Origin of the sequence: Burkholderia sp. 9777_1386, assembly GCF_015712265.1 — a bacterium.
Classification (GTDB): domain Bacteria; phylum Pseudomonadota; class Gammaproteobacteria; order Burkholderiales; family Burkholderiaceae; genus Burkholderia; species Burkholderia cenocepacia.
In genome coordinates, this window is the sequence record NZ_JACCQB010000040.1 from 1 (window position 1) to 55,825 (window position 55,825).

At 67.5% G+C, this 55,825-nt stretch carries 54 protein-coding genes (1 of these 54 cut by a window edge); 23 read left to right on the forward strand and 31 right to left on the reverse strand.

Annotation, left to right across the window (positions count from 1 at the left end; genetic code table 11):
• Positions 1–46 precede the first annotated feature (46 nt).
• A complete protein-coding gene (locus H0X91_RS25080) occupies positions 47–1,651 on the reverse strand; it encodes a bifunctional aminoglycoside phosphotransferase/ATP-binding protein (protein ID WP_196433450.1) in 1,605 nt (534 codons plus the stop codon).
• A gap of 315 nt (positions 1,652–1,966) precedes the next feature.
• Here H0X91_RS25080 and H0X91_RS25085 point away from each other — a divergent pair, with 315 nt between their 5' ends.
• From H0X91_RS25085 to H0X91_RS25100, 4 genes are all read left to right on the forward strand, one after another.
• Positions 1,967–2,407 carry a hypothetical protein gene (locus tag H0X91_RS25085; protein ID WP_034202959.1) on the forward strand — a complete coding sequence of 147 codons (441 nt, stop codon included), beginning with the start codon at positions 1,967–1,969 and terminating at the stop codon, positions 2,405–2,407.
• Between the two features lie 203 nt (positions 2,408–2,610).
• Positions 2,611–3,084, forward strand: coding sequence for a universal stress protein (locus H0X91_RS25090; protein WP_077020691.1), 474 nt, complete (start codon positions 2,611–2,613; stop codon positions 3,082–3,084).
• A 70-nt stretch (positions 3,085–3,154) separates the two neighbouring features.
• Positions 3,155–3,430 carry a DUF1488 domain-containing protein gene (locus tag H0X91_RS25095; protein WP_034203424.1) on the forward strand — a complete coding sequence of 92 codons (276 nt, stop codon included), beginning with the start codon at positions 3,155–3,157 and terminating at the stop codon, positions 3,428–3,430.
• Between the two features lie 177 nt (positions 3,431–3,607).
• On the forward strand, positions 3,608–4,042 hold the full coding sequence (locus tag H0X91_RS25100; protein WP_196433429.1) for an Hsp20/alpha crystallin family protein: 435 nt from the start codon (positions 3,608–3,610) through the stop codon (positions 4,040–4,042).
• Positions 4,043–4,147: 105 nt separating this feature from the next.
• Here the strand turns inward: H0X91_RS25100 and H0X91_RS25105 are convergent, their stop codons facing one another.
• The gene (locus tag H0X91_RS25105) at positions 4,148–4,813 is read right to left on the reverse strand and encodes a nitroreductase family protein (RefSeq protein ID WP_196433430.1); all 666 of its coding nucleotides are present in this window, start codon (positions 4,811–4,813) and stop codon (positions 4,148–4,150) included.
• Between the two features lie 230 nt (positions 4,814–5,043).
• On the opposite strand from H0X91_RS25105, the gene H0X91_RS25110 reads away from it, so the two are divergent.
• Both H0X91_RS25110 and H0X91_RS25115 read left to right on the forward strand, forming a co-directional pair.
• Positions 5,044–5,694: a BON domain-containing protein gene (locus tag H0X91_RS25110; RefSeq protein WP_077020692.1), complete on the forward strand. Its 651-nt coding sequence runs from the start codon at positions 5,044–5,046 to the stop codon at positions 5,692–5,694.
• 48 nt (positions 5,695–5,742) lie between these two features.
• On the forward strand, positions 5,743–5,982 hold the full coding sequence (locus H0X91_RS25115) for a hypothetical protein (RefSeq protein ID WP_077020693.1): 240 nt from the start codon (positions 5,743–5,745) through the stop codon (positions 5,980–5,982).
• 88 nt (positions 5,983–6,070) lie between these two features.
• On the opposite strand, the gene H0X91_RS25120 is transcribed toward H0X91_RS25115, so the two are convergent.
• The 5 genes from H0X91_RS25120 to H0X91_RS25140 all read right to left on the reverse strand — a co-directional run bounded on the left by H0X91_RS25120 (position 6,071) and on the right by H0X91_RS25140 (position 10,759).
• Entirely contained in the window at positions 6,071–7,828 is a 1,758-nt protein-coding gene (locus H0X91_RS25120; protein ID WP_196433431.1) for a SulP family inorganic anion transporter, read from the reverse strand.
• A 143-nt stretch (positions 7,829–7,971) separates the two neighbouring features.
• Entirely contained in the window at positions 7,972–8,172 is a 201-nt protein-coding gene (locus H0X91_RS25125; RefSeq protein WP_230626873.1) for a hypothetical protein, read from the reverse strand.
• Positions 8,173–8,345: 173 nt separating this feature from the next.
• On the reverse strand, positions 8,346–9,374 hold the full coding sequence (locus H0X91_RS25130) for an LOG family protein (RefSeq protein WP_196433432.1): 1,029 nt from the start codon (positions 9,372–9,374) through the stop codon (positions 8,346–8,348).
• 22 nt (positions 9,375–9,396) lie between these two features.
• On the reverse strand, positions 9,397–9,732 hold the full coding sequence (locus H0X91_RS25135; protein ID WP_034202950.1) for a c-type cytochrome: 336 nt from the start codon (positions 9,730–9,732) through the stop codon (positions 9,397–9,399).
• A gap of 19 nt (positions 9,733–9,751) precedes the next feature.
• Positions 9,752–10,759, reverse strand: coding sequence for an Acg family FMN-binding oxidoreductase (locus tag H0X91_RS25140; RefSeq protein ID WP_109341831.1), 1,008 nt, complete (start codon positions 10,757–10,759; stop codon positions 9,752–9,754).
• 172 nt (positions 10,760–10,931) lie between these two features.
• Here H0X91_RS25140 and H0X91_RS25145 point away from each other — a divergent pair, with 172 nt between their 5' ends.
• A complete protein-coding gene (locus H0X91_RS25145; RefSeq protein WP_077020697.1) occupies positions 10,932–11,921 on the forward strand; it encodes a zinc-dependent alcohol dehydrogenase family protein in 990 nt (329 codons plus the stop codon).
• 25 nt (positions 11,922–11,946) lie between these two features.
• Here H0X91_RS25145 and fnr read toward each other — a convergent pair whose 3' ends face one another.
• From fnr to H0X91_RS25160, 3 genes are all read right to left on the reverse strand, one after another.
• A complete protein-coding gene (gene fnr, locus H0X91_RS25150) occupies positions 11,947–12,720 on the reverse strand; it encodes a fumarate/nitrate reduction transcriptional regulator Fnr (RefSeq protein ID WP_034202947.1) in 774 nt (257 codons plus the stop codon).
• Between the two features lie 424 nt (positions 12,721–13,144).
• Positions 13,145–13,792: a response regulator gene (locus tag H0X91_RS25155; protein WP_034202946.1), complete on the reverse strand. Its 648-nt coding sequence runs from the start codon at positions 13,790–13,792 to the stop codon at positions 13,145–13,147.
• Complete coding sequence (locus H0X91_RS25160; RefSeq protein WP_196433433.1) at positions 13,789–15,783, reverse strand: PAS domain S-box protein; 1,995 nt, start codon at positions 15,781–15,783, stop codon at positions 13,789–13,791. The genes H0X91_RS25155 and H0X91_RS25160 overlap by 4 nt, the downstream gene beginning before the upstream one ends.
• A gap of 248 nt (positions 15,784–16,031) precedes the next feature.
• Here H0X91_RS25160 and H0X91_RS25165 point away from each other — a divergent pair, with 248 nt between their 5' ends.
• Positions 16,032–16,502: a universal stress protein gene (locus tag H0X91_RS25165; protein WP_077020699.1), complete on the forward strand. Its 471-nt coding sequence runs from the start codon at positions 16,032–16,034 to the stop codon at positions 16,500–16,502.
• Between the two features lie 48 nt (positions 16,503–16,550).
• Here the strand turns inward: H0X91_RS25165 and H0X91_RS25170 are convergent, their stop codons facing one another.
• The 4 genes from H0X91_RS25170 to H0X91_RS25185 form a co-directional block, all read right to left on the reverse strand.
• On the reverse strand, positions 16,551–17,384 hold the full coding sequence (locus tag H0X91_RS25170; RefSeq protein WP_196433434.1) for a universal stress protein: 834 nt from the start codon (positions 17,382–17,384) through the stop codon (positions 16,551–16,553).
• Entirely contained in the window at positions 17,381–17,884 is a 504-nt protein-coding gene (locus H0X91_RS25175) for a universal stress protein (RefSeq protein WP_077020700.1), read from the reverse strand. The genes H0X91_RS25170 and H0X91_RS25175 overlap by 4 nt, the downstream gene beginning before the upstream one ends.
• Before the next feature lie 69 nt (positions 17,885–17,953).
• On the reverse strand, positions 17,954–19,153 hold the full coding sequence (locus H0X91_RS25180; protein ID WP_077020701.1) for an acetate/propionate family kinase: 1,200 nt from the start codon (positions 19,151–19,153) through the stop codon (positions 17,954–17,956).
• Between the two features lie 8 nt (positions 19,154–19,161).
• Positions 19,162–20,001, reverse strand: a complete 840-nt coding sequence (locus tag H0X91_RS25185; protein ID WP_077020702.1) for a universal stress protein — start codon at positions 19,999–20,001, stop codon at positions 19,162–19,164.
• A 190-nt stretch (positions 20,002–20,191) separates the two neighbouring features.
• Between H0X91_RS25185 and H0X91_RS25190 the strand changes: the two genes are divergently transcribed.
• The 5 genes from H0X91_RS25190 to H0X91_RS25210 are packed head-to-tail and all read left to right on the forward strand — an operon-like array spanning position 20,192 to position 25,340.
• Entirely contained in the window at positions 20,192–20,722 is a 531-nt protein-coding gene (locus tag H0X91_RS25190; RefSeq protein WP_109341836.1) for a hypothetical protein, read from the forward strand.
• Positions 20,712–21,458 (forward strand): beta-ketoacyl-ACP reductase, encoded by a 747-nt coding sequence (locus H0X91_RS25195; protein ID WP_196433435.1) that lies wholly within the window; start codon positions 20,712–20,714, stop codon positions 21,456–21,458. Before H0X91_RS25190 ends, H0X91_RS25195 begins: the two co-directional genes overlap by 11 nt.
• The gene (locus H0X91_RS25200) at positions 21,455–23,275 is read left to right on the forward strand and encodes a PHA/PHB synthase family protein (protein ID WP_196433436.1); all 1,821 of its coding nucleotides are present in this window, start codon (positions 21,455–21,457) and stop codon (positions 23,273–23,275) included. The genes H0X91_RS25195 and H0X91_RS25200 overlap by 4 nt, the downstream gene beginning before the upstream one ends.
• Positions 23,272–24,303: a bifunctional enoyl-CoA hydratase/phosphate acetyltransferase gene (locus H0X91_RS25205; protein ID WP_034202936.1), complete on the forward strand. Its 1,032-nt coding sequence runs from the start codon at positions 23,272–23,274 to the stop codon at positions 24,301–24,303. The genes H0X91_RS25200 and H0X91_RS25205 overlap by 4 nt, the downstream gene beginning before the upstream one ends.
• Positions 24,300–25,340: a zinc-dependent alcohol dehydrogenase family protein gene (locus H0X91_RS25210; RefSeq protein WP_034202935.1), complete on the forward strand. Its 1,041-nt coding sequence runs from the start codon at positions 24,300–24,302 to the stop codon at positions 25,338–25,340. The genes H0X91_RS25205 and H0X91_RS25210 overlap by 4 nt, the downstream gene beginning before the upstream one ends.
• 89 nt (positions 25,341–25,429) lie before the next feature.
• On the opposite strand, the gene H0X91_RS25215 is transcribed toward H0X91_RS25210, so the two are convergent.
• Complete coding sequence (locus H0X91_RS25215) at positions 25,430–26,833, reverse strand: MBL fold metallo-hydrolase RNA specificity domain-containing protein (protein ID WP_109341839.1); 1,404 nt, start codon at positions 26,831–26,833, stop codon at positions 25,430–25,432.
• 230 nt (positions 26,834–27,063) lie between these two features.
• On the opposite strand from H0X91_RS25215, the gene H0X91_RS25220 reads away from it, so the two are divergent.
• Positions 27,064–27,513 (forward strand): hypothetical protein, encoded by a 450-nt coding sequence (locus H0X91_RS25220; RefSeq protein WP_196433437.1) that lies wholly within the window; start codon positions 27,064–27,066, stop codon positions 27,511–27,513.
• A 50-nt stretch (positions 27,514–27,563) separates the two neighbouring features.
• Here H0X91_RS25220 and H0X91_RS25225 read toward each other — a convergent pair whose 3' ends face one another.
• The 10 genes from H0X91_RS25225 to H0X91_RS25270 form a co-directional block, all read right to left on the reverse strand.
• The gene (locus tag H0X91_RS25225; RefSeq protein WP_109341841.1) at positions 27,564–29,054 is read right to left on the reverse strand and encodes an efflux transporter outer membrane subunit; all 1,491 of its coding nucleotides are present in this window, start codon (positions 29,052–29,054) and stop codon (positions 27,564–27,566) included.
• Positions 29,032–30,117: an HlyD family secretion protein gene (locus tag H0X91_RS25230; protein WP_196433438.1), complete on the reverse strand. Its 1,086-nt coding sequence runs from the start codon at positions 30,115–30,117 to the stop codon at positions 29,032–29,034. Before H0X91_RS25230 ends, H0X91_RS25225 begins: the two co-directional genes overlap by 23 nt.
• Positions 30,114–30,818, reverse strand: coding sequence for an ABC transporter ATP-binding protein (locus H0X91_RS25235; protein ID WP_171984070.1), 705 nt, complete (start codon positions 30,816–30,818; stop codon positions 30,114–30,116). The genes H0X91_RS25230 and H0X91_RS25235 overlap by 4 nt, the downstream gene beginning before the upstream one ends.
• Positions 30,815–31,951, reverse strand: coding sequence for an ABC transporter permease (locus tag H0X91_RS25240; RefSeq protein ID WP_196433439.1), 1,137 nt, complete (start codon positions 31,949–31,951; stop codon positions 30,815–30,817). Before H0X91_RS25240 ends, H0X91_RS25235 begins: the two co-directional genes overlap by 4 nt.
• 32 nt (positions 31,952–31,983) lie before the next feature.
• The gene (locus H0X91_RS25245) at positions 31,984–32,169 is read right to left on the reverse strand and encodes a DUF2964 family protein (RefSeq protein ID WP_034202928.1); all 186 of its coding nucleotides are present in this window, start codon (positions 32,167–32,169) and stop codon (positions 31,984–31,986) included.
• A 156-nt stretch (positions 32,170–32,325) separates the two neighbouring features.
• Positions 32,326–33,450, reverse strand: coding sequence for an ABC transporter permease (locus H0X91_RS25250; protein WP_077020710.1), 1,125 nt, complete (start codon positions 33,448–33,450; stop codon positions 32,326–32,328).
• 2 nt (positions 33,451–33,452) lie between these two features.
• Entirely contained in the window at positions 33,453–36,266 is a 2,814-nt protein-coding gene (gene rbbA, locus H0X91_RS25255; RefSeq protein WP_230878015.1) for a ribosome-associated ATPase/putative transporter RbbA, read from the reverse strand.
• Positions 36,263–37,336, reverse strand: a complete 1,074-nt coding sequence (locus tag H0X91_RS25260) for an HlyD family secretion protein (RefSeq protein ID WP_196433452.1) — start codon at positions 37,334–37,336, stop codon at positions 36,263–36,265. The genes rbbA and H0X91_RS25260 overlap by 4 nt, the downstream gene beginning before the upstream one ends.
• A complete protein-coding gene (locus H0X91_RS25265; RefSeq protein ID WP_006488330.1) occupies positions 37,333–38,829 on the reverse strand; it encodes an efflux transporter outer membrane subunit in 1,497 nt (498 codons plus the stop codon). Before H0X91_RS25265 ends, H0X91_RS25260 begins: the two co-directional genes overlap by 4 nt.
• A 182-nt stretch (positions 38,830–39,011) precedes the next feature.
• The gene (locus H0X91_RS25270; protein ID WP_006488308.1) at positions 39,012–39,200 is read right to left on the reverse strand and encodes a DUF2964 family protein; all 189 of its coding nucleotides are present in this window, start codon (positions 39,198–39,200) and stop codon (positions 39,012–39,014) included.
• A 282-nt stretch (positions 39,201–39,482) separates the two neighbouring features.
• Here H0X91_RS25270 and H0X91_RS25275 point away from each other — a divergent pair, with 282 nt between their 5' ends.
• From H0X91_RS25275 to ftsH, 3 genes are read left to right on the forward strand one after another with little or no spacing between them, the layout of a single operon-like run.
• The gene (locus H0X91_RS25275) at positions 39,483–40,130 is read left to right on the forward strand and encodes a BON domain-containing protein (RefSeq protein WP_034202923.1); all 648 of its coding nucleotides are present in this window, start codon (positions 39,483–39,485) and stop codon (positions 40,128–40,130) included.
• Positions 40,131–40,170: 40 nt separating this feature from the next.
• Complete coding sequence (locus H0X91_RS25280; RefSeq protein ID WP_006488392.1) at positions 40,171–40,680, forward strand: BCAM0308 family protein; 510 nt, start codon at positions 40,171–40,173, stop codon at positions 40,678–40,680.
• 33 nt (positions 40,681–40,713) lie between these two features.
• Entirely contained in the window at positions 40,714–42,621 is a 1,908-nt protein-coding gene (ftsH, locus tag H0X91_RS25285; RefSeq protein WP_006488324.1) for an ATP-dependent zinc metalloprotease FtsH, read from the forward strand.
• Positions 42,622–42,673: 52 nt separating this feature from the next.
• Here the strand turns inward: ftsH and H0X91_RS25290 are convergent, their stop codons facing one another.
• A complete protein-coding gene (locus H0X91_RS25290; protein ID WP_196433453.1) occupies positions 42,674–44,470 on the reverse strand; it encodes an adenosylcobalamin-dependent ribonucleoside-diphosphate reductase in 1,797 nt (598 codons plus the stop codon).
• A gap of 231 nt (positions 44,471–44,701) precedes the next feature.
• Here H0X91_RS25290 and H0X91_RS25295 point away from each other — a divergent pair, with 231 nt between their 5' ends.
• The 3 genes from H0X91_RS25295 (at position 44,702) to H0X91_RS25305 (ending at position 47,795) form a co-directional block, all read left to right on the forward strand.
• Entirely contained in the window at positions 44,702–45,637 is a 936-nt protein-coding gene (locus H0X91_RS25295) for a 1-phosphofructokinase family hexose kinase (RefSeq protein WP_163124241.1), read from the forward strand.
• A gap of 116 nt (positions 45,638–45,753) precedes the next feature.
• The gene (locus H0X91_RS25300; RefSeq protein ID WP_196433440.1) at positions 45,754–46,542 is read left to right on the forward strand and encodes a polysaccharide deacetylase family protein; all 789 of its coding nucleotides are present in this window, start codon (positions 45,754–45,756) and stop codon (positions 46,540–46,542) included.
• On the forward strand, positions 46,539–47,795 hold the full coding sequence (locus H0X91_RS25305; protein WP_196433441.1) for a putative glycoside hydrolase: 1,257 nt from the start codon (positions 46,539–46,541) through the stop codon (positions 47,793–47,795). The genes H0X91_RS25300 and H0X91_RS25305 overlap by 4 nt, the downstream gene beginning before the upstream one ends.
• 39 nt (positions 47,796–47,834) lie before the next feature.
• On the opposite strand, the gene H0X91_RS35440 is transcribed toward H0X91_RS25305, so the two are convergent.
• Entirely contained in the window at positions 47,835–48,005 is a 171-nt protein-coding gene (locus H0X91_RS35440) for a hypothetical protein (RefSeq protein WP_196433442.1), read from the reverse strand.
• 68 nt (positions 48,006–48,073) lie between these two features.
• The gene (locus H0X91_RS25315) at positions 48,074–48,571 is read right to left on the reverse strand and encodes a lecithin retinol acyltransferase family protein (protein WP_034202918.1); all 498 of its coding nucleotides are present in this window, start codon (positions 48,569–48,571) and stop codon (positions 48,074–48,076) included.
• A gap of 459 nt (positions 48,572–49,030) precedes the next feature.
• Between H0X91_RS25315 and H0X91_RS25320 the strand changes: the two genes are divergently transcribed.
• Together H0X91_RS25320 and H0X91_RS25325 are read left to right on the forward strand one after the other, a co-directional pair.
• Complete coding sequence (locus H0X91_RS25320) at positions 49,031–49,495, forward strand: hypothetical protein (protein WP_034202917.1); 465 nt, start codon at positions 49,031–49,033, stop codon at positions 49,493–49,495.
• A 142-nt stretch (positions 49,496–49,637) separates the two neighbouring features.
• Positions 49,638–52,013, forward strand: coding sequence for an exo-beta-N-acetylmuramidase NamZ domain-containing protein (locus H0X91_RS25325; RefSeq protein WP_196433443.1), 2,376 nt, complete (start codon positions 49,638–49,640; stop codon positions 52,011–52,013).
• 204 nt (positions 52,014–52,217) lie between these two features.
• Here H0X91_RS25325 and H0X91_RS25330 read toward each other — a convergent pair whose 3' ends face one another.
• The 3 genes from H0X91_RS25330 to groL form a co-directional block, all read right to left on the reverse strand.
• Positions 52,218–52,589: an HPF/RaiA family ribosome-associated protein gene (locus tag H0X91_RS25330; RefSeq protein WP_196433444.1), complete on the reverse strand. Its 372-nt coding sequence runs from the start codon at positions 52,587–52,589 to the stop codon at positions 52,218–52,220.
• A 69-nt stretch (positions 52,590–52,658) separates the two neighbouring features.
• Positions 52,659–53,009: a hypothetical protein gene (locus H0X91_RS25335; RefSeq protein WP_034202915.1), complete on the reverse strand. Its 351-nt coding sequence runs from the start codon at positions 53,007–53,009 to the stop codon at positions 52,659–52,661.
• Between the two features lie 399 nt (positions 53,010–53,408).
• Complete coding sequence (groL, locus tag H0X91_RS25340; RefSeq protein WP_034202914.1) at positions 53,409–55,043, reverse strand: chaperonin GroEL; 1,635 nt, start codon at positions 55,041–55,043, stop codon at positions 53,409–53,411.
• Positions 55,044–55,285: 242 nt separating this feature from the next.
• Between groL and H0X91_RS25345 the strand changes: the two genes are divergently transcribed.
• On the forward strand, positions 55,286–55,825 hold the 5' portion of the coding sequence (locus H0X91_RS25345; RefSeq protein WP_034202913.1) for an Hsp20/alpha crystallin family protein. Its footprint extends 6 nt past the window's final position; only the first 540 of its 546 coding nucleotides appear in the window; the start codon lies at positions 55,286–55,288; its stop codon lies off the right edge, out of view.

The window sequence follows — 55,825 nt, forward strand, 5'->3', positions numbered from 1 at the left end:
GCCCAGCCCAGCCCAGCCGCTTGCCCGAGGCATTCGCCCCGCATGCTTATGTGCGCGGCGTGGCGAGCAACGGCGCCCAGAACGCGCGGTTTTCGTACGCTGAGGCATCGCAATCGGTGTCGAAACGAATCGCGATCGCGGTTTCGGCTTCGGTGAGCGGGTCGGCGTGCTCGATCTGCCGGGCCAGTACCGCGGTGTCGGCATCCGAGGCATCGCGTCCGTGTGCCGCCCGGGCCGCGACACGCGCAGTGAGCGTCGCCTGACTCGCGGTGAAATCGAGCATCGCGACGCGCACGCCGAGCCGCGCGGCGAGGGCGATGAACGCCGTCCGGTTGTGCCGGCGCAGGAACGTCGCGTCGATGATCGCCGTGTAGCCGCTGTCGAGCACCACGCGAGCCTCCGAAAGCAGTGTTCCGTAGATGTCGTCGATCGCGGTGTCCGAATAGGCGCCGGGGGACAGGCGGGTGTTGGCCGATGCATCGGCCAGGCGCTTGCGCTCGACGTCGCTGGACAACCGGATGGCGCCGAGTTGCGCGGCCAGTGCACGGCTGGCCAGCGATTTGCCCGAGCCGGAAACCCCGTGACACAAGAGCAACGTCGGCTGCGCGTCGCGTCGTGCGTCGGCCATCGTCGACGCAACGCGCAGATAGCCGGCGCGTGCCGCTCCGTCGCCGCGCAATCGGGCGGTCAGCGCGCGTACCAGCGCACGGTAGACGAAGTAGCACGGCAGCACGCCCAATGCCGCATGATCGCCCGTGCGTGCCAGCCAGGCGGAAAGGAGGCGGTGGGCACAATCCTCGCGTCCGTGAGCGGAGAAATCCATCAGCGCGAACGCGAGATCGCTCGCCACGTCGATCCAGCGCAGCGCGTCGTCGAATTCGATGCAGTCGAACATCAGGATCCGATTCCGCCAGCGCACGATGTTCTCGAGATGCAGGTCGCCGTGACACGCGCGCACGAAACCGCGCGCATGCCGATCGACGAGCAACGGTGCGATGCGGGTCAGTTCGGCTTCGTACCATACGCGCAGCGCGGCTTCGTCCGGCACCGTGACGTCGAGCGTGTCGAGCAAGGGCCGGCACTGGGCCGCAACGCTTGCCGCGCTGCCGGGATGGCCGCGCGGCGCCCGGCGCGGCGCGTGCAGATGATGGCGGGCCAGCGTATCGGCGAGGGCGTCCGCATCCGCCAGACCGTCGTCGTGCGATGCGCTGCGAACCGACAACATCGCCCGCGCATCGAACCGGCGCATGCGCACCACGTACTCGCCCGGCACCGTCTGCTGCCGGTGCCGGCGCCCGCCGGCCGGCACCGGTTCAGCGAACGCGCATCGCCGGCCGTGCGAGACGAGCGGCCAGACACCCAGATACAGCGGGCCGGCGAACGGCCGATTGAGCGTGCATTCCGCGAGCGCGCAGCGGCGCCGTTGTGCAGGCCGCGTGAGATCGACGAAGGCGAAGTGCACCGGCTTGATGCGCTTGTACGCATAGCACCCGGCCAGGTAAACGACGGACAGATGGGTTTCGATCCGCTCGATCCGGCCCGCGGGGTGAGGATAGGTGGCGGGTCGACGCATTGCGCGATCGAAGTGCGTCGACTTTCGTCGTGCATCTCCGCGACTCAGCGCGAACGGAATATGCGGCGATCGGGACATGATGAACGGATCGGTTATACGGGGTGCGTGTTCGGGTTGCCGCACACGGCGGGTTGGATTCGAAACGAGCACGCATGTTCTCGTCTGCCCGATGTCGCTTGGTCCGGCTGGCAGGTCGGGAATTGCCGACTCGACGAACACCATTGCAACCGACCACGGCGCTTTCCGACTTGATGCCAGTCAAGCCTGCCGCGCGAGATGGCGCTTGACGCAGGTCAACTGCATTCGCAGGGGCGGAAATACAGTCGATTGCAGCGCCAGCGTAAAGCGGCGCGTGACCATGTGCGAAACTCACGGCCTCGCGAGGCATTGGCGATGAAACGACGGATTATGATGGTTGGCGTGCTGCTTGCGCTGGGTGCGTGTGCTGGACCGGACCGGCTTGCGACCTTCAGGTCGACGGAGACGCAACTCCTTGCGATGCGTCAGGCCGCATCGCTGCAGTGTTCGACTCCGTCCGAATGCGACCGTGCGTGGAGCCGCACGCGGCGCTACGTCCAGGATCATTCGTCAACCCGAATCACGCGATCCAGTGCGGACCGGATCGAAACGGCGCAACCGTATCTGGCTGGCGAAGTCTATCTTTGGGCGTCACGCGCGGAATCGGGCGGGGGCGGCTCAGTGATCCGGCTCAAGGCGATGTGCAAGGGCATGTATGACAGTAACGGCGGCCCGGGATGGCAATACGATCTGTGCGCCAGGAAAATCCTTCAGATCGAGCAAGGCTTCCGGTCAGACGAGAAACCGTCGGGCTAACGGCAGATTCCGCCGGCCCTCGGCAATGCGGCGTCTCGCCTATCGGTCGGCCGGATGCCGGCCAACGGCCGCCATGTTCTTCTCGTGCCGGTTTCGTAGCGGCCCCAAACCGTTGACCTCGGTCAACGCGTGCTTGCGGCGAGCACCGATGATGGAAGCGAATCCGGACGCCGCCGGCGCGTTGGTTCATCAGCGAGGTTCGCATGTACACGAATATCATGGTTGCGACGGACGGCAGTCCTTCGGCGAATCGGGCGCTTGACGAAGGTCTCAGGATGGCCCGTTTATGCGGCGCCCGCCTGTTTGCCGTGTTCGTCGTCGACAAATCCACGCTGTTCGCCTACGGCGGCCGCATGGAGCCGGAAGCCTTGCTCGACGAGATCCGGCACCATGGCGCCGCGATCTTGCGAGACGCCGACCGGACGATCTCGCGCGCGGCAGTCAACGGCGAGACGGAAATCATCGAGACCGATTTGGGCCAGGACGTCGCGGAGCGCCTGCAGCGCTACGTCGTCGATCATGCGATCGATCTGGCCGTGATCGGCACGCATGGTCGACGCGGTGTTCGGCGGCTGGTGCTCGGCAGCGTCGCCGAACGTTTCCTTCGCGCATCGAGTTGCCCGGTCCTGCTCGTGCGCGGCGAGGATACCTCACCCGCCACGGTTGCGGTGGCTTAGGGCCTGTTATTAGCGTGAACGAGCCCTAGTGTCGCTGCCGGCCAGTGCGCCACCTGCCCAGGTGATCATCATGCAGATATCGTTTCCTTCCGAACATCCGACGTATTGCGACCTCGAGTCCGCGCTCAGCTTCCCGGCGCTCGTCGAAGGTCGCCGCGTGCGCTGCGCGATCACGTCGGCCGCGCTGGAAGATCACTTCCGCGCGGCGTCGCCTCGCGAGCAGGATCTCGTCGACGCCTTTGCGCGCCATCGTCCCGCCATCGAGCGCGCTGCCCGCCGCCTGCTCGAGGAAATCGGCGGACGGCCGATCCTGCTCCACAGCGGCCATTTCCGGTTCTGTACGTAGCCGACCGCCACCCTTGACGCGCATCAAGCGCGTGCCGGGGCGTGCGGGTACGCTGGATCTTGAAAGATTACTCGTCCCATGCGCGGCATGTGGTGTCGCGCCATCCGATCTTCATTGCGGCCGATGCTGTCGGGACGAAAGCGCCGGTCGTCCGTCACCGTACGAGGAGTGCGAACCATGAACAATTTGACGCGTTACGATCCGTTTTCGATCGAGCCAGTATCTGATCTGTTCCAGGGGCTGTTCAGGCCGCTGCGCGGCATGACACTGGCAGACGAGCCCGATCTCGCGTCGATGAAGATCGACGTCACCGAAAACGACAAGGCGTATACGGTCAACGCGGAACTGCCAGGCGTCACAAAGGACGACATCGACGTCCAGGTGACGGGGAACACCGTCTCGATCAATGCGAAGGTCGAGCGCAGCAACGAACAGAAGGACGGCGAGCGCGTGATCCGGCGCGAGCGCTACAGCGGTGCGATCAGCCGCTCGTTCTCGCTGTCCGGCGACATTGACGATGCCAGCGCGACGGCGACGTATCAGGATGGCGTGTTGTCGCTGACGCTGCCGAAGAAGGCGCCGGTCGGGCAGAAGAAACTCACGATCAGCTAATCGTGACGATGGGCAACGGGCGACGCAGGCACGCGTCGCCCATCGGGAGGATCCGGCGCGCGGAGCGATCCGCGCGCTGTTTCGTTGGAACGCAAGCATTTGCCCTCACGCATGCGATGGCGTACTGCCGGGCCGATAGCCGACCGTCTGCGCGAGGATCGGCAGTTCGTCCTCGTTCAGCCGCAGCGCGTCGGCGAGCGTGCGGTGATTGATCCAGCCGCGCACGACCGTTCCGAGGCCGGCCGCCGCGCAGTACAGCGAGACGTTCTGCGCGATGGCGCCGGCCGCAATCGCCGAGAACACGTCGCGTTGCTGCGGCGGCATGTCGAGTATCGCCGCCGTCCGGACGACGTAGACGAGATCCAGCGGCGCGCGGCCGACGAAGTCCTGATAGCCCGTGAGGTTGCGCGCATCGACCGCGTGTTTCAGCACGAGCCGATGCGCGAGCGCATCGTAGCGATAGACGCCGTAAGGCAGCGCGACGTAGATGTCGATTTCATTGAATGCGTGCGCGGACGGCGCCGTGCGTCTGCCGCTCGCCGGGCGGTTGATGCCGTCGGCCGCCCACAGCATGGTGCCAAGCGTCATCGGCGAGAGCGGTGTGGAGGCGAATTCGCGGGAGCTCATTCGGGTCGCGAGCGCCGCCATCAGCGGCACGTCGTTGTCGAGCATCGGGCGCGGCAGATCGACGATCGCCGGGGAGTCGCCTTCGGGCGACGCCGGCTGCATCACGGGCGCCGGCGAATAGGCCAACAGCTGCTGTTCGGTCATGCGAGTCTCCTTGAAGCGTGATTGCGCGTGCCTGGAACGTCGCGCATCGGCGATTTCACGATAAGACGGCCGGGCCGTAGCGGCTTGACTTCCGTCAAGCGGGGCACCAACCGGCCACGACGTGCGGCGTGCGGCATCCGTTGACCTGTATCAGCGCTCGGGCGCCGCGCGTGTGCAAATCTGGCAACGTGCGGCGGACAGGCACGCCGCGGCTCACAGGAGAGCAGACGATGAAAACCGACAAGCAGTTGAAGCAGGATGTCCAGGACGAACTGGAGTCCGATCCGTCGATCGATTCGACACGCATCGGCGTCGAGGTGACCGACCGGATCGTGACGCTTTCGGGGCACCCGCCTAGCTACGCGGAGAAGCTGGCGATCGAGCGCGCGGCGAACCGCGTGGCCGGTGTCAAGGCGCTCGTCGTCGACATGACCGTGCATCTGCCGGAAGACGACGTGCGCACCGACGAGGACATCGCGAAAGCGGTGCGCTCGGTGCTGCACTGGACGGTCGGTCTGCATGACGACGCGGTCAAGGTGCAGGTCGAACGCGGCTGGATCACGTTGTCCGGCAAGGTCGACTGGGCGTACCAGAGCCATCTGGCCGTGCGCGCGATCTCGCAGATGCGCAGCGTGACGGGCGTGACCGACCACATCGCGGTACAGGGGACGGTCGGCGCGGACGACATCGGCGGCAACATCAAGCGCGCGATCATGCGTCACGCGGAGCGCGAGGCGAAGCACATCGCGATCGACGTGCACGACGGCACTGTGCGGCTGTCCGGCAAGGTCGGCTCGTTTTCCGAGCGCAAGGCCGTGCGCGGTGCCGCGTGGTCCGCGCGCGGCGTGCGTGCCGTCGTCGACGATCTGGTGGTCGAGTAAGTCCGGCTGGCGGATGTGCGATTCGCGGCGAGTCAGGAGGGCGGTCGGATGACACTGTCGGGTGAAGTTCACGAAGCGGACTGGTCGGTTGCGATCGAGACGGTCGCGGCCGAATCCGGCGGCTTCCGTTGCCGGATCCACGTCACGCTCAAAGCGCCGGGCGGCGCTTGCGAGCGAACGTTCTCGCACAGCAGGACGCATGCAACCGAGCGCGAAGCCGCGATCGACGCGCTGCGCGCCGGGATGACGTGGATCGAGATGAAGAAGTCGAACACCTTCACGGTCTGAACCGGTGGGTGGGGCTGGTCGACGAAGGCGTCGGTCCTGTCGCGCGATGCGGCGCGGCGGCTGCCGCATCGATGCGTGCCACGGTCGTCTACCGCGTCTTGCGCGAAATGCGCCGGCGCTGCGCGCGCTTTCTCTTGCAGCCACGCGCATGCCGCTCCGGCCGTCGAACATGCCGGGCAACCGCATCGGTCACGGTCGGAAAGAAGCTGGCCGCGCCGAACATGTCGAACAGGCCGTAGGCGCGCAGGCGGTCCTTCACCGGCCCCTTCATCTCCGCGAAATTCATCGCGATGCCGCGTTCCCCGAGTTCCTCGTGCAGCGCCACGAGTCGATCCGCGGCACTGACGTCGATGTCGGTGACGGGCTCGGCGGCAACCACGATGCGCGTGACGGGGCCTGCCGCTCGTGCGATCGCGGCGTCCACATGCTCGCAGAAGATCTCGACGTTCGCATAGAAGAGCGGCGCATCCCAGCGGAACAACACGAGCCCGGGCGTTTGCACCGCGTCCGGATGCCGCGCGACGTCGTGATAGCCGCGCACGCCCGACAACCGGCCTAGCACCGCGTCGTACGGATGCCAGGCGCGCCAGACGAACGACAGCAGCGACAGCGCGCTGGCGAGCAGGATGCCGGGTACGACGCCCATGCCGATCACGCCGGCGAAACACAGCATCGAAATCAGGCATTCGCCACGGCGCATCCGGTATAGCCGCACGACGCTGCGCATGTCGGCGATGCCGAATGCCGCATAGATCACGACAGCGGCCAGTGCCGTGCGCGGGACGAACGTGAGCAGCATCGGCGCGGCAATAAGCAGAATCGCGATGCACGCGGCCGCGACGACATTCGTGACCTGGCTTTGCGCGCCCGCGGCGATCGCGACCGGTGTGCGGGACGTGCTGCTGCTGACCGCGCAGCCCTGCGTCACGCCGGCGAGCAGATTGGCCGCGCCCAGTGCGATCAGCTCCTGGTTGCGGTCCGGCGCGTCGCCCGCCCGTGCGGAAAGCGCGCGCGACAGCATGCTGATGTCGGCGAATGACACCAGTGCTACGGCGATCGCGCCGGACGCAAGTGCGCCCACGTCGGAAAGCGAGACGGCCGGCAGGTGCGGGGCGGGCATGCCGGCCGGCAACGCGCCGACCGTGGCGATGCCGTGCAACGGCGGCAGGCGAGCGACGAGCGTTGCCGCCAGCACGGCAATCAATATGCCGGGCCAGCGCGGCGTCACGCGTTTGATCAGAATGATGGCCGCCAGCACCGCGACGCCGAGCAGACCGGCAGCGGTGGAAAAACGACCGTCGACGAAAGCATGCACGATGTGCGGCACGCTGGAAAAGACGTCGCTGCCCGACACCGGCATGCCGAACAGTTCGGGCAGCCGCCCGACCACGAGCGCGATGGCGATGCCGTTCAGGTAACCATACTGGATCGGGCGCGACAGCAGATCGGTGACGAAGCCGAGACCGAGCGCGCCGAGCAGGATGCAGATCGCGCCGGCCGACAGCGCCAGCGCGCCGGAAAGCGCGATCGCGCGCTGCGGATCGTGGGCGGCGAGCGGTGCGATGGCCCCCGCGATCAGTGCCGCCAATGCGGAATCCGGGCCCAGAACGAGGATCCGGCTCGGGCCGAGCAGCGCATAGGCGATCAATGCGGCAATCGACGCATAGAGGCCTGTGATGGCGGGCAGTCCGGCTGCCTGCGCGTAGCTCATGCCGACCGGCACCAGGACGGCCGAAAGCGCGATCCCCGCGTAGAGGTCGCGCGAAAGCCACGGCCGCCGATAGTGCGCGAGAAGCGCGACACCCGGGAGCGCGCGGGTGATCCGTCCGGATAACGGGCGGTTCATCGCGGCTTCATCCGGGAGAGGTCGGGACGAACGGGTTGCCTCGCCCCGACAGGCAGGCGTTCATCGGAATGTGGCCGCCCCTGAACGGACGCGCGAAACCGCGCGCCGAGAGCGGCCGACGCACGACGCCACGATGCCGGGCATCACGCAACCTTGAGCGTGGATAGCTGCAGCGCCTGTGCGAAGCGGGCCAGTGTGGCGATCGATCCCGTCACGCTTTCGTACCGCTCGCGCCCGATCTGCCCGTCGAGTATCACGAGCATGCCGGCGTCTCGAGCGAGTGCGACGAGTGCCACCGTGTCGAGCGCGGTTGTGTCGGACATGTCGGATGTGGCGGCCCGCATCTCCGAATCGGAACGATAGTCGGCGTGTGACATGACGTCTCTCCAGGTTGTTGTGCGATCGGTGTGCCGGTCGGCCGGTATCCGTGGTTTCAGTATCGTTGTCGCGCGCCCCCGATTCAATCAGCCGGCCCCGAAGTCGCGGTAGGAATCGCGCCCGCGTCGTCGGCGGATTCCTACACCGCGCGTGGCTTCGGCGACGCCTTGCAGCGTGCCGGCGCGCGTTCGCGACGCCGCGCATACCAGCTTCCGATCGCGTGCCAGATCGCTGCGGCGGATTCGCAATACGTGAACAATTCCAGGTCGCGCCGGTCGATCATCCCTTCGTCTGCGAGAAACGCCAGGTCGACGGCGCGGCGCCAGTACGCCTCGCCGACGAGGATGACCGGCAGCGGCACGATCTTGCGTGTCTGCAGCAGCGTCAGCACCTCGAACAGCTCGTCGAACGTGCCATAGCCGCCCGGGAAGAAGACGGCTGCTTTCGCGCGTTCGAGCAGATGCAGCTTGCGGATCGCGAAATAGTGAAACCGGAAGCAGAGATCCGGTGTGATGTACGGATTCGGCGCCTGTTCGCGCGGCAGCTCGATATTGAAGCCGATGCTCGGGGCGCCGCGCTCGTAGGCGCCGCGGTTGGCGGCTTCCATGACGCCGGGGCCGCCGCCGGTGACGATGGCGAGCCGCGCGGTGCGCGTGCACCGGTCGGCATGAGCGACGATGCGCCCGAACTCGCGCGCGACGCGGTAATACACGCTGTATTCGACGAGCCGGCTGGCAATCGTGACGGCGCGCCGCCGGTTCGGGTCGTACGGACGCTCCGCGAGCAGGCGATTCGCTTCGTCCAGCCGCGCGTTGGCGACCGATGGCGCGACGATACGCGTGCTGCCGTAAATCACGACCGCATGCCCGATCCGCTCGTTCTGCAGGCGCTCCTCGGCTTTCCAGTAATCGAATTGCAGCCGGATGCCGCGCATGCCGGAACCCTGCAGAAGGGGCGCATCGTCGTCGGCCGGGGAGCGGTGCCGGCTTTTGCTGACGCGCCGCGCGCGGCGCGACAGGGGCTGGGCGGCGTCGTTGCGGACAATGGCATCGGGTCTCGCGCGCAGCCGTTTGCCGCGCGCCTTCGCAATCGTCGCGACGGGGGCCGGACGGCGGCGAGCGGCGCCTTTTGCCATATCGGCGGGAGCGCGTTTGGCGGGGGGCGACATCAATGGAAGCGCCGCTTGACGGTCACTGGCTCAGCACCCATTGCACGAGCAGATGTGCGTCGTCGGCAGACAGCGGCCCGCCGCGATCGATGGCCGACGGCATCGGCGTGTTACCCCAATGCACACGACCGCCGACGCGCAGCTTGCGTTCCAGCTCCGCGGCGGCGTGCGGATCGTCGCGGTACCGCTCGGCGATCTCGTGAAACGACGGCCCGAGGAAGGTCATGTCGGGCGTATGACAGAACATGCAGTGCTGCGCGTTGACGAGTTCGGTCGGCTCGGGCACGGTCGTCTGCGCGGCGGCCGTGCCGGCCGTCAGCGCAATCGCGCAGAGGGCGGCGCAACGCATGATGCTCATGTTCGTTTCCTCGTCGAGATCAGGAGAAGGAGACCACTTCGTCGAGCGGGCGACGCGGCGAATGCAGCGTATGCGGACCGCGCCCGACGCGCAGCAGCAGCTGCGGCTGGCCGCGCAGCTCGAGCATATGGCATAGATGGGCACGCAACCCAGCCGTCTCGATCGGCTGGTTCAGGTACGACGCGGTATAGCCCGCGCGCGTCGCAACGAGCAGGATGCGCTCCAGCGCCTGGCCGGCGGCGAGCCACGCTTCGCGATCGTCGCGCACGGTCGCGATGCACACGATCAACGGCGATGCGCCGACGAGCTGGTGATGCAGCGCGACCAGCCCGTTGCCGAGATCGAAGGTCCGTACCGCCATCGTCACGACGGGCGCGGCGAAGTCCAGCAACGCCGGCACGCCTGCCGCAAATGCAGGCATGCCGTCGTCGTGCCGGCGCGGATCGATCCAGCTCGCCAGCTCGCGCCGGAAGCGGGGGTCCGAGAACTGCTGACGGTCGGCCTCGGCAACCAGCTCCGCTACGCGTGCGCGATGCGCGATCGAGTCGACGCACGCGACGTCGGCGCCTTCCGCGACACCGGCCGCGATCAACTCTTGCTGGATCTCGTCCGGCACGGCCGTCGATTCGAAGGGGGCGCGCGTCGTGACGCGGTCAGGAATCGCATCGAACAGCGCGCCGAGCGACGCATCGGAATAGCCGTCGTCGCAGACCCGGACCGTCGCAAGGAGATCAGGGTCGACTTCGGAAGGGAACGTGCTGATCGTGTGGGCGAGCCCGGCGTGATCGAGCGCGACACGCAGGTTGAGCAACGCCGCGCCGCAGCTGATGATCAGTTCGCGATCGAACGGATCGACCACGGGCAACGCGCGAACGCGATCCGCGCACAAAGAAATCGTTGCGCCGTTGACCAGGAAGCGCCACGGCTGGGAGTTGTGGCTGGACGGAGCCAGCACCGCGTAGCCCAGCAACTCCCTCAACTGATGGTTGGGATGGGCGCTTGCGGCAAGCGGGGGAACGGATATCATCGATCATCTCCAGGTTGCCGCTCGGGCGGCATCACGCCACTTCATCGTGTCAGCAACCGTCCGGCGGCCGTTGACCCACGTCAAGCGCCCGTCATCGGGCCGACCGCACGCGGTGCCAGACGACTAGCCTTGGAAGCGAAGCGCGCGAAACGGGTCGCGCGGGGAGGCGAGCATGCTTGCGATGATGTTTGACGGTACGACACCGCACTTGCGCGAAGCGCGCGTGCCGGATCCGTCGCCGACGGCGGGCCAACTGCTGATCGATGTACACGCATGCGGCGTGTGCCGGACCGATCTGCACGTCGTTGACGGCGAGCTCGCGCACCCGAAGCTACCCCTGATTCCGGGTCACGAAATCGTTGGAACGGTGCGCCGACCGGGCGAAGGCGTGACGGGTTTCGCCGTAGGCGACCGGGTAGGCGTTCCCTGGCTTGGGTCGACGTGCGGACATTGCGCGTATTGCGTGTCCGGCCGCGAGAACCTGTGCGACAGCCCCGGATTCACCGGCTATACGATCGACGGCGGCTATGCCGAATGCGCGGTCGCCGATCACCGCTATTGCGTGCATCTGCCGCAACGCTATTCGGATCTGGAGGCGGCGCCGCTCCTGTGCGCCGGCCTGATCGGATATCGAACCCTGCGCATGGCGGGCGACGCCCGTCGCATCGGCATCTATGGTTTTGGTGCGGCGGCCCATCTCGTCGCGCAGGTCGCGCATTTGGAAGGACGCAAGGTGTTCGCGCTGACGAAGCCCGGCGACACGGCGGCGCAGCAGCTTGCGCTGTCGCTGGGTGCCGCGTGGGCCGGCGGCAGCGACGAAGCGCCGCCGGAGCCGCTCGATGCCGCGCTGATTTTCGCGCCGGTGGGCGCACTGGTGCCGGCCGCGCTGCGCGCGGTCGACAAAGGCGGGATCGTCGTGTGCGGCGGCATTCACATGAGCGACATCCCGGGCTTTCCGTACGCGTGGCTGTGGGGCGAGCGCCGCATCGCGTCGGTGGCCAACCTGACGCGTGCGGACGCGGTGGAATTCATGCGGATCGCCGCCGCGATGCCGCTGCGGGTCGAGGCGGTGCGCTACGCGCTGACCGATGCGAACCGCGCACTCGACGACCTGCGCGGCGGGCGCGTATCGGGCGCCGCCGTGCTGGGCATGCGCGGTTGATCGGCTCGACGGCGTCGCGGCGCGCTCAGATCTGCCGCAGGCCGTCCGAGTCGACGATCCGGATCTGCTTGCCTTGCGCCGCGACGAGCCCCTTGTGCTGGAACTTCGACAGCATGCGGCTGACCGTCTCGAGCTTCATCCCGAGATATTCGCCGATCTCGTCGCGCGTCATCCGCAGCACGAATTCCGCGGCCGAGTAGCCGCGCGCTTTGAAGCGCGCGGAAAGATTCAGCAGGAACGCGGCCACGCGCTGCTCGGCGCTCATCGTGCCGAGCAGCAGCATCTGGGAGGATTCGCGTACGATCTCGCCGCTCATCATTTGATACACGTGATGCTGCATCGGCCGCACTTCGCGGCACATCTGCTCGAGCTGGCCGAACGGGATGATGCAGACCGTGCTGTCCTCGAGCGCGATCGCGTCGCCGTTGTGGTGCCCGGAGTGCACGCCATCGAGCCCCAGCGATTCGCCGACGATCTGGAAGCCGGTGATCTGCTCGTCGCCGTCGCGATGCATCACGATGGTCTTGAACGATCCGGTTCTCACTGCATAAATGCTGTTGAATGCGTCGCCCGCGCGGAACAGCGTTTCGCCGCGCCGGACGTGGCGCGTCGTGCAGATCATCGCGTCGACGCGCACGAAATCGTCGGGCGAAAGATCGGGCGGCAGGCAGACGGTACGCAATGCGCACGTCGAACAGCGGGACGCAGCGCGCTTGGGCTGATCCGCCGGTTCGACGGGATGCAGCGGGATGAACGGGCGTAACGGCATGGTCGTCGAGACTTCGGCACTGCTCTGCATGATCGGCTCCAGTTCGGGGGGCAGCGGCGGTTCGCCGTCGGGCGGTGGCGCGCTGGCCGTTGTACCGGCGGCCTTGGTCTGTGCCGCCTTCCTGTCGGGAAAGCCCCCCGGGCGCGTCGGAAGACCGATGCGCCGGTCTCGACGATGATGTTGCCCTTGCTCCGGAAGGCTCGCTGGTTCGTTTTTCTTGATGTGCAGTATGGATGTTGCGCGACGTCAAGAAAATCAGCCGGAATTGAAGTTGCAGTAGGTGATAGGGAAGTCTTGTAGGTGGTTTCCTACAGGGGAGCGGCAACTTGTCGCGAGCATCGTGGGCGTGCGCCGGACGCTCATGGCGGGCGTGGCGTCGCCGCGCCGGTCGGGCCTTCGCCACAGATGCCAACTCGACATTCGGGCGGCGACGCCACTGCGCCCGATGCCGCCGTCAGAGCTCGTCCGGGTCCTCGAACAGCTTGTGGCGCATCGCGTAGCGCACGAGTGCCGTGTCGTTCGGCAGCTGCATCTTTTCGAGGATCCGCGTCTTGTACGTGCTGACGGTCTTCACGCTGACGCAGAGCGCCTGCGCGATTTCGGAAATCGACTCGCCGGTGGTGACGCGCCGGAAGACGTCGAACTCGCGGTCAGACAGCCGCTGATGCGGCAGGAGATCGGTCGGCTCGTTCAGGCTCTGCGCGAACTGCTCGGCCATGGGCAGGCTGACGTAGACGCCGCCGGCCGCGATCTTGGTCAATGCGGCGACCAGTTCGGCGCTGGCACTTTCCTTGGTCATGTAGCCCGAGGCGCCCGCGCGGAATGCGCGCACCGCATATTGCTGTTCGGCATGCATCGTCAGTACGAGGATATGCAGTCCCGGCTTCTCGTCCTTGATCTGCTTGATGAGTTCGACGCCGTTGCGGCCGGGCATCGACAGGTCGAGCACCAGCACGTTGGCCTCCGTGTCGCGCATGAGCGCGATGGTCGACGCACTGTCCTGCGCTTCGCCGACGACCTCGAAACTGCTCGCGTTCTGGAGAATGTGCCGAAGACCGTCCCTGACGAGTGCGTGGTCGTCGGCGATGAGTACCCTGATCATGACAGCACATCTCCTTGCTGGATGGCGTGAAGCGGCAGCGCCACGGTAATCGTGAATCCCTGTCCCGGCCGGTTGTCGATCGTCACCGTACCCTCGAGCATGTGCGCGCGCTCACGGATGCCGATCAGGCCGAACGACGGGCGGTCCTGCACGGTGCCGGCGTGCTCGGGCGCGCCGTGACCGTTGTCCGCGATGCGCAGCATGCAATATCCGTCTTCCACTTTCAATGCCAGCGTCACGTTCGTCGCGTCCGAGTGTCGCGCGACGTTGGTCAGCGCCTCTTGCACGATGCGGAACAGCGTGGTCGCGCCAGTGCCGGTGAACGCGGTATCGACGGGCGGCAGCTCACGGTCGACCGTGATCCGATAGCGGCGCGTGAAATCGTTTGCAAGCCATTCGATCGCCGGGACGAGGCCCAAGTCGTCGAGCATCACCGGCCGCAGATCAGCCGCAATGCGCCGCACCGACGCAACGATCGAATCGATCAGGCGGTGCATGCCGCCCAACTGCTCGCGCGTGCCGGTGTTGGGGGCGACGTTACCCGCAAGCCCCAGCTCCACGGCCGAGAGGTCCATCTTGAGCGCGGTGAGTTGCTGGCCGAGGTCGTCGTGCAATTCGCGAGCGATGCGCGTTTTCTCTTCTTCCCGTACGTTCTGCAGGTTGGCGGATAGGTCACGCAGTTCCTCGCGCGACTGCTTGAGGGCATTTTCCGCGCGCACCCGCTCGGTCACGTCACGCAGCATGACCGTGTACAGCTTGCCGGCGCCGTCGCGAATCTGCGAGATCGACGCCTCGATCGGAAATTCGGTGCCGTCGCCGCGCAGGCCGAACAGCACGCGTTGCCGCCCCATCTGACGCTCCGACACGCCCGTCACGCCGAACTGCTCGACGTGTCGCGCGTGCGCGGCACGGAAGCGCTCGGGGATGAAACGGGACAGGGGCGCGCCGACCGCCTCCATCGCGGAGACGCCGAATACCTGTTCGGCGGCCGGGTTGAAGATCACGATCGTCTGGTTTTCGTCGACGGTGATGATGGCCTCCATCGACGACCGGATGATGCCCATCATCCGCGCCTCGGTAGGTTGGCTGCCGCCGCCGGGTGTACCGGTGAGCCCGGGCTTCGCGACGACCTGCTGCACGAGCGCGGCCAGCATCAGCGAGAGCACGGTGCCGGCCAGCAGCACGGCCATCATGACGCCGACCGTATCGGCGCGCGGCGCGCTGTAGCGCAGCGAGAGCGGCGTGCCGCCGAACGTCAGTGAATCGGTTCGCCGGAGCATGTCGCTGGCGGCGGTCGAGTCGCCGGCGCCGAAGCCTCCGGAATACACCGGCGCGGCTGGGTCGTCGGCCGTGATTTCCAGGTGCAACCGATCGAGAACGGACGAATCGACGAGGCGATCCGCATTCAGCGCGGCAAAAACGTACCCGATGGCCGTCGCGTGCCGCGGCACGGACGAAGCAATGTCTTCAGCGTTCGCATAAATCGGCAGGTACAGCGTCAGCTCCGTCCGAGCGATCGTCGCATCGGTGCTGTCCTGGATCGCATTCGCGGAGAGCGCGACCCTGCCGGTTTCCGCCGCGCGCTGCAGCGCTTGCCGGGTCGCCTGATTGTCCTCCGCCGCGCTCGGCTCGATTCTCCCGAGATTGCGGACTGGCGACTGCAATCCGTCCAGATTCAGACTGGCGAGATAGCGGCGCCATGCCGCCCCGGATTGCGGCACGGGCAAGTTCGACGCGAAGCCGCGCGCGCTGCGCAATACGGCCGCCGCGCCGAGGAGCGTGCGCTGAAGGTCGGCCTTCGCGAGTGTCGCGGTTAGCTCGAACCTCGCTTGGGCGGCGTGCCGTGCCTCGTTCTGCAGTATCCGGGATGCGGCAAACGTTGCAGTCAGGCCAAGCGCCAGCGTCAGCAGCGCGGCCATCGCTGCATATCGCGCGGGCCGGATCCGGTGCGACGCCGGCCCGGTCCTGAAAGGGGGCAAATTCGATGTCATTGCCGTTCATCCTGACGGACTTCGTCGGTGGCTGGCTGGCGGCGGGCCGGACGCGAGGCACGAACAGCGGGGCGGGCCGCAACTGCGATATCGCACTAAATTGTGCGCGGTTTCCCGACGTTCGCCAATCGGGACCGACGAGTACGGACGGCGCCGTGCGGGCTTGATGCGCGTCAACGGAAAGACGCATGCCGGGATCAGACTGGTTTCAGGAACCGATCGAACCGGGATGACGGCAGGGAGGCACCATGTACCAAAGGATCTTTGCGGCACTCGACGGCAGCCGCAGTGCGCGGCTCGCGCTCGACGAGGCGATTGCGCTCGCCCGCAAGGCGGGCAGCCTGGTCATCGCCATGTGCGTGGTATCGGATGCGCCTCGGCTGGCCGACGTCGACAGCGGCTATATCGACCAGCGCGACCCGGCCGGACTGGACGCCGACAAGGCCGCGATCGCGGTCTCGGACGCGGAAGCCGCGTTCCAGCTGTCTGGCGTACGCGGCATCGCGCAAACGATCGACGCGTGCGGAGAGGACATATCGGACGTGCTGGCGCGAGCCGCGGCCGAATGCGATGCGGATCTGATCGTGATGGGCACGCATGGCCGGCGCGGCGTGCGCCGCGCGTTGCTCGGCAGCGTTGCCGAATCGCTGGTGCGCATCGCAGACCGGCCGGTGCTGGTCGTACGGGAAGGGCCGGGCGCGTGTGCCGGCGTGCTGTGAGGGCGGCAAGACGCGGGCAGCCGCAAGCGGCTGCCCGTTTTTGCTTGCTCAGTGAGACAGCAGGACCGGCACCGTCATTGTCTCGAGGATCGTGCGGGTGACACCGCCGAGCACGCGTTCGTGCATGCGCGCATGGCTGTACAGACCCATCACCAGCAGATCCGCATGCAGATCGGTCACCCGGTTCAGCAGCGTCGCGCCCACGCTCACCGACCGTTCCCGCGGCGTGGTCGAGAACGAAGCGCGAACGCCGTGCCGTTCGAGATACGCGGCGACGTCGACGCCCGCTGGCGTCTTGTCCGGATCCGGTTGCCCGCGGGCGACCGTCTCGACGTTGACGAAGCGTGCGCGGGCGAGCAGCGGCAGTGCGTCGGCCATCACGCGGGCGGCTTCGCGCCCGCCGTCCCAGCCGATCAGCACGTTCTCGCCGAGCGTTCGCACGTCGCCTGCGTAGGGCACGACGAGCGCCGGGCGTCCGCTGCCCATCACGACATCCTCGATGAAATGGGGGGCCACGTAGGTTATGCGGTCGTCCGGGTTCTCCTGGCCGAGCACCAGCAGATCGGCGTGGCGCGCATGCAGGATCGCGGCCTCGGTCGCGTTGCCCGTCGGCGCTTGCCATTCGACGCTGCGTCCGGCGCGTTCGGCGGCGATCAGAAATTTCTCTTCTGCTTCCTTGCGTCGCTGGTCGCACAGGCGTTCGTAGACGGCCAGTTTCAGCGGTTCGTTCGGTCGCCGCAACGGCTCGAACAGGTCCTGGCAGACCACGTAGAGGCCGATCAGATGGGCGTTCCAGCGTCCCGCGAGTTCGAGCGCGAGGTCGACGCGCGTCGCACAGCGCTCGCTGTCGTCGAGATGGACGAGCAGGGTCTTGTAGCTCATGACGGCTCCTTTTCGGTTGATGCCGCGGTGGCCTCGGCAGACGCCTTCGCCGCGCAACTCGCCGGAATCATCAGGATCGGGCACTTGGCCTGACGCAGCACGCGCTCGGCCACGCTGCCGAGGAAGAGGCGCTGGACGCCGCGCCGGCCATGCGTGCCCAACACGATCAGATCGGCCCCGATCTCGCCCGCGAGACCGACGATCCGGTGCGGGATGTCTTCGCCTGCCGGCGCCACGTTGGAAATCTGCGGCGTGCCGGTCACGCTGCGTGCTTTCATGCGTCGCGCGGCGTCCTCGGTCACGCGCAATCCTTCTTCACGGAATGAATCGACCAGGATCGACGGATCGTATCCGTACATGTCGTAGGCCGGCACCAAGAAATCGACGACGTAGACGGGTGTCAGCCGCGCGCCCGTTTCCGCCGCGAGATCCAGCGCGGCGTCGAGTGCACGGGACGACGTGTCGCTGCCGTCGAGCGCAACCAGAATGTTCGAGTACATGGCATTTCCCTTGAACGGATGTGGATGAACTCATCATCGGCGCGTGCACGCCGACGGCGCTGATCTGGATCAACCGTCGCGGTTGCCGCGCAGTACGCGCACCGCGGCGCGCGCTGCGACCCATGCTTCGTTGGTCGGCTCGACGACCACCGTGACCGCGCTCGACGCGGACGACACGACATGCGCATGGGTTGCATTCGCACGTGCGTCGAGCGCGATGCCGAGCCAGCCGAGCGACGCGCAGATCAGCTCGCGCAATTGAGCCGAGTGTTCGCCGATGCCGGCCGTGAAGACGAGCATGTCGAGGCCGCCGAGCAGCGCGGTCAGCGCGCCCGTCTCGCGCACGATGCGATGGACGTACAGCGCCAGCGCGTCGCGTGCCGGCACGTCGCCGGCCGCCTCGCACGCGAGCAGCACGCGCGGATCGCCGGACGTCCCCGACACGCCCTTGAGCCCCGACTCGTGATACAGCATGTGTCCCAGTGCGTCGCCGGACAGCTTGCCGACTTCGAGCAGGTGCAGGACGACGCCAGGGTCGAGCGTCCCGCAGCGGGTGCTCATCATCAATCCGTCGAGCGCGGAGAAACCCATGGTCGTCGCGACGCTGCGGCAGTCGCGCAGCGCGCACAGGCTCGCGCCGCTGCCGAGATGGGCGGCGATTACCCGGCCATGCGCACGCGCGCCGAACGATTCGGCGAGCGCGACGGACAGGTATTCGTATGATAGGCCATGAAACCCGTAGCGGCGCACGCCCTGGTCGAACCATGCGTGCGGCAACGGCAGCAACTGCTCGACGCGCGGCAGCGTGCGATGAAACGCCGTGTCGAACACGGCGACCTGCGGGACGTCCGGAAACGCATCGCGCAGCACGTCGATTGCGTCCAGGCTGTGCGGCTGATGCAGCGGCGCCAGCGGCGTCAGCGTGCGCAGCTCGCCCAGCACGTCGTCGTCGACGACCACCGGCTCCACGTATCGGGCACCGCCGTGCACGACGCGGTGCGCGATCGCGCCCAGCGCGATGTGCGGCAACTGCACGCGGATCCACATCGCGACCTGCGCGAGCACGGCGCGGTACGGATCGCCCGCGACGAGCGGCAGCGAACCGTCCGGATCGGCATCGAAGCGGATCGACACGCCGTTGCCGGCCGCGACCGCCTCGCCGTCGTGCAACGGCCGCCGCACGGGATCGCCGTGCGGCGGATACGCGAAGATCGAGAACTTGACGCTCGACGAACCGGCGTTGACGACGAGCAGTGCGAGCGTACGCATCGGCCGGCTCAGTGCGACATCAGCACCGGCAGCGTCATCGACGCCAGCACCGTGCGCGTGGCGCCGCCCATCACCAGCTCGCGCCAGCGCGGATGACCGTATGCGCCCATCACGAGCAGGTCGGAACCCGTTTCATACGCGCGCGACAGCAACGTGTCGCCCACCGCCGAGCCGACGCCGGCATCGATATCGAGCACGTTCACGTCGCGAGCGTGACGCGCGAGCATCAGCGCGGCATCGGCGGCCGGAATGCGTGTGGTCGCCGCTTCCGAGTCGCCGTCGACCACGGCGGCGACCGTCGTGCGCTTCGCGTGCTCGAGAAAGGGAATCGCATCGTGCGCGGCGCGGGCCGCTTCCCGGCTGCCGTCCCACGCGACGAACACCCGTTCGCCGATCGACGGGAACTCGCCGGCGTACGGCACGAACAGCACCGGGCGACCGGCGGACAATACGAGGTTCTCCGGAAACTGATCGTCGATATAGGTTTCGGGGTCGTTCGGGTCGCTTTGGCCCGCAATCATCAGATCGGCGAGACGCGCGGCGCGCGGCACGGCAACATTCGCGCGCTCGTCGGCGCGAACCCAGGTTGCCGGCACTTTCGCACGGACGGTCTCCGCATGAAACAGGCGCTCCAGCGCAGCCATCCGTTCGTCGCGCTGTTCACGGTGCTCGCGGAAGTAATCGGCGGACCCGGCCATCACGTAGAACGAATGCGGTTCCGGTGTGTAGACCGCATACAGGCCGGTCAGATGCGCACCGAAGCGCCGGCCGAGACGCAACGCGAATTCGAGCCGCGAATGCGCGCGGGCGCTCGAATCGAGGTGCACGACTATGCTCTTGTAGCTCATCGGAATCGCTCCATCGACGGGGGAACCGCCAGTGCAATCCAGTCTACGGAGCAGGGTTTTCGCGCACTTGACTCAGATCAACGGCCCCCTTGCGCGATGCCCGCACAGTGAAGCGGTCGCGATGCCGATCCCGGGCAGGCGGCGTGAGGCGGGAAGCCAACCCATTGACCGGATCGAAAGAGGAAAGCCGATGAGTACCTACGCTTTGACGACACCGAATGACATTTGCCGAGCCGGCTGCGATCTCGCGTTGCGCATGGTCGCGCTGAACCGCGACTGGCAGCATGAATGGCACGCGCTGGCAGGGCGGCGCATCGAACGCGATCGCGACGCAGCTCGCCACCTGCAGCAGGCGCTTGCGGACACGAAGGAGTGGACGGCTTTCGGCGAGGCGGCCCGACAGGTGATGCGCGACTACGCGATCGCGAGCGTCGCGCTCTGGCAGGACGCCACCGAGCTGTGCATGCGCGCGCAATTCGAAAGCGCCGGCGCATGGCGCGCCTGGGCGCGCGAATACGGCGCGGGCGCGCTGTCGCGATATCAGACCGACTGGTTGCCCGATCTGGAACGACTGGCCGTGGTCAACGAAGCCAGCATGCCGTGGGCAGACTGGATGACGGCGCTCGAACGCGGGATCGAGGACGCGAACGCCGGGGCGCCCATTGCCGTGCGCCGCCTGAATGGCGCGGCCGGCGCACCGGAGAACGACCATGTGCGCTGACCGCGTCGCGTTCGTCACGGGCGGAATGGGTGGCCTGGGCGCCGCGATCAGCCGGCGCCTGCACGATGCCGGCATGACGGTGGCGGTGTCGCATACGGAAGGCAACGATCACGTCTCGACGTGGCTCACGCACGAACGCGAGGCGGGCCGGACGTTCCACGCGTTCGAGGTCGACGTCGCCGACTACGATTCGTGCCAGCAATGCGCGTCGCGCGTGCTGGCCGAATTCGGGCGTGTCGAAGTGCTCGTCAACAACGCCGGGATCACGCACGACGCCACCTTCGTGAAGATGACCAAGAGCATGTGGGATGCGGTGCTGCGCACCAACCTCGACGGCATATTCAACATGACGAAGCCGTTCGTGTCGGGGATGATCGAAGCCGGCTTCGGGCGGATCGTGAACATCGGCTCGGTGAACGGTTCGCGCGGCGCATACGGGCAGGCGAACTACGCGGCCGCGAAGGCCGGCATCCACGGTTTCACGAAAGCGCTGGCGCTCGAGATCGCGCGCCACGGCGTCACGGTCAACACGGTGGCGCCCGGCTATCTGGCGACCGCAATGCTCGAGACGGTGCCGAAGGAAGTGCTCGACACGAAGATCCTGCCGCAGATTCCGGTCGGCCGCCTTGGCAATCCTGGCGAAATCGCCGAGCTCGTCGCGTTCCTGTGTTCCGACGCGGGGGCTTTCGCGACCGGCGCGGAATTCGACGTCAACGGCGGCATGCACATGCGATGAAAGCATCCGTCACGCGCTTGCCGATCGAGCACGAACCGATGCGGCCAACGGGTAAGAACGAACCGGCGTCGCGCTCGGCAGAATGCGTGCCGGTCCGCACGTCGCCCGCCGAACAATGGAACCGCGCCGCGCATGCGAACGTGGCCGCGATGACCTTCGGGCTGTCGCCCGTGTCGATGGCGCTCGCCATGCTCGACTGGGGCGCGCATCTGGCCGTGTCGCCGGGAAAATGCTTCGAGCTCGCGACGCAGGCGTGGCTGGCCGCTCTCGCGCCCGCCGCAAGCCCGGGCGAGGGCGGGGCCGACGATGCCGACACGAGCGGTCTGACCGTGCACGCCGGGCAGTCCGATCCGCGCTTCGCCGCGCCCGCGTGGTCCGGCTGGCCGTTTCGCGCGTATCGCGACGGCTTCCTGTCGGTCCAGCGCTGGTGGCGCGGTGCGACGCGCGGCGTGCCGGGCGTCGAACGGCATCACGAGGAACTGGTCGGATTCGCCGCACGCCAGTGGCTCGACGCGTGCTCGCCGGGCAATTTCCTGGCGACCAACCCGGTCGTGCTCGACGCGACGGTGCGCAGCGGCGGCGCGAATCTCGCAGCCGGCTTGCGCCACTGGCTGGACGACGCGAACGCGTTGCTCGATCGCACGAGCGACACGCGCGCCCGCGACACACGCGGCTATCTGCCGGGGCGCGAAGTGGCGATCACACCGGGCCGCGTCGTATGGCGCAACGCGCTGTGCGAGCTGCTGCAATACGACCCGACGACGCCCGCCGTCGCACGCGAGCCGATCTTGATCGTGCCGTCGTGGATCATGAAGTACTACATTCTCGACCTCCAGCCGCACGATTCGCTGATCCGCTTCCTGGTCGATGCCGGTTACACGGTGTTTGCCGTGTCGTGGCGCAATCCGGGCGCGGAGGCGCGCGAGCTCGGGCTCGACGATTACCTGCGCGACGGGTGCATGGCGGCGCTCGACGCCGCGCGGTCGATCTGCGGCGAAGCCGTCCACGCGGTCGGCTACTGCCTCGGCGGCACGCTGCTGGCGATTGGCGCGGCCGCGCTCGCGCGCGACGGTCGGCAGCACGAGACATTGCGGTCCGTCACGTTGCTGGCGGCCCAGACCGATTTCAGCGAACCCGGCGAACTCGGCCTCTTCATCGACGCGAGCGAACTGTCCGCGCTCGATGCGCTGATGTGGCGGCAGGGTTATCTGGACGGCGCGCAGATGTCCGCCGCGTTCCAGCTGCTGAATGCGCGCGACCTGATCTGGTCGCGCATGATGAGCGAATACCTGCTCGGCACGCGCACCAAGCCGAACGACCTGATGTCGTGGAACGAGGACACCACGCGCATGCCGTACCGGATGCACACGGAATACCTGACGCAGCTCTTTCTCGACAACGATCTCGCGGCCGGCCGCTACTGTGTCGACGGGCGGCCGGTCGCGCTGTCGGACATCGACGTGCCGACGTTCGTGGTCGGGACCGAACGCGATCACGTGTCGCCCTGGCGCTCCGTCTACAAGTTGCATCTGCTTACGCACCACGCGCTGACGTTTGTGCTGACATCGGGCGGCCACAATGCCGGCATCGTGTCCGAGCCCGGGCATCCGGGGCGCCACTATCGCTGCGCGACGCGCGAGCCCGGCGCGCCTTATCGCAGCCGGCACGACTTCGTGCGCGAAACGCCCGTGGTCGACGGATCGTGGTGGACGTGCTGGCGCGGCTGGCTGCGCGCGCATTCGTCGGGCGACGTGCCGGCCCGCGTGCCGGCCGCCGGCTTCGGCGCGGCGCCGGGCGCGTACGTGCTCGAGACATGAACATGAACCTGCATCCGGAGGTGTCCGTCCGCGCGCGCCTGCCCGGCCTGTTGTCGCGAGCGGACGACGAACTGCCCGAGTTGATCGCGCGTGCGCGCCATGCGCCGCCGCTGACGGTGGCCGTCGTGCATCCGTGCGACACGGCCAGTCTCGTCGCGCTTGCCGCGATCAATGCGTCGCCGCTGGGCGCGGTGATCGAGCCGCTGATCGTCGCGCCGCGGGCGAAGGTGTCGCGCGTGGCGGACGAAGCGGGCGTCGATCTGGCGAAATGGACGATCGAGGACGTGCCGCACAGCCATGCGGCGGCAGCCCGTGCGGTGGCGCTCGCGGCGTCGGGCCACGCCGGCGCGCTGATGAAGGGCAGCCTGCATACCGACGAGCTGATGGGCGCGGTGGTCGCCGCGGAATCGGGCCTGCGCACCGACAAGCGCATGTCCCACTGTTTCCTGATCGAGGCGCCCGCCTATCCGCGCCCGTTCCTGCTCACCGACGCGGCTGTCAATATCGCACCGGATCTCGCACAGAAGGCGGCCATCACGCAGAACGCGATCGACGTCGCGCATGCGCTGGGCGTTGCGTGCCCGCGCGTGGCCGTGCTGTGCGCGGTGGAGACTGTCAATCCGGCGATGCGTTCGACGCTCGACGCGGCGGCCCTGGCGAAGATGGCCGAGCGCGGGCAGATCGCGGGGGCCGTCGTCGACGGCCCGCTCGCGTTCGACAACGCGATATCGCAGCGGGCCGCGCGCGAGAAGGGGATCGACTCGCCGGTTGCCGGCCGTGCCGACATCCTCGTCGTGCCAGATATCGAAGCGGGCAACATGCTCGCGAAGCAGCTCGAATACCTGGGCGGTGCGGCAAACGCGGGCGTCGTCGTGGGCGCGCGCGTGCCGATCGTGCTCACGAGCCGCACCGACGGCGTCGCCGTGCGCGTCGCCTCCTGTGCGCTCGCGGTGTTGCTGGCACAGGTCCGGCATGACGCCGCCCCGATACCTGATCAGGCTCCCCTTCCGATGGAGGAATCGCGATGAAAGCACTCGTTTATCACGGCCCCGGGCGCAAGGCGCTCGAACGGCGACCCAAACCGGAACTGCAGTCGCCGACCGACGCGATCGTCCGCGTGACGCGCACGACGATCTGCGGCACCGATCTGCACATCCTCAAGGGCGACGTGCCGACGTGCGAACCCGGTCGCATTCTCGGCCATGAAGGCGTGGGCGTCGTCGAGCAGGTCGGCGCGGCGGTCGATTCGCTGAAGCCGGGCGATCACGTGCTGATTTCGTGCATCTCGTCGTGCGGCCGTTGCGAATATTGCCGCCGCGGACTGTATTCGCATTGCACGACCGGCGGCTGGATCCTCGGCAACCGGATCGACGGCACGCAGGCCGAGTTCGTGCGCATCCCGCACGCGCCGACCAGCCTGTACCGGATTCCGGCCGGCGCGGACGAGGACGCGCTCGTGATGCTGTCCGACATTCTGCCAACCGGATTCGAATGCGGCGTGCTGAACGGCAAGGTGCAGCCGGGCTGCTCGGTCGCGATCGTCGGAGCGGGTCCGATCGGGCTGGCGGCGTTGCTGACCGCGCAGTTCTATTCGCCCGCGCGGATCATCATGATCGACCCGGACGGCAACCGGCTCGAGGTCGCGAAGCGCTTCGGCGCGACCGATTGCTTCGACGGCAGCAGCGGCGACCCGGTGGCGGAGGTGATGAAGCTGACCGACGGCGTGGGCGTGGATTGCGCGATCGAAGCGGTCGGCATTCCGGCGACGTTCGAGATGTGCACGTCGCTCGTGGCGCCCGGCGGGGTGGTCGCGAACGTCGGCGTACACGGCGTCAAGGCCGACCTGCACCTCGAGAAGCTGTGGGATCGCAACATCTCGATCACGACGCGGCTCGTCGACACGGTCAGCACGCCGATGCTGCTCAAGACCGTGGGCGCCGGGCGCCTCGATCCGACTCGCCTGATCACGCACCGGTTCTCGCTCGACGACGTGGAGCGCGCGTACGACACGTTCGGGCGCGCCGCGCAAACCCATGCGTTGAAGGTCATCATCGAAGTCGGCTGATCGACGGGCCACGCGCGGCAGTAGCCGGGGAGCGGAGTCTCCGCTTCCCGTGACGCGCAGCAGGCGAATCGCCCGCGATTCGCCGGCAGTCAGGACGACAGCGCGGCGGGTTCCAGCGGGTTGCTTGATTCGGCCTCGTCCAGCTCGACGCACTGCTCGTAGGTCGGCACCTCGCACCGCCAGTGCAGGCTCTCCGAGATGCGCCGGCGCATCGCATCCGCGGCAGCCGGTTCGCCATGCGTGACGAATGTCCGCACAGGCGCGCACTGCATCGTGCCGAGCCACTTCAGAATCTCTTCGTAGTCTCCATGGGCCGACAGCGTTGTGATCATCTCGACCTGAGCACGTACGCGGACGTACTCGCCATGAATCTTCAGCGTCGGCTCGTGCGCCGCCAGTGCCGCGCCGCGCGTGCCGGCGGCCTGGTAGCCGACCAGCGTGATCGTGTTGCGCGCATCGGGCGCATAGCGGGTCAGGTGATGCAGCACGCGCCCGCCCGTCGCCATCCCGCTGCCGGCGATGATGACCATCGGGCCGTGGTGTTCGGCAATCGCCTTCGACTGGTCGACCGAGCGGATCATCGTCGCCGCGTGGCCGAGCGCGTTTGCGTCGGAGGCGGTCAGGCGGTGCTCGAGGATATGGTGACGATAGATCTCGGTCACGTCCGTTGCCATCGGGCTGTCGAGGAACACCGGAACGCGCGCCATGCGGCCGGACGCCTTCAGCCGCGCGATGTAGTGCAGGATTTCCTGCGCGCGGCCGACGGTGAAGCAGGGCATCACGACGACACCGCCGCGCGCGAAGGTCTTGTCGAACATCGCGGCGAGTTCGGCTTCGGGATCCGACGCCGGATGCAGCCGGTCGCCGTATGTCGATTCGACCACCAGATAGTCCGCATGCGCGGGCGGGCGCGGCGGCTGCATGATCGGGTCGTGATACCGGCCGAGGTCGCCCGAGAACGCGAGCACCTTGTGATCCCAGTGCATCACGACACTCGCCGCGCCGAGGATGTGCCCGGCCGGTAGCAGGCGGAACGACAGCCCGCCGCCCAGCGCCGTGCATTCGTCGAAGGCGACCGGCTTCAGCAGGCGCAGCGCGCGCTGCGCGTCGTCCAGCGTGTAGAGCGGTTGTGCCGGACGATGCTTCGAGTAACCGTGCCGGTTCGCGAATTCGGCTTCCTCCTCCTGCAACCGCGCGCTGTCGCGCAGCATGATGTCGCAGAGTTCGGCCGTGGCCGCCGTGCAGTACACCGGCCCGCGATAGCCTTCGCGCACCAGCACCGGCAGGTAGCCGCTGTGATCGATGTGCGCGTGGGTGAGCACGACCGCGTCCAGCGTGTCGGGCGCGAGCGGCAGCGCGCGCCAGTTGCGCAGCCGCAGGTTCTTCGTTCCCTGGAACAGGCCGCAATCGACCAGGACGCGCCGGCTGCCGTGCTCGACCAGGTATTTCGAGCCGGTCACCGTTTCGGTCGCACCGAGAAAAGTCAGTTTCATGGATGGTCTCACCGGGAGTCGACGGAACAGTAAGTCGATTACATTCCGAACGCGCGAGCGGCGGTTGACCGAAATCAGGAATTGCGGAATCCCCGTGCCGCCGGCCGGGCAAGATGCACGGACGGCGTGCGGGTTGACGAGGATCAATTTCCGGCCCCAGACGCGGCAGGATAGTGATCCTGCATGCGCGATGCGTATCGGCATCACGAGTCTATCGGGATGAATCCATCATGACGTTGATCGCCAATTTGGATAGCGCCGGGCAGCTTTACCGGCTGTGTTTCGTCCGCTCGCCGTGGGCGTGGTTCACCTGCTTGCCGCTCGGGGAGCAATGCGGCGAGCGCTGGGCGGACGTGCCGTACCAGAACGCCGCGAAACCGCCGTACAGCGATTCGCGCGCGCAACTGCTTCGGGTCGCGTTCGACGCGCCCAGTCTGTTGCCGCCGGAGGCCGGGCGGCACGGGCATGCGTGGAGTGTCCAGCAGATCAACCACGGCGCGGCGCCATGGCTGCGCAGCGAGGATTTCCTCGATGCGCTGACGCTCACCGTGCCGGCCGGGGCGACGCTCGCCATGTTCGTCGAACGGATCGAGGCGGCCGGGGGGACTGTCTACGGGCCGCTCGGCTGGGCGGAATTGCCGTCGTGGCAGCGGCCCGATGGCGTGCCGCAGACGGGTTGAATGGGGCAAAGCGGGGCGGAACGAGGTTGAATGCCCGTGCGACCCGTGCGTCAGCCCGCGTTTCCCCAGCCGCCGCCGAGCGCGACGTAGAACGCAACCGTGTCCTGCAGGCGCTGCGCGACCGTCTGCAGCCATGCAATGCGTGCCTGATGGTATTGCATGTCGGCGACCAGCAACTGGACGTAGCCGGCGATCCCCGCGTCGTAGCCCGCCTGCGTAAGCCTCAGCGCGTCACGCGCCGCGGCCGTCGCGCGCGCCTGCGCATCGAGCGCCGCCGCGTCGTTGGCAAGCGCGCGCAACGTGTCGGCCACCTGCGAGAACGCTGACAGGACGACCTGCCGATAGGCCGCATCGGCTTCGTCGTACACATCCTGCGCGGCGCGGCGCTGGTTCAGCAGCGTGCCGCCATGAAAGATCGGCGCGGTGAGCCCGGCGCCGACACTCCATGCGCGGCCGGCCCGCGCGAACAGCTTGCCGGCGACGACGCTGTCGAAGCCGCCCGACGCGGACAGCGTGAGGTTCGGATAGAGCGCGGCCGTCGCGACGCCGACCTGCGCGCTGGCCACGTGCAGCTGGGCCTCAGCCTGCAGGATGTCGGGGCGGCGGCGCACCAGCGACGACGGCGCCGTGTCGGGCAGGCTCGCGGGCAGTTCGATCCCGTCGAGCGACAGGTCCGGCGTCCGCCAGTCGACCGGGTAGCGGCCGGTCAGCAGCGCGAGCAGATCGTCGGCCTGCGCGCGTTTCTGGTCGAGCGCGGGCAGCGCCGCCTCGAGCGACGCCCGCTGCGATTCCAGCGTCAGCACCGCGACGTAGGCCGTCGCGCCGGCAGTCACCTGCGCGCGCGTCAGACGAATCTGCTCGTCGAGCAGGCCGATCATTTCGCGCGTCGCCGCGGCTTCGTCGTGATAGGCCGCGCGCGCGACCATCGTATTGACGACGTTCGCGGTCAGCATCAGGTAGGCGCCTGCCAGCGCCTGCCGTTGCGCGTCGACGTCTGCCGCGAGCGCTTCGACCTGGCGTCGTTCGCCGCCCCACAGGTCAAGCGTGTAGCTGACCGTCGCCGACAGCGTGAACAGGTTGAAGATCGACGCCGGCAACGCCTGGCCGGTGCGCAGCGGCGTGGCGCGCTGGCGCGACGCGCCGGCCTGCGCCTCCACCTGCGGAAAGAAGATCCCCTGGCCGGCCCGCAGCGCGTGCTCGCTGCGCCGCAGCGTCGCTTCCGCGAGATCGAGCGTCGGGCTGCCGGTCAGCGCTTCGGCGACGGTCGAGTCGATCGCGCGGCTGCCGAAGCGCGTCCACCAGTCGCGCGTGAGGGCCACGTCCGCTGACAATGCCTGCGTTCGGTCACCGCCGCGCCAGGAGCCCGACGCCGCGCCCGGATCGTCCGGCGGCACGAAGCGCGCGACGCGCGGCGCGGGCGGCGGCACGAAGTTCGGCCCGACCGTGCATCCGGCGAGCAGCACGGCGACGACCAGCGCGCCGGTTACCCAGCGCAGCGCGGGCGCGCAACGGGCCCCGTTATTTGCCTGCGACGTAGACATCGACGATCTGCCCGGGAAACAGCTGCACATTCCTGTTCGGCACGATACGGAAAATGACCGGCAGCACGCGCACGTCGACGCGCTCGGTGCGCTGGTCGGACAGCTCGATCTTCGGCGTGACGTACGGCTGCACGCGCACGAACTGCAGATCGGCCTCGACCGACGTGCCGCGCACGAACATGTGCGCCTTCAACGCATGCAGGTCGGGTAGCTGGTGGATCAGGATTTCGTCGATGTAGCAGCGCACCTGCAGGCGGTCGATCGGCGTGCCGAGCACCACGGCTGGCGTGCTGCCCCGCGTATATGTGTCGTAGAGCCCCTGCGAGGTCAGGTAGGCTCCCACGGCCGCGTTCATCGCGAGGACGGTGCCGTCGGCCGGCGCGCGCAACGTGTAGCGCGCGAGCAGGGCGGCCGCCGCGTCGGCCGCGCGCCGCAGCGCGATGGCCTGCGCTTCCTGGTTGCGTATGTCGTAGCTCCACGCGCCGGCCTTCGTCAGACGATACTGCCGCGTCACGACGTCCAGGTTGGCCGTCGCGACGCGCACCGCGTTCGCGGCCGTGTCGAGCGCGTCGCGGCTGACCGCTTTCGGATCGATGTCGTACGCGTGCCGCTGCTTGTCGTACTGGTCCTGGGCGAGCTTCAGGCTCGCCTGCGCGGCCGCGGTCTGCGCACTCGCCACGTCGAGCACCTCGCGGCGCGGCTGCGCCTTCAGCTCGTCGAGCAGCGCGGCGGCCGCGTCGGCCTGCGCCGCGAGCTGGGCGGCGGTCGCGCGCTGCACCGAGTCGTCGATCGTCAGCAGCGCGTCGCCGGCCTTCACCGGATCGCCGTCGTGCACGAGGATGCGCGTCACCGCACCCGAGACGTCGGGGTAGACGTTCACGTTCGCGCCGGCCGGCTGCTCGCTCTCGACGATGCCGTTCGCATAGACGCCGCGCGCGTATGGATTGGCCGCTGGCTTGAACACCGGCGGCTGCGGCGGCTCCTGGCGGCTGTAAAGCCACGCGGCGGCGAGGCTCGCCAGCAAGCCGAGCACAGCCGCCATGAACACGAGCCGGTGTTTCACAGTGCACCCCCGCGCTCGATGCCGTTCAGCTTGCCGTCCTCCATCCTCAGGACGCGATCCGCGTACTCGAAGATCCGCGCGTCGTGCGTGACGATCACGATGCAGCGCGTGTCGTTGAGCACCTCGTGCTTGACGAAGTCGATGATCATGCGGCCCGTGTCGCCGTCGAGCGATGCGGTCGGTTCGTCGAGGATCAGCAGGTCGGGCCGACTGACGATGGCGCGCGCGATCGCGACGCGCTGCTGTTCGCCGCCGGACAGCTTCACGGGCGGCAGTTGTGCACGGTTCGCGAGTCCGACGACGTCCAGATACGCGTGCGCTTCCTTGATCGCGTCATCCCACGGCCGGCGCCTCAGGATCAGCGGGATCGCGACATTCTCCGCGGTCGTGAGCCGCGGGAACAGGTGGTAGTCCTGGAACACGAAGCCGATCCGGTTCAGCCGGAAATCGGCGATCGCGTCGTTCGGCAGCGCCCACAGGTCGACGCCGTCGATTGATACCGAACCGCCGTCCGGCCGAAGGATGCCGGAGATCACACTGAGCAGCGTGGTCTTGCCGCTGCCGGACGGCCCCACGATCAGCAGCATCTCGCCGAAGTTCGCCTGCATCGACACGTCGCGCAAGGCCTGCGTGCGCGCGTCGCCTTCGCCGAACCATTTGCTGACGCCCCGCGCGTCGATCGCGATGCCGCCCATCGTCAGCCCCGGAAGATGTCGAACGGCTCGATGCGCAGCACGCGCCGCACGCCAAGATAGCTCGAGATCGTCGCGATCACGACCACCATCCCGAACGCGAGCGACAGGTTGCCGTACGTAATGAGCGCCGCATAGTCTGGAATCCGAAGTTTTGCGAGACTGATCATCAGTACGCACAGCCCGACGCCGATGCCGTAGCCGGTCAGCGCGGTAAACGTCGCCTGGAACAGGATCATCGCGACCAGCTCGCGGCTCTTCGCGCCGATCGCCTTCAGCGCACCGAACTTGTCGAGGTTCTCGAGGATGAACGCATAGAACGTCTGCCCCGAAATCGACAGGCCGATGATGAAGCTGATGATCGTCATCAGCAGGATGTTGGTGCCGAGCCCTGTCTCGTACTTGTAGAAGCGCGAGATCTGCGCGATGAATTCGTCGCGCGTGTACGCGCGATAGCCGAGCGATCGCACGACGGCCTTGATGTGGGCGACGTCGGCATCCGACTTCGGCTCGACGAGGATGTACGAGGTCGTGAAGCGCGGTGACGGGATGTAGCGGATCGCGCGCGCGTAGGTGGTGTAAAGCGTCGGCGTGCCGAACAGTCCGCTCGCGGCGACCTTCGCGATGCCGACGATCACGCCGCGATGATCGTTCAACTCGAAATCGGTGCCCACGGATGGATTCTCGAGTTTCGTAAATTCGGGATCCTCAATCGCGATGAAGCCGTTTTCCGCGTAGATGTCCTCGATGCGGCCTTGCAGCATCGTCGGGCGGCCGAGCAGGCTGGCGTCGTCGAGGCCGACGACCGTCACGGCCTGGTAGGTGCCGGAACGCAGCCTGACGAGCGCGCCGCCGGAATAGAGCGGCACCGCATACTTGACGCCGTCGATGCTGCGCACGGCGTCGAGCACGTAGTCGGGCATGCCGATGCTGTTCGCGATTGTCTTCACGGCCGGGTCCATCACCCAGACCTTCGCGCCGATATTGATGACCGACGCCGACGACTTGTTCAGGATGCCGGCGAACAGCGATGTCATCTCGATCATCAGCAACACCGAGAACGTGATGCCGACGGTCAGCGCGGTGAATTTCGCGCTGTCGTTGACGAGCAGCTTGAATGCGAGACGGAGAATGCCGTTCATGATGGAGAATCCAGCGCGTCCGGCCCGTGCCGCTATCGTCCGGACGATGCCGGATCTAGCTGCGCGACGAACGCGACGATGCCCGACACCAGTGCGATGATCGCGTACGGGACGACCCGCTCGTCGATCAGCATCGCGTGCACGACGCCCAGCAGCGAGGCGAGCGCGATGAACACGCAGAACGTTGCAAGCGCGCTTCGGTATGGCAGCCCCATCATGACGTTCTCCCGGGAAGCGGGCGTCGCGGACGGCGTTGCCGCCCACGCAGCCGCCGCTGGTTGCGCAAGACATGGCGTCATGATCGCGTGCCGCGCCCCGGCACGATTGATCTGTATCAACGGACGAATTCCGGCGTCGCTGTCGCGACGCGCCGATCAAGTAGTCTGACCAATCGTCTTGCGGAATCGCGTCAGCGACAGCAGGAACAGCACGCATCCGATCGCGAACAGCGCGGCAAACTGGGCCCACACCGCATCGAGCCCGGCACCTCGATACAGGATGCGTTGCGCGAGCTCGACGAAATGGGTGGTGGGCGTGGCCAGCATGATGTCCCGCACGGCCGCCGGCATGCTTTCGCGCGGCGTCAATCCGCCTGACAGCAGTTGCAGCGGCAGCAGCACGAGCACGAGCAACATGCCGAACTGCGGCATGCTGCGCACGAGCGTCGCGAGAAAGATCCCCATCGACGTCGTCGCGAACAGGTGCAACGCCATGCCGGCCACGAACAGCGGCACGGACCCTGGAATCGGCACGTGCAACGCGCCGCCCACGACGAACGTCAGCGACGCGACGGCCGCCGTCGCGACGACGAGCCCCATCGACCAGACCTTCGCGAGCATGATTTCCGCCGCGGTCACCGGCATGACGAGCAGATGCTCGATCGTGCCGTGCTCGCGCTCGCGAATCAGCGCGGCACCGGTGAGGATCATCGACAGCATCGTCACGTTGTTGATCAGCTCCATCAGCGCACCGAACCAGACTTCGTCGAGATTCGGGTTGAAGCGCATCCGCATCGCGAGATCGACGGGCGGCAAGGCGGTGCCGCGATGGCGCCGCACGAAGGCGTCGATCTCGCCCGCCACGATCTGCTGGACGTAGCCGCCGCCGGTGAACGCCTGCGTCATGCGGGTCGCATCGACGTTGAGCTGGACCGTCGCGTGGCGGCCGGCGAGCACGTCGCGCTGGAAGTCGGGCGGAATGTCGAGCGAGAACGTGTAATCGCCGTCGTCCAGCCCGCGATCGGCCGTGCCGGCGTCGACGATCGGCGGCGGCGCGAACTGCGGCGGGAAGAGCGCCGCTGCGATGCGCGCCGACAGCGGCGACGCATCCTCGTCGACGATCGCGATCGGCACCTTGTGCAGCGTTTCCGGGCGGGCGGTGGCGGCGACGTAGATCGACGCGCTGAACGTATAGACGATCAGCGCGAGCAGGATCGGGTCGCGAGCGAGGCTCCACAGTTCCTTGACCCCGAGCCGGAAAATGACGAGCAGGCGTGACATGGTCAGCGCTCCTGCTTGCGCAGCAGCACGCCGGTCATGACCAGGATGACCGGCACGGCCGCGAGCATCGGCCAGAACTGCGGTGACAGGTCGGCCAGCCCGAGCGCCTTGTTGTAGACGCCGCGGCTGATTGCGAGCATGTAGGTGGCCGGATAGACGGTGCCGACCCACTTGCCGCTGCCCTCGAGCGACGATAGCGGCGTGAGCAGGCCCGAGAACTGCACGACGGGAATCAGCGTGCCGACGATCGTCATGAAGATGGCGGCGATCTGGCTTCGGGTGAACGTCGATGCGAACAGCCCAATGCCGGTGGCCACAACGTTGAATATCAGAACCGCGGCCGCCAGCGTCGCGAAACTGCCCTTGATCCGCACGCCGAACATGACATCGGCCAGTACGACCATCAGCAGGAAGTTCAACATCGCCAGCATGACGTACGGCACCTGCTTGCCGAGCAGGAATTCGGCGCGCGTGACGGGTGTGACGTACAGGTTGATGATCGACCCGAGCTCGCGTTCCCGCACGACGGCGAGTGCCGTCAGCATCGCGGGCAGCATCAGCAGCAGCATCGGCATGATCGCCGGAATCATCGCCGGCAGGCTCTTGACGTCGGGGTTGTAGCGATAGCGGATCGCGATGTCCACGGCCGGGACGAGCGACACGCCGAGCCGGCGCTTTGCCTGGTCGCGCAGCCAGTTTTCGTGCATGCCGGCAACGTAGCCGCGGATCGTCTCCGCGCGCATCGGCATCGCGCCGTCGACCCATGCGCCGATCTCCACGCGGCGGCCGCGCGCGACGTCGCGCGCGAAACCGGGCGGGATCTCGAGCGCGAGCGACAACTGGCCGTTGCGCATGCGGCGCTCGATGTCGCAGTCGTCCGCGAGCGGCGCGCGCGGCACGAAATAGCGGGAACCGGCCAGATTCTGCGCATAGTCCTGGCTCAGGATCGACTGATCGCGGTCGAGCACCGCGAACGTCAGGTTGTCGACGTCGAGACTGATCCCGATGCTGATCACGCACATCAGCACGAGCGAGCCGAACAGCGCCAGCGTCGCTCGCAACGGGTCGCGTCGCAGTTCCAGCACTTCGCGCCACAGATAGCTGCCGGCGCGCGGCGGGCTGAACCATGCGGCCGCATGGCCGGCGCTGGCGGCAGCGGGGGGCGCGGCGAGCCAGCCGGCGTCGGACGGCGCATCGGCCGTCGCGCCGTCCGCGCCATCCGTTTTCTGCGCGTCGCTCAGGTAGCCGATGAACGCGTCCTCGAGCGTGTCCGCGCCGCGCAGGCGCACGAGTTCCTCGGGCGCGGCGCTCGCGAGCACGCGGCCCGCATGCATCAGCGAGATGCGATCGCACCGCGCGGCCTCGTTCATGAAGTGCGTCGAAATGAAGATGGTGACGCGATCGTTGCGCGCGAGTTCGATCATCAGCCGCCAGAAATCGTCGCGCGCGACCGGGTCCACGCCCGAGGTCGGCTCGTCCAGGATCAGCAACTCGGGCTTGTGCACCATCGCCACCGCGAGGGACAGCCGCTGCCGCATGCCGAGCGGCAGGCGCTCGGGCAGCGCGTCGACTGCGTCCGTGAGCCCGAAGCGCTCGACCATTTCAGTCACGCGTGCGGGCACATCCGGTTCCGGTACGCCGAACAGGCGCGCGTGCAGCACGAGGTTCTGACGGACGGTCAGTTCGCCGTAGAGCGAAAACCCCTGCGACATGTAGCCGACGCGCCTGCGCGTGTCGATGTCGCTCGCGGCGATCGGCCGGCCGAACAGCGTCGCCGTGCCATCCGACGCGGGCAGCAGGCCGGTGAGCATCTTCATGGTCGTCGACTTGCCGCAGCCGTTGGAGCCGAGAAAGCCGAAGATTTCGCCGCGGCGGATCTGCAGGCTCACGTGGTCGACCGCGATGAAATCGCCGAACCGCATGGTCAGCGCATCGGCCTCGATCGCGTAGCCGGCAGCCCGATCGGGCTGGAACGGCGCGATCACGACCGGCTGGTGACCGCGCCGGCGGGCCTCCGGCAGCAACGCGATGAACGCGGCTTCCAGCGTGTCGCAACCGGTGCGCTCGAGCAGCTCGCCGGGGCTGCCGGTTGCCAGCACGCGGCCCGTGTCCATCGCGATCAGCCGGTCGAATCGCCGGGCCTCGTCCATGTATGCGGTGGCGACCAGCACGCTCATCGCCGGGCGGGCGTCGCGAATGCGTCCGATCAGTTCCCAGAACTGCGCGCGCGACAGCGGATCGACGCCGGTCGTCGGTTCGTCCAGGATCAGCAGGTCGGGATCGTGGATCAGCGCGCAGCACAGGCCGAGCTTCTGCTTCATGCCGCCGGACAACTTCCCGGCCGGGCGATCCAGAAACGGCTGCAGGCCGGTGCTGTACGTCAGCGCATCAATCCGGCGGCGGCGCTCCGCGGCATCGTGACCGAACAGTCTCGCGAAGAACTGCAGGTTTTCCTCGACCGACAGCGTCGCGTACAGGTTCCGGCCGAGGCCTTGTGGCATGTAGGCGATACGCCGGCATACGCGTGCGCGATGGCCGCGCGACGACAGATCGCCGCCGAGCGCCCATACACGGCCCTGCTGGATCGCACGCGCGCCAGACACGAGCGCGAGCAGGCTCGACTTGCCGACGCCGTCCGGTCCGATCAGCCCGATCATGCGGCCGGCCGGAATGTCGAGCGTCACGTCGGTGAGCGCGTTCGTATCGCCGTAGCGCAACGAGACGCCCGACAGCCGGGCGACCACGCCTGATTCAACCGATGCCGGCGGACCTTCGCTCGCGCCGGCACCGGTATCGCGCGGCAACGTCGCGTTCATTGCGGCACCTTGATCGCGAGGCGCGAGGGCCACGCTGCGTTCGGATCGGTCTTCAGCCACGCGACACCCGGCAGGCCGGTCTTGACGAGCTTCAGATGGCGCTGCAACAGATCGCGGTCGATCCGTGCCTTGACCCGAAACATCAGTTTCTGCCGTTCGGTGGCCGTCTCGACCGTCTTCGGCGTGAATTGTGCCGTGCTCGACACGTACGATACGCGTGCCGGAATCACGTATTCCGGCGCCGCATCGAGGACGATCCGCACGTCGGCGCCGAGCGGGACTCTTCCTACGACCGTTTCGGGCAGGAAGAACGTCATGTAGACGTCGGACAGGTCGACGACATTGAGCACCTTGCCGCCTGCCGGCAGGACTTCGCCTGATTCGGCGATGCGGTACTGGACCCGCCCGTCGCGCGGCGATGTCAGCTCGCTGTCCGAGATATCGGCCTGTACGCGCGCGACGGTCGCTTGCGCGGCCGTCACCGCCGAGCGCGCGGCGACGAGCTGGGCCCGCGTGGCGTCGATCCCGGCCTGGGCGGCTTCCACTTGAGCGCGCGCGGCGTTCACGGTCGCCCGCAGACTGCCGGCGCGCGCGCGATCGTCGTCGAGTTCCTGCAGCGACGACGCACCGTCCCGCGACAGCGTTTCGGAACGCGCCAGCCGGCGCGTGGCCGCGTCGAGTTCGCTTTCGCGCTGCACGACGAGCGCAGCCGCCGCAGCCTTGTCGCTGCGACGCTGGGCCACCTGCGCGTCGATGCTCGCCGCGGTGTTCACTGCCTGTTGTTCCCGGGCCTGCGCCTCGTCGAGCTGCGCCCGCAGGACGACGACGTCCATGCGGGCGAGCGGTTGACCTGCGCTCACGAAATCGCCTTCGTCGACGAGCATGGCGGTGACGCGCCCCGGCAACTTGGTCGCGACGTCGATCTCGATCGCCTCGATGCGGCCATTGCCGCTGACGAGCCCGGCGTCCGTCCGCGCGTCGCGCCAGCGGGTCCAGCCGTAGTAAATCAGGCCAATCGCGAGCACGGCCGCACCGGCACCGATCAGAATAGGGCGCTTGATGGTCTTCATGGTATGGAACCCGAATCGATGGAAAGGTGGTTCGATGCCGCGGCGGCGCTGTAGGTATCGGGCGTCCCGCCGCCGAGCGCGCCGTACAGCGCGACGCGGCTCGATAACAGCGCGCGACGCGTCATCACCCATTGCTGCTCGGCGTTCATCAGGTCCCGTTGCGCATCGAGAACTTCCAGGAAGCGGGTTGCGCCGCTGTCGTAGCGCAGTTTCGCCAGACGTGCGCGCTCGGCCTGGGACGCGAGCGTCGCCCGTTCGATCGCGACCTGGTCGGCGAGCCAGTAGCGCGCGGCGAGTGCATCGGACACGTCGCGAAACGCGCGCTGCATGGTCTTCTCGTACTGGGCGAGCGCCTCGTCGCGCTGCGCGTGCGCGAGCGCGAGATTCGACCGGTTGCGGCCGCCGTCGACGAGCGGCAGCGTGACGTTCGGAATCACCGACCACACGCCCGTTCCGGACGACAGCAGGTCGTGCAGTGCGGTGCTCCCCGAACCGATCGCGCTCGTCAATGCGATACGCGGGAAAAACGCCGCACGCGCTGCGCCGATGTTCGCGCGCGTGGCCTGCAGTTCGTGCTCGGCCGCGATCACGTCCGGACGCCGCGCGAGCAGCGACGACGGCAGGCCCGGCGCGAGCGACGGGGTCACAGCGCCGTCGTCGAGGGTCAGCGGCGCGTCGGCCAGCGCCGGCGTCGCACCGACGAGCAATGCCAGCGCATTGGCCGCCGATGCCCGCGCCTGCTGCAACTGGACGCCGAGCGACTCGGCCTGCTGCAGCAGGATCTCCGATTGCGTCAGGTCCAGCCGCGAGATCGCGCCGGCCGCGTGACGCAGCTGGAAAATCCGCAGCGATTCGTGCCGCGAGTCGATCGTTGCGCGCGTCAGCGCGATCCGTTCATCGAGCTCGCACAGGGTCAGATAGGCGTCCGCCACGCTGGTAATCACGCTCAGCGTCACCGCTTGCCGCGCTGCATCGCTCGCGAGATAGCGCTGCAGCGCCGACGCTTTCAGGTTGCGCACGCGGCCCCAGAAATCGATCTCCCATTGCGTTTCAGCCAGCTGGACCTCGTATACCTGGCCGATGACCGGCGCTGGCGTCAGGAAGCCGCCCGGCGTGCGAAACCGCACATAGGCCGCGCCGGCGCCGATCGTCGGCCATTGATCCGCGCTGCGGATACCGTAGACGGCGCGTGCCTGTTCGACACGTGCAACGGCTGCACGCAGATCCCGATTGTTGGCGAGTGCCTGCCCGATCAACGCGCGCAGACGGACGTCGACAAAGTAGTCGTACCAGGCAGGCGGCGCCTGCGCAATGGAGACGCTGCGGGCGGAAGGATCGGGGAACGCGGCGGCGATCGGCGTGGCGGGAAGTTCGTCGGGGGGCGCGAGCGACAGGCATCCCGACAGCAGGCCCGCGCCGGCCGCCAGCGCAACGAGACGAATGCACCGCGCGATGGCAGGCAAAAACAGCGGAGGAACCGCGACGGCGCGCATGGGATGCCTCATCGGATACGAGAACGCTGGATGGCGCCGCCTGCATGGCGACGCCGCTTCGGGTTCACTTATATCCGACGATTGCCGCGCGCCCCCTTGATCTGTATCACTGCGGCCGTAATGCGTTTCGAGTGAAGCCTCGCTCGACATGCTTACGGCAGATCGTCCAGCCGATGTTCTGTTTATGGGCGGTCGCCCGGCGCGAGATTCAGCAGCACGACGAACGACAGGATGCTCAGGATCAATGTGACGATCGAATACCTGAACACCCGCTCGTCGAACAGCATCCCATGCACGATGCCGGCCAGCGACGCCAGCGCGATGAACACGCTCAGCGTCGCGAGTGCGATGCGGTACTGCTTTCGGTTCATGACGGTCTCCCGGAAAGCGGTTCGGTCATATCGCTGCGCCATGTGCGCGTTGTCGCCTGGTTTGCAGCCTCTGTCGCCATGATCGAGTCGCGCTCCGGCGGGCCGTTGATCTGCATCAACGGACAAACTGGGCGGTTGCGCACCTGGTCGCCGTTGCCGCAAGCCTGCGGATGATTGATCCTCGTCAAGCCGCCAGTGCCGCCATGCGCGATGCTGAATCGGGTACGGCACACATCCGGTCGCACGCTTCGCGACCGGCACACGCCGGGACGGGAGACCGACATGAAGTCCGACGCAGCACTCAAGCAGGATGTCGAGCAAGCACTGTTCTGGAATCCGGCGATCGATTCGCGCCGGATCGACGTCGACGTACGCGACCGGATCGTGACGTTACGCGGCACGGTCGACAGCTGGGCCCAGAAGCTCGAGGCCCAGAAAACCGCGCTGCACGTCGCAGATGCGCGCGCGCTGGTGCTCGAATTGAACGTCGAGCCGCCGGAGGATGCCTGCGCCGACCACGAACTGGCGATCGCGATCACGTTCGCGCTTGGCTGGCAGGAGGCATTGCGCGATCACCAAATTCGCGTCGAAGTCGATCACGGCTGCGTGACGCTCGACGGCGAGGTTGATCATGCGTTCCAGAGCCGTGCAGCGGAAAAAATGGTGAGCCGGATGAAGGGCGTCGTCGGTGTCGCGAACCGCATTCGGGTGCGGGCCGACCATACGGTGCCCGACGTCGGCACGCGGATTGCCGAAGCGCTGGCCCGTCGCGCGCAGCGCGAATCAGCCGGAATCTCGATCGATGCGGACGACGGCATCGTCACGCTGACGGGCACGGTCGCGTCGCTGGCGGAAAGGCGTGCCGCGTGCGGCGCGGCGGCATCGGTCCGGGGCGTGCGCGAGGTCGTCGACCGGTTGTCCGTCGCGTGACAGTCGCGCCTGTACCGTCCACTACCACGGAGAAGCAGCCATGAATCGTTCGCATTCCGGCCCCGGCCGCAATTATCTGCGCCGCGACAAGCGCATGCAGCCGCATACGAAGGACAGTTATCGCGATCCGAAACGGCCGTCGGGCGACCGGATCTGCGAAGGATGCGGCGCCGTCTGCGACGCCGGCCGCTGGACCTGGTACGCGACGCCGCTCGACCGGCGCCAGCTCGAATGCCCGGCCTGCAAGCGCATGCGGGAAAACGCGCCGGCCGGCGAACTGGTGCTGCGCGGCGAATACGTGCGCCGGCATCGCTCCGCGATCCTCGAACTGCTCGAGCGACAAGCCGATCTTGAGATGAGCGAGCACGCGCTCGAACGCATCATGGAGATCGAGCAAACCGGCGACGCGCTCGTGATTCGAACCACCGGCGTGCACGTGGTGAGGCGCATGGGCGAGGCGCTGCTGCATGCGCATCACGGCGCGCTGGCATTCAACTATCGCGACAGCGAGGACGTGCTGCGCGCGAACTGGACCCGTGACGCGGCCTGAGCGGTCGCGGGTTCGGCGCACAGCCTCGACGTCATGAAGAAAACATTCGATTACTCCGGGTTGATGATCCCGATCGCGTTCGCGGTCCTGGTCGCCTATCAATTGCTGGCGGCCCAGCCGGCGACGACATCGATTTCGTACAGCGATTTTCATCGGCTGGTCGACGCACGGCTCGTCGACGAGCTCGACATCGGCCAGTCGTCGATCTCGGGCGCGCTGCGCATGCCGCAGGCCGCCACCATGCTGCCGGCTTCCGACGCGGTCGCCGTCAAGAAGGCGGGGTCGCCGTGGCGCTTCACGACGAATCGTGTCGGCGACGATCATCTGGTCGCCGCACTGACGGCCGCCGGCATCCGCTATCGCGGGATGCCGGATTCGGGCTGGATCGCGATGCTCGCGACGTGGCTGCTGCCGATGATCGTGCTCGTGCTGGTCTGGAACTTCATGATGCGGCGGCCGGGCGGGATGCGGGACCTGAGCGGCATGGGCAAGAGCCAGGCCCGCGTGTACGTGCAGCAGGAGACCGGCATCACGTTCGACGACATCGCGGGTATCGACGAGGCGAAGGCCGAGCTGCAGCAGATCGTCGCTTTCCTGCGCAGCCCCGAGCGCTACCAGCGGCTCGGCGGCAAGATTCCGAAGGGCGTGCTGATCGTCGGCGCGCCGGGCACCGGCAAGACGCTGCTTGCGCGTGCCGTCGCCGGCGAGGCGGGCGTGCCGTTCTTCACGATCAGCGGATCGGCATTCGTTGAGATGTTCGTCGGCGTGGGGGCGGCCCGCGTGCGCGACCTATTCGAGCAGGCGCAGCAGAAGGCGCCGTGCATCGTGTTCATTGACGAGCTCGATGCGCTCGGCAAGGCGCGCGGCGTCGGACTGATGTCCGGCAACGACGAACGCGAACAGACGCTCAATCAGTTGCTGGTGGAGATGGACGGCTTTCAGGCGAATTCGGGCGTCATCATCATGGCCGCGACCAACCGGCCGGAAATCCTGGATCCCGCGCTGCTGCGCCCTGGACGGTTCGACCGGCACATCGCGATCGACCGGCCGGACCTGGTCGGACGCAAGCAGATCCTGGCTGTCCATACGAAGCGCGTGAAGCTGGCACCGGAAGTCGACCTCGCGGAACTGGCGCAACGCACGCCGGGCTTCGTCGGCGCCGATCTCGCGAACGTCGTCAACGAAGCCGCGCTGCGTGCGGCCGAACTCGGCAAGCCGGCGATCGCGATGACCGATTTCGACGAAGCGATCGACCGCGCGATGACGGGCATGGAGCGCAAGAGCCGCGTGATGAACGAGCAGGAGAAGCGGACCATCGCGTACCACGAGGCGGGGCACGCGCTCGTCGCGCAAAGCCGTCCGCACTGCGATCCGGTGAAGAAGGTGTCGATCATCCCCCGCGGAATTGCGGCACTCGGCTACACGCAACAAGTCCCGACCGAGGATCGCTACGTGCTGCGCAGGAGCGAACTGCTCGACCGGCTCGATGTGTTGCTCGGTGGGCGGGTGGCCGAGGAAATCGCGTTCGGCGACGTATCGACTGGCGCGCAGAACGATCTCGAACGCGCGACCGCGCTCGCGCGGCACATGGTCATGCAGTATGGGATGAGCGACCGGCTCGGGCTGATGACGCTCGACGATGCGGTATCGCAGGGCGGCGTGCCCGCCGTGTGGACACCGGGCGACGGCCATTGCAGCGAGCACACCGCGCAACTGATCGACGAAGAGGTGCGCGCTCTGCTCGACGATGCGCACGCGCGGGTCGCGGCGACGCTCGGCGAGCACCGCGATGCGCTGGAGCGGATCGCAAGCAGCTTGCTGCAGCACGAATCGATCGATCACGACAGGCTGACGGCGCTCATCACGCCGCCGGACGATACCGGCGACGCGCGCCGGCCCACGCAGGCCGACACGGAAACGACCACGGACGCCTCCGTCTGAAAGAACGGTCGCCGGGGCGCGCCGAGCTCGGCCGCTGGTCTCCGTGCGTCGTTCAACAGCCAATGCAGCCCGGGCGCTTGCGCCGCGCCTGCGCCGCGTCGTCGGTCACGACCGACGCGAGCCGCGGATCGGGCCGGAACACCGTGATTCCCTTGAGTCCGTCACGCCATGCCTGGAAGAACAGCGCGTCGACTTCCGCGAGCGAACATTGCTCCGGCAGCGTCACGGTCTTCGAGATGCCGGCGTCGACGCACGGCTGCAGCGCCGCGAGCATCGCGACCTGCTCGGCCGGTGCGATATCCGCCGCCGTGACGAAATAGTCCGGCAGCCCGACGCTGTCGCCATGCAGGTCGCGAAACAGCCGGTAAGCGTGGTTCTCGACACGAAACGGCCGCACCCGTCCGTCCGCGGTGCGCACTAGGCGACGCTGCGTCCAGCCGAGCGCCGGCTCGATTCCGTTCGAACAGTTGTCGCAGAACGCGAGACTCACGCTGCCGGCCGGCGCGAACGACAGCAGATGGCTGTTGCGCAGCCCGTGCCGCGCGATCGCGTGGTGCACCTTCAGCGGCAGCAGCGTGCGGTGCGCGGGGCCGGTCAGATAGGCGGCGGGATCGTACGCGGGAAACACGCCGCGCTCGGCGGCAAGCGCGGCCGATGCGGCAAACGCATGCTCGCGCATCGTCAGCACGATGCTGCGTGCGAACGCCCGCGCTTCCGTGCCGTCGTAGCGCAGCCGCAGCATCGTCAGCGCGTCGCCCAGGCCGGTTACGCCGACCCCGATGCGGCGCGTGCGCCGCGCTTCGTGCTCGTGCGCGGCGAGTGGCCACGCGGTTAGATCGAGCACGTTGTCGAGCATGCGCACCTGGATGCACACCACGTCGGCGAGCCCTGAGAAATCGAAGCGTGGCTTGCCGCCGACCCCGAACGGATGATGGACGAATCGCGATAGGTCGATCGGCCCGAGCACGCAACTGCCGTACGGCGGCAGCGGCTGCTCGCCGCACGGGTTCGTCGCGTCGATCCGCTCGTGTTCGCGCAGCGGATTCGCGTCGCGGATCGTGTCGAGGAACAGCAGCCCCGGCTCGGCGCTGTCGCGCGCCGCGCCGACGATTTCGTGCCAGAGCGTACGCGCCGGAATCGTCGCATACAGGTACTGGCCGTCCGGCCGCCGGATCGGTGTGCCGGTCCCGGAACGGGGCCGCGCGTGATGGACGAGCGCCCAAGGCAGGTCCTGCCGGACCGCCTCCATGAACGCATCGGTGACGCCGACCGACAGGTTGAACGTCGGCCAGCGCGATCGTCCGCGCTTGGATGCGACGAAGGCCGCGAGATCCGGATGATCGCAGCGCAATGCGCCCATTTGCGCGCCCCGGCGCGGGCCGCTGAACGGCAGCGCCCGGCACATTGCGTCGAAGCGGTCGATCGCGACGCATGCGCCTCGTTCGGACGACACGCGCAGTTCGTACGCGCCGGCAGGTGGCACCGGCGAGAAGTCGTAGCCGATTCCGCCGCCCATCAACAGCGTGAGCCGTGCGTCGTCGAGCGCATGAGCGAGTGCTGCATCGATGGCCGGCCATGGCGCGCCCGGCGGAATCGCGAGCGAATGGACGAAGCAGTTGACCATCGTCCCGCCGGTATCCGCGCCGGCATTCGCGAGGATGCGGCCCGCGCCGATCGCGCCGTGTTGCAGGTTCCGGAAGAACGCGCGCTCCACCTGTGCACGAAGATCGGCCGGCTCGGCGAGCGACAGTGCATGCGCGACGCGATGGAAGAGGGCCGTGCGAGACGTTTCGCCGGGCTGCGCATAGCGTTCGGCGAACACGGTGGTACATAGCGGCTGCTCGTCCATGGCGGGGCTCGGCAACGATGAATGACTCACTGTAAGAGCCAGCCCGGACACGTCGTTGATCGAGCGCAACCGCGCGCCATCGCGGCGTCGCTTGACGGCGGTCAACGTGGTGGCCGGCATCGAACGTAATGTGGAGCCACGACCGGCACGCGTCGGTTGCCGGGCATCGCCGCGCCGGCGTCCACCGTGCAAGCGACGGGCGTCCCAGCCATCTACCGAGAGCCACCCACCGTGACCGACATCGTTACCGTCACATTGAATCCCGCCGTCGATGTTGCTACGTCGGTCGAGCATATCGTCGATACGCACAAGCTGCGCTGCGCGCGGCCGCGGCGCGACCCTGGCGGCGGCGGAATCAACGTCGCCCGGACCGTTCACCGACTCGGAGGCGATTGCGTCGCGCTGTACCTGGCCGGCGGCCCGACCGGCGACGTCCTGACGGCGCTACTCGAAGCCGAGCATCTGCCGAGCGAGCTAATCCGGATCGCCGGCGAGACCCGCGAGAACGTCTGCGTGACAGAGACCGCGACCGGGCGTGAATACCGCTTCCTGATGCCGGGGCCGCTGGTCACGAGTGTGGAGTGGCGCGCCTGCGCGGCGCGCATCGACACCATGCAACCGCCGCCGCGCTATCTCGTGTTGAGCGGAAGCCTGCCGCCCGGCGCCCCCGACGATCTCTACGCGACGCTTGCGCGGACGGCGAACACAAGGGGCGGCCGCGTGGTTGTCGACGCGGCGGGCCGGGCGCTGCAGGCGGCCCTCGAGGCCGGTGTTCATCTCGTCAAGCCGAGTATTGGCGAACTGAGTGCGCTGGCCGGCGAACCGCTCGACGACACGTCGGCATGCCGGAAGGCGAGCGAACTTGTGGCGCGCGGCCAGGCCGACATCGTCGCGTTGACGCTCGGCGCACGCGGCGCATGGGTCGTCACGCGCGATCGCACGCTGCGCCTGCCTGGCCGGCCCGCACCGGTGTGCAGCACGGTCGGCGCCGGAGACAGTTTCGTCGGCGGCATGGTGTGGGCGCTGGCGCGCGGCGTGCCGTTCGACGATGCGTGCCGCTACGCGCTTGCGGCATCGGCGGCGTCTGTCGAACGTCCCGGGACGGCGCTGTGCACTCGCGACGACGTCGAGCGAATTCATGCCGAACTGGTCGCGCAGGCAAGCTGAGGGGCAGGCGGCCCGACGCGTGCGCGATCTCGCCGGCGTGATCGATCGTTGATCTGGCTCAGCGGATTGCGCGGCGCGATCGCAAAAAATGGGGCATCTGTTCCACGAGATCCGCCATGGACTTTCGACTGATCGCCTGCCTGCTGCTGTCGTGCGTGCGGCCGGTTGCGTCCGCCGACGTCGCGTCGATCGCTTCTCCACCGCAGCGCGTGCTGATCCTGGTCTATCACCGATTCGCCGCCGCGCGCGTGGATTCGATGACGGTGCGCGTCGACACATTCCGCAACCAGCTGCAGGCGATCGAGGCGAACGGCTATCGCATCGTGCCGCTCGCCGACATCATACGCTGGCATGACGGCCAGCGCGATGCGGTGCCGGCGCGCGCGGTCGCGATCACGGTCGACGACGGTCACCGCTCCGTGTACGAGGTACTGCGCCCGTTACTGGCTGTGCATCCGGTGCCGGTCACGCTGTTCATCTATCCGTCGGCCATCTCCAATGCCAGCTATGCGATGACGTGGGACCAACTCCGCACGCTCGGGCGGGCCGGCGGATTCGACATCGAGTCGCATACGTACTGGCATCCGAATTTCCGCACCGAGCGCGCCCGGCTCACGCCGGACGACTACTTGCGCTTCGTGTCGTTCCAGTTGAGCCGCTCGCGCCAACGACTCGAGTCCGAAACCGGCCAGCCGGTCCGGATGCTGGCCTGGCCGTTCGGCGTCCACGATGCGCAGACCGACCAGCTGGCCGCTCGCGAAGGCTACGTCGCGGCATTCGCGCTCGACGCGCGCCCCGTTCGTATCACCGACTCGGCAATGGCGCTGCCGCGCTATCTGATGACCGACGCCTGCGACACACGATGCATGAACGGATTGCTGAGAACCGTCGGGGGCAAACCGTGATCGAACGTCTGATCGTCTGTCTGCTCGTGTCGCTCGCGGGATTCGCCGCCCGGGCGGCGCCCGTCACGATCACCGTCATCGATGCGGCGAACGGGCACCCGCTCGCCGGCGCAACCGGGCACGCGGCGGGTGCGAACCGGACCGCGGATCGCGACGGCGCGTTTTCACTAGAGATCGATGCGGCGGGCGCACGCCTGAGCGTGCGTGCGCCGGGCTACGCGCGAATCGAAGTCACGATCTCACCCGGCGAGGGTGCACAGACGATCCGCATGACGCCGGTGCGTCCGAAAGCCGTCTATCTGTCCGCTTACGGCGTCGCGGACCGCACGCTGCGCGACGCGGCGCTCTCCCTTCAGGACAAGACGGCGATCAACGCGCTCGTCATCGACGTGAAGGGCGACAGCGGCGTGACGCCATATCGCAGCCTGGCGCGTGAGATCTCCGGCGCCGCGAGCCATGTCGCCGGTGCGATCGTGCATCAGCCCGATTTGCCGGACCTGCTGCGGACGTTTCACGCACGCGGCCTCTACTTGATCGCGCGAATCGTCGTGTTCAAGGACGATCCGCTCGCGCGCGCTCACCCCGAGTGGGCCGTGCGCGACGCGGCCGGCGAGATCTGGCAGGACCGCGAGCATCAGCGCTGGATCGATCCGACGTCGCGCGCGGCCTGGCAACACAATTACGATGTCGCCGAAGAGGCGGCCCGCATGGGCTTCGACGAAATCCAGTTCGACTACCTGCGGTTTCCCGACGCCAACGGCCTGCGGTTCGCCGAGCCGAATACCGAGGCCAACCGAATCGCGGCGATCAGCGGATTCCTCACCGGCGCGCGTGCGCGGCTGCAGCCGTACAACCTCTACCTGTCGGCCGATGTTTTCGGGTACGTGTGCTGGAACGCCGACGATACGGCAATCGGACAGCGGCTCGATGCGCTCGTGCCGGTGGTGGACTACGTGTCGCCAATGCTGTATCCGTCCGGCTTCACGTGGGGCCTGCCCGGTTGCCGGAAACCGACCGAGCATCCGGGCGAGATCGTTTCGCGGTCGCTGGAGGAGGCGAAGCGCCGCACCGGGCTGGACGGTGTCCGGTTCAGGCCGTGGCTCCAGGCGTTTCGCGACTATGCATTCGATCGCCGGCTGTTCGATGCCGACGAGATTCGCGCGCAGGTCGACGCGGCCGATGCGGCAGGCACGGATGGCTGGATGCTGTGGAACCCGCGCAATCGCTACGATCCTGCCGCATTGCCGCGCTGATCAGCATATGCAAAGCGATTCGAACCTGCAGGAGACGAATCAAATATGCCGTGGAATGATGAGCGTTATCCGCCTTCGATGCGAAATCTTCCGCCGCCGGTTCGCGGCAAGGCGATCGAGATTGCCAACGCGCTGCTGCGGCAGGGGGCGCACCGAGGTCAGCGCGACCCGCCTTGCGATCGCGCAGGCGAAACGATGGGGCATGTGCATGTCGTCTTTCGTGGCCGCGGGTGACGGTCAAGTTGACGAATGACTGAACAACGGCCCTGTCGCCGATACTAGGCCGTACACCGTGCGGGGCATTCGCGCCCGGCCATCGCCGGATGCAATCGCGCGGCCAGTACGCAAGCCATCAGCATGACGGCGACCGCGATGCCGTGCGCCGGGTTGCGCAGACACGACGCGACCTGCTCGCTCCTCCCCACACCGAACAGGCACCACAGGCAGAAATGCTCGCAGTTGTTCGTGAGCAGCCGGTACTGGCATTCGCCAAGGCGCGAAGCCGCGCGGCGCGCGGCTTCCGTTCCATCGTACAGCGCGCTCGCGTGGCGAATGACCGCGAGCCCGAACCCGGCGCGGAAGCCGTCCAGCGTGACGACCTCGACCGGTCCGCCGCTCGCATGGCGCGACCATCCCGCGTAGTGAATCACGTTGCCGTCGCCGATATAGATCCCGTGATGCACGTAGCCGGGGCGGCGGGTCACGAGGTGGGCACCGACCGGCGGTTCGCCATCCAGCATGGCGTCGTCGGCGTGCGCTGCGGTCGGATCACTCATCGCCAGCTCCTCGGTATTGCGGCGGCGGGGCGGAAGAATCGGGCGCCGGCCGCGAAATACGTTGCGTTCTGTTACGTCTCCAGTATTGGCAGCGGAGCCGCGCGGAACAATCAGCGTGGCCTGAGCTTGCTGTCCGATGTCGAGCCGCCGTGTCGGAAATTTCCGACGGGCCGTGCAATATCGGCTGACAGCCGTCACGGACGATTGCGCCGTCGGTATCCCACTCCCCCCGTGATTTCAGGCGTGCCGTGTCGAACGGGCAGATGGGGCGCGATGACTGTCTCGCGGGGCCCGTCCGGCTTCGACAGGCGCGCGCTTGACCTGAGTCAACGGGAAATCCACGTTCCGCGGGACGCTGACATCGTCGTCGACGCGAATGCGCGACGTCACCGTACGCAGCCCGTTCCGCGACCGGACGGGCCGGGTCGCAGCCATGCGTGCTCAATCAGGAGAGTGAAGATGTGGACCGGAACCGTGAAGATGCTGCTGGTGGCAGCCTGCCTGCTGAACATCGGTGAGAACGCGCTGGCTGACACGTCCACCGAGCCGATCGTGCACAACGGTGTCGCTTATATCACCGGCGGAATCGGCCAGGACGAGGTCACTGCGTTTCGCGATGTCGCGCCTCGCTACAACCTGCGGATGACGTTCGCATCGAAGCGGGGCCATTATCTTTCCGATGTCGATGTCACGCTGTCGTCCGGCAAGTCGGCGATTCTCGACGTACACACGAGCGGTCCGTTCTTGTTCACCCGTGTGCCGCCGGGGCGATATACCGTGTCCGCGCACGACAGGGCCGTTCGGGAAGTCCGCCACGTCGTCGTACCGGCGCGCGGCGCCGTCGACGTGCGCTTCTACTGGCACGACCCTGAACGGCACGGCGCGATACGACTGTGTGGCGAATGTTCCGCATCGCCGCGGTAACTGGCGCGCTAGCCGCGCGTTCGCTCAGGACCGGCGCGGCGCGAGAGCCGACGAGGAGTCGGCCGATCCCGGATCCTGACGCTATCGATGTGGCAGGCTTCCGCGCGCAGCGCGACTCCGCCGACGCGGCCGGCACGAAGGAATGGATGCAGTGGAACAGACTCGATCGCGGCGATCCCGCTGTGCCGCCGCGCTGACCGCCGCGCTGCTGTTCACGCTTCCATCAGCCGGTGCGCACGCGGAGTCCGACACGGCCATGGCGCAGCAGGCCGCCGCGATCGACGAGGCCATCGCCGCCGAGATCGCCGATGGCCATCTTGCCGGCGCGGTGGTCGTGACGGGCGACGCGGACGGCGTGCTGGCGCGCGTCGCGCGCGGCCTGCGCGTGACGGGCGAGCACGTCGAGGCAATGACGGCCGATACCGTCTTCGATCTTGCGTCGCTGACCAAGCCGGTGGCGACGGCGGTCGCGATCATGCAGCTCGCGGAGCGCGGCATGCTGAGCCTCGACGCGCCGGTCGCGCGCTACTGGCCCGCGTTCGGCGCGCACGGCAAGGCCGGCATCACGATCCGCCAGTTGCTCGCACATGTGTCCGGGCTGCCGGCCGGCGTGTCGTCGTCCCGCGCGCTGCGCAGCCGTGCCGCCGTGCGAGCCGATATCGTCGCGATGACACCCGGCGCGCCGGCCGGTACACAGGTGCGCTACAGCGACGTCAACTACGTGGTGCTCGGCGAGATCGTCGAGCGCGTGTCGCACCGGCCGCTCGACGCGTGGTGCGCCGCGCATGTGTTCGCGCCGCTCGGGATGGCGAGCACGGCGTTCCGGCCGCCGGCGCTGCTGCTCGCGCGCGTGGCGCCCACCACCATTCGCGATGGCCGTCTGCTCCGGGGGAGCGTCCACGATCCCGTCGCGGCCGCGATGGGCGGCGTTGCCGGCAATGCGGGCCTGTTCGCGAGTGCGGACGATCTGGCGCGCTTCGCGCGCATGCTGCTGAACGGCGGTGTGCTCGGCCCGGTGCGCGTGCTGGCGCGCCGCAGCGTGGCCGCGCTCGAGACGCCGGCCACGCTCGACGCGGAAGGCGACCTGCACACGCCCGGCTGGGCGGTCGGGCCGCCGCTCGTCGCGAACCGCTACCGGCTGCCGCCGGTCGGCGCGCTGCAACACCTCGGCTACACGGGCACGGCGCTGTGGATCGATCCCGTGACGCGCCGCTTCGCGATCGTGCTCACGAGCCGGCTGTATCCGGACGAAACCGGCACGGCGATGCCATTGCGCTCGCTCGTGCTCGGCATCGTGTCGAGCGAGGCCGCGCCCGTGACGTCCTCGCGGATTGCGACGCGCGTGCCTGCGATGGCGGCGGCTCTCGCGCAAGCCGCCCGGTTGCCCGTATCGCGCGGGCCGGTTCTCGCCGGCATCGACGTGCTCGCGGCGAACGGCTTCGCGGCCGTCACGGGCAAGCGCATTGCGCTCGTCACGAACCACAGCGGCTTCGACCGGTTCGGCCGGCGCACGGTCGACCTGCTCGCGCAGGTGCCGGGCGCGCGGCTCGTCGCACTGTTTGCGCCCGAGCACGGGCTCGGCACCGACGTCGACGAGACGTTCGGCGACACGGTCGATGCCGCGACCGGTGTGGTCGTTCACAGCCTCTACGGCGACCGGCGCCGGATCGCGCCCGCGCTGCTCGCCGATGTCGACGTGCTGGTGCTCGATCTGCAGGACGCAGGCGTACGCTTCTTCACGTATCTGGCCACCCTCGGCTACGCGCTTGAGGCCGGCGCCGCCGCGCATCGCCCGGTGCTCGTGCTCGACCGCCCGGACCCGCTGGGCGGCGATGTGTTCGGCGGCCCCGTGGCCGATGCCGGGCCGGCCACGTTCACCGGTTATTACCCGTTGCCGCTCCAGCTCGGCATGACGCTCGGCGAACTGGCGCGACTGTTCAACGACCGTCTGCATATCGGCGCGGCGCTGACCGTGGTGCCGATGGCGAATTACGTGCGCGCGATGCGCTTCGGCGATACCGGGCTCGGCCGGGTGCCGCCATCGCCGAACCTGCGCGATGACGGCGCGTTGTCGCTGTACCCGGAGACGGGGCTGATCGAGGGAGCGGCGGTCAGTGTCGGGCGCGGCACCGAGACACCGTTCGGCGTCGTGGGTGCGCCATGGATCGACGGGCGCATCCTCGCGGACGATCTTCGCGCGATGCGGCTGGACGCAACCTTCTCGACGGTTCGCTTCGTGCCAACGGAGGGGCCGTATCGCGGCAGGGTGTGCGAAGGGGTGCGCATCGAACGGCCGCCCGGCGCGACGCGACCGGGCGAGATCGGGCTGGCGCTCGCACTGGCGCTGCACCGGCGTTATCCGGCGCGGTTCCGGATCGATGCGATCCGTGCATCGATCGGTTCGCGCGAGGTGGCGGACATGCTGGAGGCGGGGCGGTCGCTCGACGAGATCGAGCGCGTGGTTGTCGCGCAGGATGCGGCGTTCGCGCCTGAGAGAGCGGCATTTCTGCTGTACTGAACGGATGGCAAGCCGGCGGCTGACGCGCATGGCATGCGCGACGCATGCCGTGGCGCGACGTGTGGAGAATGGGCGGAAGAACGCCAGAACGGGCGCCAGTTTCGCACGGACTCGCGATGGAGCGTCTCCGCAACATCGTGGCATCCACCGATCGGCGCACGCGTCGCCCGGGCTTCCAGGGGCGCACACTTGCCCGACTGCACGCTATTCGTGCGCGTCGGATCGCGTGGCAGGAGCGGCCGAACGTTCATCGTGCCGTTTGCCGCGGCCTCGCTGCTCCCGTCCCGTGTCTTCGAGCATTCTCGTGACGTTGCTGAAGGCATTGCGCAGCGCGACGTAGGCGTCCTCGTCGCGTTCCTTGCTGGATACCAGTTGATGTCCGGGAATCGTGACCTCGATCCGGATATTGAACGGTTTCCCCTGATGATCGTGCTTCTCGTCCAGCACGACGTTGATCCGGCAATGCGAGATGTCCTGCCGGAATCGATCGAGTCTGGATACATGCCGGGCGGCTGCCGCCTCGAGCGCGTCCGAGCGCGGCATGCCTTGAAATACCAGTTCGTAAGGTGGCTTCATTGCTTGATCCGTTGATGGTTGATGAATGCCGCTCGTGCCCCGTCGTGCCGGCGTCCCTGAGATTCCGATTCAGAACGTGGCAATCTGAAGGACGACATCGAACGCGATGACCAGTGTCGAGCACAGAACGCCGAGCGCCAGGTTCGCGAGCCGATGCTCGACGTCCGGATGCTTGCCTGCCCATGCCGTCATGAAGAACAACCCGTCGAGAATCACCTGGAGTGCAAATACGAACAACATCAGCGTGAACTCGTAGCCGGCCTGCGGCAGTTGCGCGAAATTCCAGCCATGCCGGCTCACCCAATAGCCGATCCGGTAGACCTCGTAGCCGGCCAGCAGCAGGGGAAACACGTAAGAAACGAAATAGGTCGGCACGGTCGCATGCCGAAACTCGGGTAGGAAATGATGTCCGGCCTGCATGGTTGCCTCCCAGCCTGAACGCGTGCGTCAGGACGAATGTCGTCCACGCTTCCAGCCTAGGTTGTCGGGGCAGCCGCCGCTTGACACGCATCAACGGCGGCTTTTATGGACCGCGTCGGCCCGTGGAAACGAGAATTCCATCGAGCGCGTGTCCGGGCCACGCGAACGACAAGGTTTGACCAACATGACCGGCTGAGCGGCTGGACGGGCGAAACTCCGACCGTGCCATTGACGCGAAACGCAAACGCGATATCGAACAGGAACCGCCCCGGGATCCGGCATCCGGGGCGAGAATGATTGCCCTGCGGCAACGGTGGCGCCGGCCGCACCGTGGCCGACATGAATTCCGCGTGTCCCCCTCGCGAGTCGTACAAGACCGACCGACGGCACACTGATGGCTCAACCGAGTTCGTCGCCCCAGTTTCCCGCTTGCGCCGCACCCGCCGACGGGGCCATACGTGGGCGATGCGCGATCATGCAATCGGTCGTGAGCAGCAGCGACGCGACCGAGATCGCGTTCTGTAGCGCCGAACGCGCGACCTTGACCGGGTCGACGATTCCGGCAGCAATCATGTCCCCATATGTCGCAGTCGCCGCGTCATAGCCGAACGGCCCGGTTGCGGCATCGACCGCGTGTACGATGGCCTGCGCGTCCGCTCCGGCGTTTTCGGCGATTTGACGCAGCGGGGATGCCAGTGCGTCGTGCACGATCCGCGCGCCGGTGCGCTGCACATCTGTCAGGTATGCGCCGTTGCCTTTGAGCGCGCACCGTGCACGCAGCAGTGCGACGCCACCGCCCGGCACAATGCCTTCCTCCATCGCGGCGCGCGTTGCATGCAAGGCATCCTCGAAGCGATTCTTGCGCTCGCGCAGCGCGGTTTCCGTCGCGGCGCCGACGCGAATCACCGCTACGCCGCCCGCGAGTTTCGTCAATCGGCGCGTCAGCGCGTCGCGCTCGTATCCGGCCGGTGTCGCCGCGATGCGCGTACGCAGCGCCTGGACGCGGTCGTCGATGCGCTGGCGTTCGCCTCGCCCGGCGATTACCGTCGTCGTCTCGCGCGTGATCTCGACGCGCCGCGCGGAACCGAGATCGTCCGGCGTCGTGCGCTCGAGTGTCCGTCCGGCCTGAATGGAAATGACCGTTGCACCGGTCAGCGCGGCGAGGTCGGCGAGCTGCTCGGTACGCGCCTCGCCGAATCCGGGCGAGTGGATCGCGCACGATTTCAGCGTGCCGCGCAGGTGGTTGACGACGAGGGTCGCCAGCGCTTCGCCTTCCACTTCGTTCGCGACGACGAGAAGCGGCTTGCCGGTGCTGCTGAGCGCCTCGAGTACCGGCAGCAGTTGTGCGATCGCGCTGATGTTCATGTCGCAGAGCAGGATGTGCGGCTCGTCAAGGACGATGCGGTGATTGTCCGAATCGACGAACAGCGGCGACAGATAGCCGCGATCGATCAGCGAGCCGTCCACGGTCTCGAGCTCGTCGTCAAGCTTCGTGCCGTCCTCGATGCTGATCGCGCCGTCCCTGCCCACACGCTCGACGGCCTGTGCGACGAGCGCGCCGATCGTGCTGTCGCCGCTGGCGGAAATCGTCGCGATCTGGCGCATCTCGTCCGCGCTCGCGCACGGTTTCGACACGCGGTGCAGTTCGGCGACCACGTCACGGCCGGCCGCTTCGATCGCGCGCTTGAGCGCCATCGGATCGTGCCCGGCAGTGACGCACTTGATGCCTTCGGCAACGATTGCCTGTGCCAGGGTGGTGGCGGTGGTCGTGCCGTCGCCGGCGACTTCGCTCGTGCGGGTCGCTACTTCGCGCAACAACCTGGCGCCCATTTCCTCGAACGGATCGGGCAGGTCGACAGCGCCGGCGACGACGACGCCCGAGTTCGCGACCAGCGGCGCCGTGCCGGCCCGCTCGACGATCACGTTGCGCCCGCCCGGGCCGAGCGTGATCTTGACCGCCTCGGCAATCGCGTTGACGCCTTTGAGCAGCCGTTGGCGAGCATCCTGATGAAACACAAGCGATTTTGCGGGCACGATGCACCTCCTGTGCGACGAAGCCGGGCACGACGCATCTCGGGACCGGCGACCGATACGGATATTCCACCTGCCGGCGCGTCGTGCCGATTGACCTGAGTCAACGAGGGCAATACGTTTCGCACCGCCATGTGCTCGCCCAAGAGCCTTCGGTGTCTCCATCCTGAGCGTTGATCTCCGTCAATTGCCGCGGTCATCGCCAATCGAGAATAAATGCATCACTGACGAGAAGGAGGCACGACATGAAAGAATCGTCCACGAAACTGGCGGTCAACAAGCCGCAGGAGAGTGCGGAGCATGCGCCGACAGGGGCGTCGTACTGGCATCCGATCGAAACGCTGCGCCATGAGATGGACCGTCTCTTCGACGATTTCAATCGCAGCGCGGGCATGCCGACGGTGCGGCGGCCGATTTTCAACCTTCAGCCATTCTGGCGCCGCGATCACGAATGGAACGCCGAGCCCGCGGTCGACTTCGCGGAAACCGAAAAGTCATACGAAATCACCGCGGAATTGCCCGGGCTGGACGAGAAGGACATCGAGGTCAAGCTCGCGAACGGCGGCTTGTCGATCCGCGGCGAAAAGCAGGAAGAAAAGGAGGAGCAGCACAAGGACTACTACGTCCACGAGCGCCGCTTCGGCTCATTCGAGCGCTACTTTCGCATGCCTGACGGGGTCGACAGGAACAAGATCGAGGCGTCGTTCCAGAAAGGCATTCTGACGGTGACGCTGCCGAAGACGCCGGAAGCGCGCAAGGCCGAGAAGAAGATCGAGGTCAAGGCA

Bases quoted from the DNA above. Each gene is read 5' to 3' on its own strand.
- H0X91_RS25080 (WP_196433450.1), bottom strand. From the start codon at position 1,651: ATGTCCCGATCGCCGCATATTCCGTTCGCGCTGAGTCGCGGAGATGCA.
- H0X91_RS25085 (WP_034202959.1), top strand. From the start codon at position 1,967: ATGAAACGACGGATTATGATGGTTGGCGTGCTGCTTGCGCTGGGTGCG.
- H0X91_RS25090 (WP_077020691.1), top strand. From the start codon at position 2,611: ATGTACACGAATATCATGGTTGCGACGGACGGCAGTCCTTCGGCGAAT.
- H0X91_RS25095 (WP_034203424.1), top strand. From the start codon at position 3,155: ATGCAGATATCGTTTCCTTCCGAACATCCGACGTATTGCGACCTCGAG.
- H0X91_RS25100 (WP_196433429.1), top strand. From the start codon at position 3,608: ATGAACAATTTGACGCGTTACGATCCGTTTTCGATCGAGCCAGTATCT.
- H0X91_RS25105 (WP_196433430.1), bottom strand. From the start codon at position 4,813: ATGACCGAACAGCAGCTGTTGGCCTATTCGCCGGCGCCCGTGATGCAG.
- H0X91_RS25110 (WP_077020692.1), top strand. From the start codon at position 5,044: ATGAAAACCGACAAGCAGTTGAAGCAGGATGTCCAGGACGAACTGGAG.
- H0X91_RS25115 (WP_077020693.1), top strand. From the start codon at position 5,743: ATGACACTGTCGGGTGAAGTTCACGAAGCGGACTGGTCGGTTGCGATC.
- H0X91_RS25120 (WP_196433431.1), bottom strand. From the start codon at position 7,828: ATGAACCGCCCGTTATCCGGACGGATCACCCGCGCGCTCCCGGGTGTC.
- H0X91_RS25125 (WP_230626873.1), bottom strand. From the start codon at position 8,172: ATGCGGGCCGCCACATCCGACATGTCCGACACAACCGCGCTCGACACG.
- H0X91_RS25130 (WP_196433432.1), bottom strand. From the start codon at position 9,374: ATGTCGCCCCCCGCCAAACGCGCTCCCGCCGATATGGCAAAAGGCGCC.
- H0X91_RS25135 (WP_034202950.1), bottom strand. From the start codon at position 9,732: ATGAGCATCATGCGTTGCGCCGCCCTCTGCGCGATTGCGCTGACGGCC.
- H0X91_RS25140 (WP_109341831.1), bottom strand. From the start codon at position 10,759: ATGATATCCGTTCCCCCGCTTGCCGCAAGCGCCCATCCCAACCATCAG.
- H0X91_RS25145 (WP_077020697.1), top strand. From the start codon at position 10,932: ATGCTTGCGATGATGTTTGACGGTACGACACCGCACTTGCGCGAAGCG.
- fnr (WP_034202947.1), bottom strand. From the start codon at position 12,720: ATGCAGAGCAGTGCCGAAGTCTCGACGACCATGCCGTTACGCCCGTTC.
- H0X91_RS25155 (WP_034202946.1), bottom strand. From the start codon at position 13,792: ATGATCAGGGTACTCATCGCCGACGACCACGCACTCGTCAGGGACGGT.
- H0X91_RS25160 (WP_196433433.1), bottom strand. From the start codon at position 15,783: ATGACATCGAATTTGCCCCCTTTCAGGACCGGGCCGGCGTCGCACCGG.
- H0X91_RS25165 (WP_077020699.1), top strand. From the start codon at position 16,032: ATGTACCAAAGGATCTTTGCGGCACTCGACGGCAGCCGCAGTGCGCGG.
- H0X91_RS25170 (WP_196433434.1), bottom strand. From the start codon at position 17,384: ATGAGCTACAAGACCCTGCTCGTCCATCTCGACGACAGCGAGCGCTGT.
- H0X91_RS25175 (WP_077020700.1), bottom strand. From the start codon at position 17,884: ATGTACTCGAACATTCTGGTTGCGCTCGACGGCAGCGACACGTCGTCC.
- H0X91_RS25180 (WP_077020701.1), bottom strand. From the start codon at position 19,153: ATGCGTACGCTCGCACTGCTCGTCGTCAACGCCGGTTCGTCGAGCGTC.
- H0X91_RS25185 (WP_077020702.1), bottom strand. From the start codon at position 20,001: ATGAGCTACAAGAGCATAGTCGTGCACCTCGATTCGAGCGCCCGCGCG.
- H0X91_RS25190 (WP_109341836.1), top strand. From the start codon at position 20,192: ATGAGTACCTACGCTTTGACGACACCGAATGACATTTGCCGAGCCGGC.
- H0X91_RS25195 (WP_196433435.1), top strand. From the start codon at position 20,712: ATGTGCGCTGACCGCGTCGCGTTCGTCACGGGCGGAATGGGTGGCCTG.
- H0X91_RS25200 (WP_196433436.1), top strand. From the start codon at position 21,455: ATGAAAGCATCCGTCACGCGCTTGCCGATCGAGCACGAACCGATGCGG.
- H0X91_RS25205 (WP_034202936.1), top strand. From the start codon at position 23,272: ATGAACATGAACCTGCATCCGGAGGTGTCCGTCCGCGCGCGCCTGCCC.
- H0X91_RS25210 (WP_034202935.1), top strand. From the start codon at position 24,300: ATGAAAGCACTCGTTTATCACGGCCCCGGGCGCAAGGCGCTCGAACGG.
- H0X91_RS25215 (WP_109341839.1), bottom strand. From the start codon at position 26,833: ATGAAACTGACTTTTCTCGGTGCGACCGAAACGGTGACCGGCTCGAAA.
- H0X91_RS25220 (WP_196433437.1), top strand. From the start codon at position 27,064: ATGACGTTGATCGCCAATTTGGATAGCGCCGGGCAGCTTTACCGGCTG.
- H0X91_RS25225 (WP_109341841.1), bottom strand. From the start codon at position 29,054: ATGTCTACGTCGCAGGCAAATAACGGGGCCCGTTGCGCGCCCGCGCTG.
- H0X91_RS25240 (WP_196433439.1), bottom strand. From the start codon at position 31,951: ATGAACGGCATTCTCCGTCTCGCATTCAAGCTGCTCGTCAACGACAGC.
- H0X91_RS25245 (WP_034202928.1), bottom strand. From the start codon at position 32,169: ATGATGGGGCTGCCATACCGAAGCGCGCTTGCAACGTTCTGCGTGTTC.
- H0X91_RS25250 (WP_077020710.1), bottom strand. From the start codon at position 33,450: ATGTCACGCCTGCTCGTCATTTTCCGGCTCGGGGTCAAGGAACTGTGG.
- rbbA (WP_230878015.1), bottom strand. From the start codon at position 36,266: ATGAACGCGACGTTGCCGCGCGATACCGGTGCCGGCGCGAGCGAAGGT.
- H0X91_RS25260 (WP_196433452.1), bottom strand. From the start codon at position 37,336: ATGAAGACCATCAAGCGCCCTATTCTGATCGGTGCCGGTGCGGCCGTG.
- H0X91_RS25265 (WP_006488330.1), bottom strand. From the start codon at position 38,829: ATGCGCGCCGTCGCGGTTCCTCCGCTGTTTTTGCCTGCCATCGCGCGG.
- H0X91_RS25270 (WP_006488308.1), bottom strand. From the start codon at position 39,200: ATGAACCGAAAGCAGTACCGCATCGCACTCGCGACGCTGAGCGTGTTC.
- H0X91_RS25275 (WP_034202923.1), top strand. From the start codon at position 39,483: ATGAAGTCCGACGCAGCACTCAAGCAGGATGTCGAGCAAGCACTGTTC.
- H0X91_RS25280 (WP_006488392.1), top strand. From the start codon at position 40,171: ATGAATCGTTCGCATTCCGGCCCCGGCCGCAATTATCTGCGCCGCGAC.
- ftsH (WP_006488324.1), top strand. From the start codon at position 40,714: ATGAAGAAAACATTCGATTACTCCGGGTTGATGATCCCGATCGCGTTC.
- H0X91_RS25290 (WP_196433453.1), bottom strand. From the start codon at position 44,470: ATGGACGAGCAGCCGCTATGTACCACCGTGTTCGCCGAACGCTATGCG.
- H0X91_RS25300 (WP_196433440.1), top strand. From the start codon at position 45,754: ATGGACTTTCGACTGATCGCCTGCCTGCTGCTGTCGTGCGTGCGGCCG.
- H0X91_RS35440 (WP_196433442.1), bottom strand. From the start codon at position 48,005: ATGCACATGCCCCATCGTTTCGCCTGCGCGATCGCAAGGCGGGTCGCG.
- H0X91_RS25315 (WP_034202918.1), bottom strand. From the start codon at position 48,571: ATGAGTGATCCGACCGCAGCGCACGCCGACGACGCCATGCTGGATGGC.
- H0X91_RS25320 (WP_034202917.1), top strand. From the start codon at position 49,031: ATGTGGACCGGAACCGTGAAGATGCTGCTGGTGGCAGCCTGCCTGCTG.
- H0X91_RS25325 (WP_196433443.1), top strand. From the start codon at position 49,638: ATGGATGCAGTGGAACAGACTCGATCGCGGCGATCCCGCTGTGCCGCC.
- H0X91_RS25330 (WP_196433444.1), bottom strand. From the start codon at position 52,589: ATGAAGCCACCTTACGAACTGGTATTTCAAGGCATGCCGCGCTCGGAC.
- H0X91_RS25335 (WP_034202915.1), bottom strand. From the start codon at position 53,009: ATGCAGGCCGGACATCATTTCCTACCCGAGTTTCGGCATGCGACCGTG.